The organism is Pelomicrobium sp. P1 (assembly GCF_052805615.1).
The window spans coordinates 54953-104231 of record NZ_JBRBEM010000015.1 but is presented as its reverse complement, the minus strand read 5'-3'; the positions used below and the strand labels follow the sequence as shown (position 1 = coordinate 104231).

Genomic DNA, 49279 nt, shown 5'->3' with positions numbered 1-49279 from the left:
GGTCATCTCCCAAAGATGCCCCAGCTTGGCTAGCCGGTAGAACCCCCGGACCCGGTACCCGACATGATGCACTTGCAAGGCGCTCCTCCCGCTTCGAAGGAGTGCCAAAGGTTTGTGAACTTATGCAGGCTGTTTTCCTTTCTCTGTCCGGCTTGGCAAGGCAGCCCGACGTTCCCAAGGGATACGCAGCCCGCTGCAAAAAAGCCTTGCCCTCACGGGTAACCAAAGCCGTTCGCCCTGAGCCGGTAGGGGGGGGATCAAAAACTATCAGATCAACGACTTGCTTTTTGCCGTTTTAACCCACGATGCCGCAAGCCCAGCAATCGCTGGTCGGCAGTGACCAGGGTCGCGCGATGCACAATTGCAGTGGCGGCGATAAACCGGTCTGCCGGATCGCCGTGCAGGCCAAGCTCCACCGAGAGCAGGGCAATGTCCCCGGTGAGAGCAAACTCATGGATCCCCGAGTCGAGCAGTAGAGCGCGCAGCACCGCAGGCGAATCGAAGAGTTCCAACCGCTTCTTGGCGGCAAGCAGCGCAATTTCCCAGAAGCTCACCGCCGAGACAGCGAGCATGCCGCTGCTGGCCGCTGCGTTGGCGATGGATCGACTGCGCCGGCCAAGGCGAGCGTCCTCCGTGGCGTACCAGACGACGGCGTGGGTATCGAGCAGCACCGTCACCGCAGGGCTTCCCAGTCCACATCAAGCGGGGAGATGATGTCGCCCTTGATCATTACTTTGCCTTTCCACACGCCTGCAGGCTGGCGCTCGCGCGAGGAATGCGCCCGTAGCTCGGCGACGGGCCTCCCGTTCTTCGTGATCAGGATTGGCCTGCCAGTGCGGGCGACTTCGTCCATCAGTGCCAGGCATTTGGCCTTGAATTCGGAAGCTTTGATGGTTTGCATGGGGCGTTTCCGTAGTTTGACCATGGACATGACCATGGTCATGGTAACACAGACCGAGCGCCGACGGTCGGCTTCGGACTTGCAGCGTGTGCCCGCAACCGGCCGGGGGATCGAGCGCCTGCCCTCTTGACCGCCGCCCGATTGCGAGTGAGAATGGTTATCGATAAGCCAGCCAATGCCCATCGGGCTTCCTGCCAGCCGGGCGCCAGCCAGCCAATCATCAAAGAGCACCGCCGGCCAAAGGCCAAGGCTTGCGGATACGTCACGGAAAAGGTGGCGGGCACACGATCGGCGTACCGGCGTTTCCATATCGGTTTTTTCCGCCCTAGCGCCGCTTCAATTGCCGCCGCCGCAACCAGGGCTGGGGGTCTTACCGTTTGCTCAAAGAAGCGCTCGACGAGCTGGTCGCCGCCTACCGCGATCTCCGGCGCATGCTGGCGCGGGAGCTGGGCGCCGAGCAGGCGGCCGATCTCGCCCAGGCGAGCGTGGAGCGGGTGCTCGCCCACGCTCGCGTCGCCGCGATCCGCTCGCCCAGGGCCTTCCTGTTCCAGACGGCCCGCAACCTCCAGGTGGATCATCATCGCCGGACCTCCTGTGTGCGCTGGGAGCCCCTGGAGGCCGAGGCCTTGGAGCACCGCGCGCCCGAGGCGGTCACCGTGGAGGCGACGCCGGAGCGACAAGTCGTGAACCAGGACCTGCTCGAGCGGGTGGCGGCGGCCATCGACGCGCTGCCGCCGCGATGCCGCGAAGCCTTCGTGCTGAACCGCATCCACGGGCTTCCCCATGACGAGGTCGCGCGGGCGCTGGGTATTTCCCGGAGCATGGTGGAAAAGCACGTGATGCGCGGGCTGCATGCCTGCCGGGCGCTTCTGGAGGACGAACGGCCATGACCCCGCTCAGCGACGCCGAACGGGCCCATGCCGACGCGCTTTTCGCCCACAGCCGCTGCGGCCGGCCTGACGAGGAGCGGGAAGCGGCCGCGGCCCTCGCCCGCTGGGCGGCGGGCAGCGCCGAACGCACCGGATACCTGCGCCGGCTGGAAGCAGCCAGCCGGCTGGTGGAGGCCGTCGCGCCGGCGCTCAAAGACCGCTATCCGCGCCGCGATGCCGTACCCTGGCGCCCTTGGGCGGAAGGGTGGTCATGGCTTGCCCGCGCGGCGGCGGCCTGTGCGGTGGCGGCGGTGTCCGTTGCCGCCTTCTGGTGGGTCGATCCGGTCGTGTCCCGGCTCGCCGTGGAGACGGGCGTCGGCGAGCGCAAGACGGTCGCGCTTCGGGATGGTTCCCGCGTCACCCTCAATACCGCGAGCCGGATCGAGGTGGCGCTGCGCTGGCGCTCGCGGGAAGCGACCCTCGCGGCCGGCGAGGCGCTTTTTGAAGTGGCGGCCGAGGAGCGGCCCTTCCGCGTCCTCGCCGGCAAGACGCGGGTGGACGTGGTGGGCACCACGTTCAACGTCCGGCGCGTGGGCGACGGTGCCCGGATAGCGGTGCTGGAGGGGCGCGTGAGCGTTCGCGCCGGCGGTGTGGAGGAGCCGGTCCTCGTCACGGCGGGGCAAGCCGTCGAGACCTCCGGGCAAGGGATCGCCGGGGGCCCTCGACCCGTCGATGCGGAGGCCGTGGTGGCCTGGCGGGAAGGGCGGCTGGTCTTCGACGACGTGCCCCTCGCCGAGGCGTTGGCCGAGGCCCAGCGGTACCGGAAAGCGCCCATAGTCCTGGCAGACGAGGCGGCGGGGCAGTTGCGGGTGACCGGCGCCTTTCCGGCGGCGGACCCGGACCGGCTGCTGCGGCTGCTGCCGGAGGCGCTGCCGGTGGACGTGCGGTTCCCGCCGGACGGAACGGCCCGGGTGTCGGCAAGGAAGGGCCGCCAGGAGCGACGCCCGTAGCAACCAATTCCCGGCCTCGTCCGGTGAGGAGCCTCGAAGGGCGGGCCCACGCGGCACCCGCATGAGGATTTTCAGCGGCCGTTCGTCTTTTTGGTGGAGGGGGTCGATAGCCTGCCCCACCGACCAGGGAGGCGAGCGTGTCGAAACAAGAATCTTGCGGTCTGGCTTGTCTGATTCGCGTGGCAGGGATCTTCTTGGGGTTGGTTTTCACCTGGTTGCCGCCCGCGGCGGCCCAGGCGCGCCCCGTGCCCATCGATCTTCCGGCCCAGCTCCTTTCCCAGGCGCTGGCGGCCCTGTCGAAGCAGGCGGGGGTGGAGATCATCGCGCAGGGAGAGCTGGTGGCCGGACGCCAGGCGCCGGCGGTCCGGGGGACCATGACGCCGTCGGCCGCCCTCGAGCGGCTGCTGGCGGGAAGCGGCCTGGAGGCGGTCCCTGCGCCGGGCGGCGGCTTCGTGGTGCGGCGGGTGGCGCAAGTTCCAGTGGAGGAGCAACGGTTGCCGGAAGTCACCGTCCGCGGGCGGGAGATCGTCGAAAGCGCCTTCGGCCCGGTTCCGGGTTACCGGGCATCGCGCTCCGCCACCGCCACCCGGACCGACGTCCCCATCGGGGAGACGCCGGCATCGATCCAGGTGATTCCCGATAGGTGATCGGGGACCAAGCGGCCCTCCGGCTTAACGACGTGTATCGCAACGTCAGCGGCGTCACCCCCGCCTACACCGGCAACAACGTGGCCGCCACGGAGGGGCCGATTATCCGCGGCTTCAGCGTCTTCAACACCTACTGGAACGGCTTCCGGCTGCGCGATCAATCGCCGTCGGTGCTGGCCAACGTGCAGCGGGTCGAGGTGCTCAAGGGGCCGGCCTCGGTGCTCTACGGGCAGCAGGAACCGGGCGGGCTGGTGAACCTGGTCACCAAGCAGCCGCTGGATGCGCCCTATCGCTCGATCGAGCAGCGGGTCGGCGGTTACGACTATTACGAGACGTTGTTCGATGTCGGCGCGCCGCTCAACGACGACGGCTCGCTGCGCTACCGCATCAACGGCTCGTACCAGAACGCTGGCTCGTTCCGCGACTTCGTGGACAACGAGCGTTGGTTCATCGCCCCGGTGCTGACCTGGAGGATCACGCCGCGAACGGAGTTCACGGTGGAGGGCGCCTACATGCACAACGATTTCCTGTGGGACAACGGCCTGGTGTTCAGCCCGGTGACGTTCGATCCTCCGTTCGAGCCGGTGTTGCCCATCGAGCGGTTCTTACAGGAGCCGGCCTTCCGCAGCACGCGCGAAGAGATCTTCGCCGGCTACCGGCTGATCCACGAGATCACCGAAAATTGGAAGGTGCGGCACATGTTTCTCTATCATCGTAATGAGTTCGACATCAACGCTTATCGTATCGGCGCAGTGACTTCGCCCGGTCCGGGACAAATCACCGTCAATCGCCGCTTCGACGGCACGGTGCCGACCGCGACGGAGTTCAGCGCCATCCTCGACACGATCTATAAGTTCGAGCTGGGATCCACAAAGCACGAGCTGCTGGCGGGCGTAGACCTCGGCCACGAACCGAGAGGCGGCAACACACAAAACGGCCTTCGCGAGAATTCCAATCGGCCCATTGACGCCTTCAACCCCGTCTATGGCGCGGTGCCAGCGGACTTCAGACAGACGAGCTTCTTTGCCGAGCGCACGTTTTTCGGCGCCTACCTGCAGGACCAGGTCTCGCTGCTCGACCGCCGGCTGCACCTGCTCTTGGGTGGGCGCTTCGACTACGTGGATCAGGAGTCGTTGTTTGTGGATCCTTTCTTTACCCCGCCTTCCGGCAGCGGCGGCGAGCGCCAGGACTCCGCTTTCACCTTTCGCGTCGGCGCGCTGTACAAGGCCACCTCCTGGCTGCACCCCTACTTCAGTTACAGCCAAGGGTTCGTCCCACCCGCCACCGTGACCGTCGGCCCGGTGGATCCGGAAACGAGCGAGCAGATCGAGCTCGGCTTCAAAATGCCCTTCTTCGGAGAGCGCCTGGTGGCCAGCCTCGCCGTTTATCAACTGACTAAAGACAACGTCATCGGCGACGCTAACAATGACGGCATCAGCGAAAACTTCGGCGAGCTGCGCAGTCGGGGCGTGGAGTTCGATCTGATCGGAGAAATTCACGCCGGTTTGAGCGTTATTCTCACCTATGCCTTCACGGACACCGAGGTGCTGCGCTCCACGACCCTGCCCATCGGCGCTCGTTTCATCGGCGTGCCGTTGCACATCGGCAGCGCGTGGCTCAAGTATGACTTTTCCCCAAGTACACCGCTCGGGGGCCTGTCCCTTGGCACGGGCCTATATCTCGTGGACTCGCGTCCCGGCAACAACGCCAACCTCTTCGAGGTGGACGGCTACGGGCGGTGGGACGCCTTCGCGCGCTACCGCTGGGAACTGAACGGTTCTCGTGTTCTGACGGCGCAATTGAACGTGCAGAACATTCTCGACAAGAGGTATGTCGAGACGGTAAGCAACCTGAGTTATCAGCCCGGCGCGCCGTTGAGTGTCATGGCTTCGCTCAGGCTCGAGTTCTGACTGACACGGTCGAGGAGAGATCGGCGAAGCTGGACGAGCGCTAAAAGCCGTGAAACAGGGCTGGTGGGGGCAAATTGGCGCCGATGCCAAACCGTCCGGGGGCGCCTTAGGGGGCGAAGATCTCTTGCAGTGTGGCCAGCGCTTTGGCCAGGGTTTCGCCTTTGACCGCTCCAAGGCGCTTGACCAGCCTGGCCTTGTCCAGGGTGCGAATCTGATCGAGAAGGATCAATCCACTCTTGCGCTTAAAGGCCACGGGAATGCGGAAGGGAGCCGGACGGCTGCCGGTTGTCATCGGTGCGACGATGACCGTTCGAAGATAGTCGTGCATCTCCGGCGGGGAAACGACGACGCAGGGACGGGTTTTCTTGATTTCGCTGCCCACCGTGGGATCGAGCGATACCAGCCAGATATCGCCCCGCTTTACCACGCGAGCTTCTCGTCGCCCTCGTTGACGAATTCGGGCCACACCAGCGCGTCGTCGCCCGTCTCCGAAAGCTCGCGGCTCGCTTCAGTCCAACCCTCCCGCGCCTTGCGCAGCGGCCGGCGCAACACCAGCGCGCCCCGTTCCACTGTCAATTCGACTTCGTCTTCGAGCCCGGCCTGAACAAGCAAGGGTTTGGGGACGATCACGCCTCGAGAGTTTCCTAGTTTCCGGATGACGGTTCTCATGCTGCCCCACGCGCCAAGCTTGAAGGATGTTGTAACAATGTTACAACAAGGACGACTCGCCGCCAATGGGGATGCTTGTGCACCGCTACGCGGGTCTGGCGATGGCGGCGTTGCTCATCGACTGGCGCTACCGGCAGCTTTCTCGCTTTCCTCCACGAGCGGGACGCGGCTATTGGCGAGCGCTTGTCGAGGTGTCGCCGCCCGGGACGAGGGCTTCTTGCCTTGACCGCGGCCGATGGATAAGTGAGAATCTTTCTCGTTCTCATGACCCGCCGCACTCCCTCCATCCCCGAAGGCCTCTCCCGCGGGCTCGCCGCGGTGTTGGCAGGCTACGCGCTGGCCTACGCCTTCACCGCTTTCGCCTCCCTCGCGTTGCCCATGCCGCGGGCCGAGGCGGTGGTGACGGGGAGCATGCTGTCCTTCGTGGTCTATCTGATCGCGGTGGTCTGGGCCTTTGCGGCCCGAAGCGCGGTTCGCGCGTGGGCGGGACTGCTGGCGGGATCGGCCCTGTTCGGCGCCGCCGCCCTGGGGCTCAAGTTCTGGCTCGATTGAGCGCGTCGATGTCCCCCGATTTCCGGCGGTCGATGGATTACCTGCACACCTGGAGCGGCGTGCTGTTCGGTGCGCTGCTGTTTCTCATTTTCTTCATGGGGAGCCTCTCGGTGTTCGACCGGGAGATCGACCGGTGGATGATGCCGGCGACCCGGCTGCCGGCGCCGGCCGGACCTGTGTCCATCGACCGGGCTGCGCTGCCCCATCTCCAGGCTCTCGCCCCGGATGCGACGTCCTGGTTCATCTACCATCCAAATGAACGCGAGCCGACGCTGCGCATTGGCTGGTCGCGACCCGGCTTCCCGTTTGCCATTCGCGACGTCGATCCGGTAAGCCACCGACTGCTGCCGGAAACCGGCAGTCCGGGCGGGACACGCTTTTTCTACCCCTTTCACTACAGCCTGCACTTGCGCTGGCTCGATCTCGGCATCTGGCTGGTGGGGCTCGCCTCCATGGCCATGCTGGCGGCCCTCGTCTCCGGCGTCGTCATCCACCGGCGCATCTTCAAGGACTTCTTCACCTTCCGTCCCCACAAACATGCCGGTCGGGCGGTGTTGGACCTGCACAACGTCACCTCGGTCCTGTGCCTCCCATTCCACTTCGCCATCACCCTTTCCGGGCTCATCATCTTCTACCTGATCTACATGAACGCCGGCCTCCACATCGTCTATGGCGGCGACCGGCAGGCCTATTTCAAGGAGGCCATGGGGCGCTACGAGCGGCCGGACGCGGGCGTCCTGGGACGGCTCGCATCCGTGGATGCCATGGTGGAGCAGGCCGTCCTTTTATGGGGCGACGCCAGGGTGCGGAGCGTCGCCATCCGCAACCCGAACGACGCCCACGCGGTGGTGGAGATCCGTCGCGAGCCCCACGACCGGGTGGCCTACGTCACCGACACGGTCTACTTCGACGGCGCCACCGGCGCGGTGCTCGCGCGCGAGTCCATGGGCCCGGCGATGCGGGCGCAGCGCTTCATTTCCGGGCTTCACTTCGTGGCCTTCGAGCACGGGTGGCTGCGCTGGTTGTACTTCCTCATGGGGCTGGCTTCCTGCGTGATGATCGCGACGGGGCTGCTCCTCTGGCTAGAAAAGCGGCGGTCCAAGCACGCGCCGTCCGTCGCCAGTGGTTGGAGGGTCGTGGAAGCCACTTCCTGCGCCGGCACCCTCGGGGTGCTCGTGGCGACGCTGGCCATGCTGGCCGCCAACCGGCTGCTGCCGGAAGCGCTGGCCGGACGCCTGCAGTGGGAGATGGGAGTGTTTTTCGCCGTCTGGCTGGCGAGCGGAGTGCACGCTTGGCGGGCCGCCCATCCATGGCGCGGTCAGACCTTGGCGGTGGCGGTCCTGGGCCTTGCGGTTCCGGCGCTAAACGGGCTCACCACGGGCGATCACTTGGTGAAAACGATCGCGGGCGGGCAATGGACGATCGCCGGCGTAGACCTGGTGCTCCTCGCGACGGGGTTCGTGGCGGGCATGGCATGGCGCAGGCTTCGGTTCCGCGCCCTCCGCCCCGAGCCCGCGACCCTTGCCTTCGGAGAGTCCCTCGTTCCGGAGGAGCGCTGAGGGCGTGCTGCTCGCCCTGGTTTTTCTTTGCGCCTATGCGGGGCTCGCGGCGTTTGCCTTCGCCATGCCTCGCCACCTTTCCCGGGCAACGGGTGCGGCCGCTCTCCCGGGGCGCTGGCGGTTCGCCTTACGCGGGGCGGGGGCCTTGCTGCTGGCCGGATCCCTCGCCGCTGCCGTCATCCGGGATGGCGGGGGGTTGGGTAGCCTCCTGTGGATCGCTGCCCTCGGCGCGGCGGGCCTGGCCCTGGTCCTGGTGCTCGCCTACTGGCCGCGGCTCGCCTACGTTTCGAGCTGGGCCTCGGCCGGCGCTACGGCGGCGCTGACCGTCGTGATGCTGGCGACCCGGGAATTCATCGGTTGACGGGCCAATGTAAACGCGTATAATTCTCATTACTTTGTTGAGCATCTGACCTGGGTGTCCGCACCACCTGGCTCCCAGTCCAGGAATAGGGGGGCGTTTGTCATGGAACCCATTCGGCCGACGATCGAGCCGCCGGAAACCGTGCGCGGCCTGCGCAACCGCTTGCGCCTTTTCGTCGCCTGGATGGCGTTTCTCGCCGCCGCGGCGGTGGTGGCGGCGGCCCTGCTGCCCATCGTGCTCGCGCTGTAGCTGTCGTCTCGCCGATTCCGTCGGGATTTCACCTTCGTAGCCAGCCATTCAGCATCGCGCTGAGTAGCCAGCCAACAACGACTGCTGCTCAGGGGGATTCTGCGATGCGTCTTCATTCCTGTTTGTCCTCGTGACGTCGTGCGGCCCCGCTGCGCGGGAGCCGCGTGGTCTTGCCGCGTGCCGAAAAAAGCGCGAGCGGTTTTCGTGCAACTGACGGCCAAACGGAAAGGAAGGGGAGTTGAATTGAACGGTTTGCGACGGCAACAGGTTGCCGCTGCCTGGGCGGCGGCGGGGCTAGCAAGCGTGGGAGTGGCGGCAGCCCAGCCCGCCGACGAGGGCGAGCGCGTGGGGACCCTCTCGGAGGTGGTGGTTTCCGCCACACGCGAGGAAGCGTCCATCGCCACCATTCCCGGTTCGGTCACGGTGGTGACGCGGGAGACCATCGAGCGGGAAGCGCGCAGCGGAAAGAACCTGGGGGACATTCTCGGAGAGCGGGTGCCCGGCCTCGCGCCCGGGAGCGACACCATCAGCAACTTCGGCCAGACGCTGCGGGGCCGCAACGTTTCGGTGCTGATCGACGGCGTGCCCCAGAACACCACGCGCAACGTCTCCCGCAACCTGGCCACCATCGACCCCGCCGCCATCGAGCGCATCGAGGTGGTCCGCGGCGCCACCGCCATCTACGGCGACAGCGCCACGGGCGGCGTGATCAACATCATCACCCGGCGCGCGAGCGGCAAACCCGCCGAGCTTGAGGCCAGTGCCGGGGCGAGCGTCTCGCTGACCCATCCCGGCGACAGCCTGGGCGTGTTCCTGCGGCCCCAGCTCTCGGGCCGTCACGGAGACGTGGACTACCTGCTCAATCTGGCCTTCGAGCGCACCAACGGGTTCTTCGACGCCCATGGCGAGCGCATTCCCCCCGATCCCCACGGCCAGGGGGGACTGGCCGACACGGATAGCTGGAACGTGCTCGCCAAGCTGGGCTACGCCATCGATCGCGACCAGCGCATCCAGCTCTCCATCGACCGCTACGACGCCGCCCAGGACACGGAGTTCGCATCCGACCCGGCGGTGAAGGCGTTTGCGCCGCGGACGGTGCGCTCCCGGGCGATCCCGGGGCTCGTGCTGGAAGATCCCCAGGATACCCGCAACACCATCGCCAACCTGGACTACCGCCACGGGGATCTGCTGGGTAACCGGGTCCATGCCCAGATCTTCCGTCGCGACTACTTCACCCGCTTCTTCCCCTTCGACGGCCGCGCGTTCGCCATTTTCGGCAACAGCATCTTTCAGTCGCGGCTGGAGTCGGAAAAGAGCGGCGGCCGGCTGGAGGTGGAGCGCAAACTCGAGGGCAGGCTCCCACTCAGCGTGCTGTGGGGGCTGGACTATACCGAGGAGGCCACGTCCCAGCCCGTCTCCCTCTTCGACCCGGCCGCATTCGACGCCAGCGGGGGGCTCGTGTTCCGCAAGACCGGGGACCGGGGCTGGGTGCCCGAGATCCGGCAGGACAACCTGGGCGTGTTCGCCCAGCTCGAGCTGCCCGTGGGCAGCCGGTGGCTCTTGCGCGGCGGCGTGCGCTACGAGCGGGTCCAGGTGGCGGTGGACGACTTCGTCACCCTGGCCGGGGCGTCCGTGCAGGGCGGAGAGCTGGATTTCGACGAGCCGTTGTTCAACATGGGTGCGGTGTACACCCTCACCGGCGCCCTGAGCGCCTATGTCAGCTTTTCCCAGGGATTCTCGGTGCCCGACATCGGCCTTACCCTGCGCGGGGCGCCCAACGGCGCGTCGGTGAACACCCTGCAGCTCGCGCCCCAGAAGGTAGACAACTACGAGATCGGCGTGCGTGGCGAGTGGGCTAACACCGCCGCTTCGCTAGCGGTGTATTACAACGAGTCGGAGCTGGGCGCTTTTTCGGGCGGCTTCAACCAGCCAGTGGTGCGGGCGCCCGAGCGGATCTACGGCCTCGAGGCCACCCTCGATCACCGCTTGTCGAAGCGCTGGAAGACCGGGGGCACGTTCACCTGGCTCGAAGGCGAGACCGATCCCGATCGGGACGGCCGTTACACCTATCTCAACAGCTTCCGCATTCCGCCGCCCAAGCTGACCGCCTATCTGGAGCATGCCACCACCGAGCGCTGGTTGAACCGCCTGGAAGTGCTCTACAGCGGCGAGCGCGACCGCTTCGGCGGAAGCACCGCCTTCGGGGAACGCCCGGTGGACGGCTACGTGACCGTAGACTTCTACAGCCGCTATCGGTGGGGCCGGGGGACGCTGCAACTGGCGGTGGAAAACCTCCTTAACGAAGACTACTTCGTGCGCGAGTCGCAACTGCTCCGCACCGGGGCCAACGACTCTTATACCGCCTCGCCCGGCACGATCTTGAGCGTATCCTATCTGGCGCGCTGGTGAGGGGAGGGCATTATTGAGCTTCCGGTAAATGGTTAGCAAATCGTTTACCGCAGCCTCCTCTCTCCCGGAGGGATAGAGGGACTGGATATCCTTTTCTCCCATTGGGGGAGAAGGAAGAGGAGGGGGAAGGAGAGAGGGCCGAGCGTCAAGCATTTAGAGGACGCTCGCTAAGGGCTGCCGTGGAAATCCCGGGCCGGGCCGCGCCGCTACCACAAAACTTTGACCCGATATTGCCTGAACACGGGGTCGTTGGTGACGATCGCGAGATTTTCCAGCCGGGCCTGGGCGATCAGCATGCGGTCAAAGGGGTCTCTGTGGGGTCCCGGGAGCTCACCCGCAACGCGCCCGTGCTCGACGGAAACGGCAAGCGGTTCGAAGCGAAAAGTGCGGATGAGCTCGTGCACGATGCTGCCCAGATCACGGTTCATCCTGAGCTTGCCCAAGCGGATTTTCGTCGCCATCTCCCATACACTGGCGGCGCTGAAAGCGACCCGGGCGTTCGAATCCTCAATGGCTGCCGCCGCCCGCGAGGAGAGTCTGGGATCCCCCTCCGCCCACCAGATCAACGCATGGGTGTCCAGAAGCACGTTCATCGCCGCTTTTGTTTGCGACGGACCTTTTGTTTCACGCGCAGCGGATCGCTTGAATGTCCCTCTTCCAGCTCCAGCAGCCAGTCTTCCGGCATCGGTTCGAAGAACCCCTCCGTGAGCACGAAGGTGCCCTTCAAGGCGCCGGGCTTGCGTGACGGCTTCTCGATCGGCGCCAGACGCGCCACGGGCTTGCCTGCCTTGGCGATGATCACCTCCTCGCCGGCGGCGACGGCCTCAAGCAAGCGGGAAAGGTGGGTCTTGGCTTGGTGAACGTTGACGACCGTCATGGTTGCCCGTTTACGTAAACTCGATGAAGTAGTCTAGAAGACTACTCTGACTTAGTCAAATGACTTAGTTCGAAAATGGTTTTCGTACAGTCCGCGCTGGCGATCCCGCTCGATGATGGCTTCGCTCGGCCATTCGGGTAAACGCCGATCGCGCGGCCCTTACTGGGGACGATTCTGCCTATCTTCGGCGTCCAGTTTGAGACGAAAATCGGACGCTTCGAGGACGAAGTCCTGGACATTCCGGAAGATGCGAAAGGCATGGCGATCGCCTGGGCGACCATCGCATGGTCCGCAGCCTGCGTCACAAGGCAGCCGCAGAAGGGGTCGAAAACAGGCCCAGCTCGAGCACCTGCAATGCCTGGAATGGGGCGAGATGTAAGGTTATTGCATCGGCAAGCCTCTCGTTGCCAGCATAAATATCCCCAGCTCGTCTGCCCGCCGTGGCAGCGCGGCGAGACCCCGTTTTTTCTGGAGGGCACCCGAGGGACTATGGCATTGGCCCGGCCCGCAGCCGCGCCCGTGCGCCAGCCCCTAGGAGTACAGATCTGTTGACTTGGACGGGGATATTGAGAATAATTCTTACTCCGTTTTAGGGGTTCTGCCAGCCAAAGGCTCTCCGCCGAGTAGCCAGCTCATGGGCCACGAGGCGTTTTGGAGGAGGGCCGATGGTATCCATTGCACTTGCATGCGCCGCCCAGGGCTATCGCTGGAGCCGGGCGCCACTTGTTCTCAGCCTCGCCCTGGCCTTTTGGCCAGGTTCCGCGGCCGCCCAGGCCGCGGAAGTTGCCCAGCCCAATCCGGGCGAAGGGGAGGCAATGCTGGAGGAAGTGACGGTCAAAGCACCGGGACCGGAGCGCTTCACCGTCGATCACGCTCCCGGGGTGACCCGGTCTCTGGTTCCTCTGCAAGATCTGCCTGCGTCCGTCAAAGTAATCCCCCGCGCCGTCATCGAAGAGCAGCAGGCCCTACGGCTCGATCAGGCGGTGAAGAATGTCTCGGGCGTCGTTTTTGTAGATGGTGGAGAGGGGACCACCTTCTCGAGCCGCGGCTTCGGCCTGACAACTCTGCGGGACGGTTTCCGGCGAACGGAATTCACCGAGGGTGACCTTAACCGGGCGGATCAGGACACCTACAACGTGGAGCGAGTGGAGGTGCTTAAAGGGCCCGCTTCGGTGCTGTTCGGGCGCAGCAATGCTGGCGGCATCGTCAACATCGTCACCAAGCGCCCGCTTCCCGTTCCCGTGGCGGCGGTGACGCTGAATGCGGGCAGTTTCGACCTGTATCGTGCCACCGTCGATCTCGGGGGTGCCTTGTCTCCAGAGGGCGGGTTCGCGGCGAGGCTCAACGCCGGGTTGGAAGACGCGGAAAGCTTCCGTGATCTGGTGGAGTCCCGGCGGAAATTGGCCGCACCCGCCTTGGCGTGGCGCCCCGATGCCCAGACGACCTTGACGCTTTTGGGGGAATTCGTCACGGTCGAAGAAACCCCGGATGTTGGTGTTCCGCGCCAGGGCAATGGCGTCGTCCCCGGGGTTCCCCTTGATCGCTTTCTCGGCGAGCCCTCCACCGATTTCCTCCGCTCGGAGGTCCGGGAGGGAAGGCTTCTTTTCGAGCGGGGCATGGGGGAGTGGTCCTTGAAAGGGGCTCTCCTTAGGGCGACCATCGAGAACGACGAGTTTTTTACCCGAGGCGCATCTTTGCAGGCGGACGGCCGCACCCTCAACCGATCCATCATCGTGTCTGGGTTTCGCTCCGATGACGTGATGGGGCAAGTGGAGGTAGCAAAAAAACTATCTCTTGCCGGAAAGGATCACCATGTGACGCTCGGGATAGACGCAGGCCAGCGGGAGACCGACTCCCGCTTTAGCTCCGCCCCTGCTAACCCGATCGACATTTTCGAACCCGTCTACGGCAACACCGGGGCGACGGGCAGCTTTTTCGTCTTCCGCCAGACGCTCAAGCAGGATCTGCTGGGGGCGTTTGCCCACGATGTCATTTCCCTCGCTCCTCGCTGGAAACTGGCCCTGGGCTTGCGCTACGACCGCTTCAAGCAGGAACCTCTGCCCGGCAACCCGCAAGCGCTTCCGACCCGCACCTTCGAGCGCTTCAGCCCCCGGGCAGGCCTGGTCTATCAACCGACGAAAGCCGTGAGCGGGTATTTGGTTTACGACCGCTCTTTTCAGGTGCCGAACGGTTTTCCCTTGCGCTTCGATGGCCAGCCCCTGGAGCCCCAGCGGGGCATCCTTCACGAGGCCGGAGTGAAGATTCTTTGGTGGGAAAACGCCCTTTCCACCACGGCTGCCGTGTATCGGATCGAGCGGACCAACGTGGGAACTCGGGATCTGGACCATCCTGGGTTCCAGATAGCGGTCGGCGAGCAGCGCAGCCAGGGTTTCGAATTCGACGTGGCCGGGGAGCTGGCTACCGGCTGGAAGCTGATCGGCGGCTACGCTTATACCGAAGCGGAGGTGATCCGGGATAACAGCGTGCCCGCAGGCAAGACGCTGCCCGGCGTGCCGCGCCATGCGGCGAGCCTCTGGGCGAGTTACCAGCAACCGCAAGGGCCGTGGCGCGGCCTCGGCTTCGGGCTGGGGCTCCAGTACCTGAGCGAGCGGCAAGGCGATCTCAACAATACGTTCCAGGTACCCGCTTTCGCACGCCTGGACGCGGCGATTTTCTACAAGAGTCGCCACTGGACGGCCCGGCTCAACATTTACAACGTAGCTGACCGGGACATCCTGTTGAACCCCACTCGTTCGGGGTTTTTCAGGCCCGACGCGCCGCGCACCTTCCTCGCTACCGTCGAGTTGAGACTGTAGCGATGCGCCGATTTCTGTACCGGCTGCACCTTTACGCTGGGCTGGTGCTCGGCCTGGCGGTCGCTCTCGTCGGGCTGACGGGCAGCGCCGTGGTGTATCGACCGGAAATGGAGCGCATACTTCACCCCGAGTGGTACGAGTTCTCGGTTGGGGAGCGACGCCAGTCCCTCGACGCCCTGGTTCCACCCGCGGTTGCGGCTTATCCCGGTGCTCCTCCCCGCTTCGTGTCCGTGGACTTGCCCCAGGCGCCGCACGAGCCTTTGAAAGTGGTCATGAAGGATTTCGGCCGGGAGGGGGCGCCCTGGTGGCGGGTTCACGTGAATCCCTACACGGGCGAGATCCTGGCCTCGTTCGACCCGGAAAAGACGGTGACGGGTTTCCTGTTACACCTCCATGCCAACTGGCTCACGGGAGAGCATCGGTGGGGAGAGCAGGGGGTGGGGTCGGTGGGAATCGTGCTGCTGGTTTTGTGCGCGACGGGCCTGGTGCTGTGGTGGCCCGGCTGGCATCGCCTGGGCCAGGGACTGCGGATCCGCGCCGGCAAGGGCAGGAGCATTTTCCATGGCGACCTGCACCGGGTGCTCGGCATCGTTTTCGTCGCCCCTCTGTTTCTGATCGCCCTTACCGGCATAGTGCTGGTTTTCCCCGAATACACCCGGGGAATCGTCATAAGAGCACTGGACGTGCCACAGACACCGCGAGCGCCGCAGGTCAACATGGCGGGCCGCCAGATTTCGCTCGAGGCGTTAAAAGCCTTGATCCAGAAGAAGTTTGCCGAAGCGAGGGTTCTGGCAATCCAGTTGCCTTCCCCGGATGCCGGGCATTATACGGTGCGGCTGCTCCAGCCGGGCGACGAACGTCTCAGATACGGAGGCGGCGCGAGCCTTTTGGTTCGGGTGGAAGCGGCGACAGGGCGGGTCGTTCAAATCCTCGACTGGAGGAGCGTGCCACTTGCGACCCGAGTTTTGTTTTCATGGATATTCCCCACCCATACCGGCGACATCGCCGGCGCGGGCGGCCGGCTGATCGCCTTCGTCTCCGGGCTGGTACCGTTCTTTTTATGGGTCACCGGCTGGATCGTCTGGTACCTCCGCCGTGCCCAAAGGCAGAGGACGACTTTCCGTACAGCCCGTGCCGGCGGTGCCACTCGATAATGGCCTCGTCCGGCCATTGCGCGAAATGGCGATTGCGCGGCCCTGGGCGCGGCACCTCCACCCACGGCGCGGCATGATCCAGCATCATGTGTATTCGCTCGGGTGGCTTGGGAAGCGGCGTGTCGATGCTCGAAGCAAACGGATAGACCCACTGGGGCCAGCGCGGATCCCAAACGTAGAGGCCGCTGCCGCAAAGGGCGCAGAAGTGGCGCCGCGCCGGACTGCGCACGAGCTTTCCCGGTCGCTCGGGATCCTCGATTTTCGCCCGATAGATCTTCATGTTCGCTTTTCCCGTCACACGCAGGGTGGCGGTGAGCCCCATGATGTTGATGGCGTATCCGCCTCCGCCCTGGGTCTTGCGACAGATGCTGCAATAGCAGCGCAGGTAGGGATAGGGCGTGCGGGATTGGAGGGAGAAGGTCACGGCTCGGCAGTGACAAGAGCCTTCGAGCTTCACGGGGTACCTCCGATCGCTGAATCGCCGGCGGGCGGGAGACCGGCCGCGACGCCGGGAACTAGCGGGCCCGTCGGAGAGGGCGGGCTGGCTCGCGGGAACGCGAACCCCCGCCCGACGGGGCCCGCGCGCCGGGCTACATCTGGGATTGCAGGTAATTCTGCAGCCCGAGCTTGTCGATCAGCTCGAGCTGGGTCTCCAGCCAGTCGATGTGCTCTTCCTCGGAGTCGAGGATGTCTTCGAACAGCTCCCGGCTGATGTAGTCCCCCACGCTCTCACAGTAGGCGATGGCCGCCTGCAGGTCGGGCCGCGCGGCCCGTTCCAGTTGGAGGTCGCATTTCAGGGCCTCCGGCACGTTTTCCCCGATCATGAGCTTGCCCAGGTCCTGGAGGTTGGGCAGCCCCTCCAGGAACAGGATGCGCTCCATGAGCTTGTCGGCGTGCTTCATCTCGTCGATGGACTCGTTGCGTTCGTGCTCATAGAGCTTGTGCAACCCCCAGTTCTCGAACATCTTGGCGTGGAGGAAGTACTGGTTGATGGCGGTGAGCTCGTTGTAAAGGACCTTGTTGAGGTGCTCGATGACCTTGTTATCGCCTTTCATGGCAGCCTCCGCGATTTTTGAGGTTCTTGAAAGCCCTCGACGGGCAAGCGGGCGGAATCGAGCGGCCACAGCCCCGCCGGGGCGCGTGCTGACTTTCTAGGCTAGCACCGAGCCCTCGGATCGGTAAAGCGGGAACGGGGGTTCAGGAGGAGGCGGGAGCGAAATACGGGCAGCCGCTGCGGGTGCATTCCTGGAGGATCTCCTCCACCGTCCGTGTGCACCGGCCGCAGCAAGTGGCTGCCCCCAGGGTTTCCTGCAGCTCCTCTAGGGACGCCGCCCCCAGCTCCACGCACTGGCGGATTTCCCGATCGGTGATGGCGTTGCAAACGCAGACGTACATGGCGCTTGTCCTAATTGCGAATCATTATCACTCTGTCGGTCTGGAATTGCAAGCGCCTTTTTCCAGGAGTGAGCTGCGCCGGATGGCGCCCTCTTGGCCGTTCCAAGCAGGGGTCCAAGCCCCGATATGGGCCGGGGGTTGCCAATCTAAACAGTAATAATTATCATTTATTGCATGGACTCGGCGCTGCGCTTTGCGGTAGTCCGCCGTGGTTCATACAGCCAGCCACCCCTTTCGGCGGCAGCCAGCCGGTTGCTCAATCAGGAATCACTGCGTGGAGCAGGTCTGCCCGCAGCGGCTCTTCCGGTCAACGGTGTCCTCGACGGACCCTTGGTTTCCTGGCCCGCCTGTCGGTCGAGGACTTTCCCGGTCGCCGCTTCTCCCGCGGGCCTGTCCATCGAGGAGGTGGCCATGGCAATCCGAAAGTATCTTCACGTGGGCCTGGGTTTGGCGCTGGCGTTTTCCCAGACGATGGGAGCGAGTTCTGCGCGGGCGGAGGATGGCGAAGCGCTGGAGCCGGTGCTTGAGCCTGTGTCGGTGACCGCGACGCGAAATCCCATCGACCCGTTCGAATATCCCGGCATGGTGACCGTGCTTGAGCCAGAGGGGCTGAAGACGCGCCAGGCATCGACGCCGGACGACCTTTTGAAAGGGGTGCCCAACGTAGAGTTCACCGGTGGGCCGCGGCGTACCGGGGAGGTACCCAGCCTCCGCGGATTTTCCGGCCCCGACGTGATCATCACCCTCGACGGCGCGCGCCAAAACTTCGATTCCGGCCACGACGGGCGCTTCTTTATCGATCCCAGCTTGGTGCGGGACGTGGAAGTGCTGCGCGGTCCGGCCTCTTCCCTTTACGGTAGCGGCGGCATGGGCGGCGTGATCGCTTTCCGCACGGTGCGGGCCGAGGACTTGCTCGCGCCTGGGGAAAAAGTGGGAATGACCCTCTCGGGCGGTTACCAGTCCGTCAACCGGGAGAGGCTCGGGACCGTAATCGCCTATGGGCGGCCGGGCGCTGGCCTGGACTTGCTGGCGAGCGTGACCCGGCGAGCCTCTGGTGCGATCAAGCTGGGCGACGGAAGCGAGCTGGACCGCACGGACGACGATATCGTGGCCGGACTGGCGAAGGCCGGATGGCGCTTCGACAGGCATCAACGCTTCGAAGCGTCGTTCCAGCGGTTTAGCAACGAGGCCCAGGAGCCCAACAACGGGCAAGGAACCGGAAGCGGCGGCTTGGTCGAGAAGGATATCCGAGCCGATAACCTCCGCTTCGCCTACGGGTACAAGAACCCGGCGAATCCGTGGATCGACCTCGACCTTGTGCTCTACCGCACCGAATTCCGAGTAGACGAACTGCGGCTCGACGACCAGGGCACGGGACCCCGAGGAGAGCTTCTCAAGCGGGACGTGGACACGCTGGGATTGCGTTTGGATAACCGCTCGCGGGTGAAGCTCCCCGGCGCAATCCAGGTGACCTTTACCTATGGCGGCGAAGCCTACCGAGACCGGCAGGACGGTGGGGCCGGCCCGGGAGAGCGGGATGGCGTCCCCGACGCCGAAGCCGACTTCGCTGGCGTGTTCGGGCAGACCGAGATCCGTATACCCCGGCCCCTGGGTGTTGTTCCCGGCGAGGTGCTCCTCATCCCTGGGCTGCGCTATGACCATTACCGGTCTGCGAGCCCGATTGCCGGAGGCACGGAGGACCGGGCCCTTTCACCGCGCCTCGGCGTGAGCTATCTGCCGACCCCGTGGTCGCTCCTTTTCGCCCACTACGGCGCGGCGTTCCGGGCCCCCACCGTCAACGAGCTGTTCCCGAACGGGGTGCATTTCCGCATTCCCATCGGTCCTGGCGTGACCAACCGCTTCGTCCCGAACCCCGATCTGGCGCCGCAGCGCACCCGCACCTTAGAGTTGGGCGCGGGCCTGGACTTCAGAGACGTTTTGGGGCAAAGCGATCGGTTGCGGCTCAAAGCAGCCCATTTCCGCATTCGGGGGGAGGATTTCATCGACCTGGAAGTCGTTCAGCCCAGGCCTTTCGTCGACTGCAATCCGTTCATCCCGGGCGCCTGCGACGGCACCACCCGGGCCGTCAACGTGGCCGATGCCAGGCTTTGGGGCAACGAGATCGAGGCGTCCTACGAAAATCGCCGCCTGCGCGCGGGCCTCGGGTTTTCCACAATCGACGGTGAAAACCGGCGCAGCGGGGAAAAGCTGGGGGTGCTGACGCCTCCGCGCCTAGCGCTGGACGTGGCGCTTAAGCTCGCCGGGCTCGACGCCCTGGCCGGCTGGCGCATGCTCGCCGCCGGGGAGTTCGATAAGGTGAACAACCCCGCCGATCGGCGGGGCGGCTACGCGGTCCACGACTTCTATTTCGTCTGGACTCCGCGTGAGGCTTCCATCAAAGGCCTGCGCATCGACCTCGGCGTCGACAATGCTTTCGATAAGGCCTACTCCCGCGTCTTTACCGGCGCCCTTGAGCCCGGGCGCAATTTCAAGGCCCGGATCGCTTATACGTTCTGATCGTCGAGGGGCATCCGCGATGGGATGGCCGAGAAGCTTCTGGAAACACGGCCGAGTCGCACTGGTGTTGTCCGCCTTGGTGCCAGCGGCTTTGGCGGACGCCGCTCATGGGTGCAGTGCTCAACGCGGCGGGCCTGCTAGCGATTGGGGAACTGGTTTCCTAGTCATCGCACCGGATCGGGGCTTCGCCGGGAATGAGGAAATCCGAGAAGCGTTCGAGACCTTTGCTAAAGGGCGCAACGCCGCGCTCGCTTTCGTGACCGACGAACGCACTGCCGGGAACTTGCAAGGGGCGCTCCAAGCGCTCGCCCAAAACGGAGCCCGGCGAGCGGTGGCGTTGCCGCTCTTCATCTCTCGAGCCGAGCCCCGCTGGGTGTTGGCGGCCCGCCTGCTGGACTCGGGAGCCCTGGGTCCGCTCCCGGTGTCGGTCGGTAGAGCCTTCGGAGAAAGCTATCTGGCGGTGGAAGCGTTGGCCGACCGCTTTCGCGCGATCCGGGCGCCGGCGGGCCGTAGAGTCGTCGTGGTGGGCTACGGTGCGATGGACGCCGAAACGCGCCGGAGCATGACCGCCGACTGGCAGCGCATCGCCGAGCGCGCCGCCGAAGGCTTAGGCTTTGCTTCGGTGCGGAGCGTGGTGTGGCACGAGCGCAAGGCGCCCGAGCAGGCGACGCGCCAGGCGGAGTCTGAGCGCCTGCTGGCGGAGGCGGTGGCGAGCGATGCCGTGGTGATACCGTTTCATTTCGGCCGGAAACTCGACAGCATGATGTCGTTTGAGGCCGAACTGGCACATGCCCTTCCACCGGGTGCCGAGCTGCTGCCCGAAGTGGCAAGTCCTGACCTCTTGATCGCTGCCTGGATGTCCCAGGAGGCCAACCGTCATGTTCCCCTCAAGGCCGAAGATCTCGGCATCGTCATTCTCGCCCACGGAGCGGATTATCACTGGAACGAGACGATGCGCCACTCGGTCCGGTCGTTGGAAGACCGCTACAAACTGGAATTCGTGTTTTCCATGGCAGACCAGCCGTTGATCGAACGGGCAGTGGAGCGGCTCGAGCGTCGCGCGGTGCGGGCCATCGTGATCGTGCGGGTATTCGGGCTTGCCTCGGCATTTCGCGACGCGGTGGAAAGGATGATCGGATGGGACGTGGAGCATAGCGCTCCAGACGACCTGGGCCGTTCTGGGGCAGACCATGGGCACGACGACGACGGCAACGGTGGCGCCTACGCCCACCACCACGGACACGGGGGCGCGCGGGCGCATCCCCGCGCCCGCATCCGAGCTGCCGTCCCCATGGCCACGGCCGGCGGCCTGGAGGACGATTCCCTTTTCGCCGAGGCGTTGCTCGACCGGGCGAAAGCGCTGTCGCGGGAGCCTTCCCGGGAGACGGTGATCCTGGTGGCCCACGGCTCCGGCGACGACGCGGCCAACGCCCACTGGCTCGAGGTGCTGGACTCCCTCGCCCGCCAGATCAAGGCGCGCGGCGGCGAGGGATTCCGCGCCGTTCGGGTGGCCACCTGGCGGGAGGACTGGCCGGAGAAGCGTGCACCGTGGATCGAGCGGGTGAGGGAAATGGTGAAAGAGGCAACCCGCGACGGGGGGCGGGCGCTCGTCATCCCCGCCCGCACCAACGCCCAGGGACACGAGCGGGAGTTTCTTGCCGGGCTCGAGTTCGAGCTGGGAGAGGGTTTTGCGCCTCACCCACTGTTCGCGCGGTGGGTGGAAAAGCAGATCCAGGCCGGCGCCGCATCGTTGCGAGGGAATCATATCTGGCCAACCCCGTGAAGCGCCTGCGCGCAGCGATGATGTCTCCGGGCAAGCATTCTCCGGGGCCTTTACGGGCGCTCAATCCGCCAGCTTTTGTACCCCCTGCGCCCGCTGCAAGCGCTTGTCGAAGGTGACGAGCGGGCAATCCTGGGCTCGGGCCTCCGCCAGGATCAAGTCATCGGCGAAGTCCGCCGATCCGGTCTTATAGCAGGTGCACCCTACACCGTGTAGGGTGATCGGGGCGCGCCGAGGGCGGGCGAGGTCACCTCGTACCGATCTCGTCGGAGGCCATGGGCCGCCGTACCAGGGCCAGCAGAGCGAACGTGAAGGCGGAAGCGCCGAGCGACAGAATGCGGGACGTTCGGCGCCCGGCCGGCGACAGACGCTGTACCACCTGGCCCGCGCCCACGTGGGGGTTCCTGATCATAGAGCCGCCGGGCGCGGAGCAGGGTTAACGTGGAGCGGGCCGCTTATCCCGGCGCGGCATCTGAGGGATAATAAAACAATTAAGCTGTGACTTTTATCCACGGGAGAAACGCCATGAGTGTCGTGATGAAGACCGCTGCGACCGATATCGAGGCGATGCTGGGCAAGGAAGCGCAAAGCCTGCTCGGCCACGTGTGCAAGGGGATCCCCAAGGAATCGCTGCACCTGCCCGGGCCGGACTTCGTCGACCGGGTGGTGGCGGCGAGCGACCGCAAGCCCGCGGTGCTGCGTAGCCTCCAGACCCTGTTCAATCACGGGCGGCTCGCCGGCACCGGCTATCTTTCCATCCTGCCGGTGGACCAGGGGGTGGAACATTCGGGCGGGGCGTCGTTCGCGCCCAACCCCATGTACTTCGACCCGGAGAACATCGTCAAGCTCGCCATCGAAGGCGGCTGTAACGCCGTCGCTTCCACCCTGGGAGTGCTGGGCGCGGTGGCGCGCAAGTACGCCCACAAGATCCCCTTCATCCTCAAGATCAATCACAACGAGTTCCTGAGCTATCCCAATTCTTACGACCAGATCCTGTTCGCCTCGGTCAAGCAGGCCTTCGAGATGGGGGCCTGTGCGGTGGGCGCCACCATCTATTTCGGCTCCGAGGAATCCAAGCGCCAGATCCAGGAGATCACCAAGGCCTTCGAGTACGCCCACGAGCTGGGCATGGTCACCATCCTGTGGGCTTACCTGCGCAATCCCGCGTTCAAGCAGCAGGACAAGGACTACCACCTGGCGGCGGACTTGACCGGGCAGGCCAACCACCTGTCGGTCACGATCCAGGCGGACATCGTCAAGCAGAAGATGGCGGAAACGAACGGCGGCTACAACGTGCTCAAGTTCGGCAAGACCCATGCCAAGGTCTACTCGGAGCTCACCTCGGACCATCCCATTGACATGGTCCGCTACCAGGTGGCCAACTGCTACATGGGACGAGCAGGGCTCATCAACTCGGGCGGCGAGTCCAAGGGGGAGGGCGACCTGGCCCAGGCGGTGCGCACGGCGGTGATCAACAAGCGCGCCGGCGGCATGGGGCTCATCTCCGGCCGCAAGGCGTTCCAGAAGCCGTTCAAGGAGGGTATTGCACTGCTCAACGCGATCCAGGACGTGTACCTGTCCAAGGATGTGACGGTGGCCTGACTGGCTTTCGCACGCGCACGGATGACGCCCAGCTCCCGTTGCACGGCGGCCGTGCGCCCCTCTGGCTGTTTGAGCGCATGGTACGCCTGACGCGGGGGCGCGGCGCCGCACGACGGAGCGTAAAAGAGCTGGCGGCGCAGTCGGACCGATCGGCGGAAGAGGCTAGGGAGAGTCCTTTGCCGAATGGGCCTGAATCGGGCGGACTAGGGAGAGTCCGCTCAGCGCGGATCGGGCCGCAGGCCGGCCTTGTAGCGCTTGAAGTTTTCCACGTAGTGGTCGGCGATCCCGTTGATTCTCTGGATCTCCTCGGGCGTGAGCTGGCGGATCACTTTCCCCGGAGAGCCTACCACCAGCGAGCCATCGGGGATTTCCCTGCCTTCCGGGATGAGGGTGTTGGCGCCGATTAGGCAGTTCTTGCCAACGCGGGCGCCGTTCAGCACCACCGCCTTGATGCCAATCAAACTTCCTTCTCCGATGTAGCAGCCGTGCAGCATGACCATGTGGCCCACCGACACGTTGCGCTCCAGGGTGAGCTGCACGCCTTCGTCGGTGTGCAGCACCGAGGCGTCCTGGATGTTGCAGTTGTCGCCGATGGTAATGACGTCGTTGTCGCCGCGCACGACACAGTTGAACCAGATGCTGGCGTTGTGGCCGATCACCACGGAGCCGATGACCGTAGCGTTGTCGGCGACAAAGTAATCGTTGCCGCGGATCTCCACGCGGCGATCCCCTAAGGCGTAGATCATGCCTTACCTCCTTCGCTCAAGGTGAGCAGGAGGTCGGCACCGGCTTTGGCGATGCGCTCGTCGTCCTGGGAGGCAACCCCGGAGACCCCGATGCCGCCCACGATCTCCTCGCCGATCTTGAGCGGTACGCCGCCCTGCAGTCCGGTCAGGGCGGGCATGGTGAGATAGCCGTATCGTCCTTCCTTGAAGCGTTTTTCCCATTCCACCGTGGGCCGCTTGAACGCTACCGCCGAGTAGGCCTTGCCGATGGCTGTCTGGACGCTCCCGAACTGGACGTCATGGTCCCGCTGGAGGTAGAGCAGATGGCCGCCGTCGTCCACGATGGCGATGACCACCTTGAAACCGTGGCTGTCGGCGAACGCCTCGGCGGCGGCGGCCACGGATTTCGCCGCCTCGAGGGTCAAGACGCGCTTCATCATGGGAAGAACCGGAGCAACGTGGGTTGGGAGGAAAAAGAATGATAACCGAGTGCTCCGGGCAGACGAAAGGGTGAAAGTCCCCCGGCTCTTGCAACCCCGCCTTCGAGGTCATCGGGCCGGGGGGAGAAGAAAAGCGCACTGGGCGGCGACCGCGGTGCGCTTTTCTCGGCCAGGCCGCCGGCCCCCTACAGCAGCGGCACGATCAGCAGGGCGACGATGTTGATGATCTTGATGAGCGGGTTCACCGCCGGGCCGGCGGTGTCCTTGTAGGGATCGCCCACCGTGTCGCCGGTGACCGCCGCCTTGTGGGCGTCGGAGCCCTTGCCGCCGAAGGCTCCGTCCTCGATGTATTTCTTGGCGTTGTCCCAGGCGCCGCCGCCGGTGGTCATGGAGATGGCGACGAAGATGCCGGTGACGATGGTACCGAGGAGCAGTCCCCCCAGGGCCATGCGACCGGACTCGGCGCCCATGAGCGCGCCCACGATCACCGCCACCAGGATCGGCACCAGCACCGGGAGCAGGGACGGGACGATCATCTCCTTGATGGCGGCGCGGGTCAGCATGTCCACCGCCCGGGAGTAGTCGGGCTTCGCTTTTCCTTCCATGATGCCGGCGATCTCCCGGAACTGCCGGCGCACCTCGTTCACCACCGAGCCGGCGGCGCGGCCCACCGCTTCCATGGCCATGGCGCCGAAGAGGTAGGGCACGAGCCCGCCGACGAAGAGGCCGATGATGACCGCCGGGTGGGAGAGGCTGAATTCCACCGCCTTCCCTGCCGCCTCCAGCCCGTGGGTGTAGTCGGCGAACAGCACCAGCGCTGCCAAGCCGGCAGAGCCGATGGCGTATCCCTTGGTCACCGCCTTGGTGGTGTTTCCCACCGCGTCCAGGGGATCGGTGATGTTGCGCACTTCCTTGGGCAACTCCGCCATTTCGGCGATGCCGCCGGCGTTGTCGGTGATCGGGCCGTAGGCGTCCAGGGCCACGATGATCCCGGTCATGGAAAGCATGGCGGTGGCGGCGATGGCGATGCCGTAGAGCCCCGCCAGGGTATAGGACGCCCAGATCGCCAGGCACACGGCCAGCACCGGAAGCGCGGTGGCCTTCATGGAGACGCCCAGGCCGGCGATGATATTCGTGGCGTGGCCGGTGGTGGAAGCTTGGGCCACGTGGCGGACCGGCGAGAACTGGGTGCCAGTGTAGTACTCGGTAATCCACACCATGGCGCCGGTGAGCAGCAGCCCGATCACCGCCGAGCCCCACAGCGCGATCACGCTGTACATCCCGTTGCCGGCCATGAAATACTGGGTCACCGGCCAGAAGGCGATGAGGGCCAGCACACCCGAAACGATCACGCCCCGGTACAGGGCGCCCATGATCTTGCCCCCTTCGCTGGTTTTCACGAAGTAGGTGCCGATGATGGAGGCGATGATGGACACGCCCCCCAGCGCTAGGGGATAGATCACCGCCTGGGGGGCCACGTTGGGCGGGAACAGCAACCCGCCGAGCAGCATGGTGGCGATGATGGTCACGGCGTAGGTCTCGAACAGATCGGCCGCCATGCCGGCGCAGTCGCCCACGTTGTCGCCCACGTTGTCGGCGATGACGGCGGGGTTGCGGGGATCGTCCTCGGGAATGCCCGCTTCCACCTTGCCCACCAGGTCCGCACCCACGTCGGCGCCCTTGGTGAAGATGCCGCCCCCGAGACGGGCGAAGATGGAGATGAGGGAACCACCGAAGGCGAGACCCACCGTCGGCTCCAGGATGTGCTTGATGCCTTCGATCTGGGCCGCTTTGTCGGCGGCCGACCAGAGGATCCCGAAGTAGCCGGCCACCCCGAGCAGGCCCAGCCCCACCACCAGGAGACCGGTGATGGCGCCGCCGCGGAAGGCCACCGCCAGCGCCTCCGCCAGACCCTTGCGCGCGGCCTCGGCGGTGCGCACGTTGGCGCGCACCGACACGTTCATGCCGATGTAGCCCGCCAGCCCCGAGAGAACGGCGCCGATGGCGAAGCCCCAGGCGGTGCGCCAGGAAAGGGCGAAGCCGATGATGAGGAACAGGATGACGCCGACGATGCCGATGGTGGTGTACTGGCGGTTCAAGTACGCCTTGGCGCCTTCCTGTACCGCCGCCGCAATCTCGCGCATGCGCTCGTTGCCGGCGGGCAGGCTCATGATGCTCTTGATCCAGAGGCCGCCGAACACCAGGGCTGCGGCGGCGCAAAGCAGCGCTAGCGTGAGTCCTGCAGTCATGGAATTCCCCTTATGCTGGCGGGGCCGAAGCTCGGGCCGGCCCGATTACCCTTATGCGAGAACGAATTAGTGAACTCTTATATAAGATTTGGGTGGCGCGGATTTTAACATACTGCCCTTGTGAATCGGCGTAAGCGGCTACGCGAGTACCGCCCTCTCCTACAGGGCTTGAATGTTTCCGCGGCGTTCCGGGGGCGCCGCTACCGCAGAACGCAAGCTACGAAGGATCGCGACGTTCACGAACAAGGGCGTGATCTTTTTATTGGTAGTCTCTCGGTTCGTCCATGGCTCATGGCTAAGTGGTGGCAAGGAGCGTTTCGGCGCACCATTGAATGTAGGCCGATTCGGTGCGTTTCGCCTGCCTGCCGCGATCCGTGCGGCGCAGGCAGGCTTCGCTTCACGCACCCTACGAATCTTGTTCGGGACCGCCAAGGCTCCTTCGAACCTCGTTCCGGGGCGGCCGCGACACGGTGGCCGAAGGCTTGGTGCGGGGGACCGGCCGTGACACGGAAGAGCGCAGCTTGGGAGCGGGAACGGCCGGGGCCGCCCGGACAAGCCGCGCTTCCTGCCGGCTCTACCGCCCGTCGCCGCTCCAAGGCTTACGCCCTCCGAGCGCCGGGCGGCCACCGCGAGGAACCCGGATCGGCGCTCCTAGCTCACCTCCGCTTGTTCGGGACCGCCAAGGCTCCTTCGAACCTCGTTCCGGGGCGGCCGCGACACGGTGGCCGAAGGCTTGGTGCGGGAGCGGACGCGAGGAACCCGGATCGGCGCTCCTAGCTCACCTCCGCTTGTTCGGGACCGCCAAGGCTCCTTCGAACCTCGTTCCGGGTTCCCACCCGAAAATCTCCTCCAGCCTGAGCTCCCGGATCAGGGCGTCCACCGCTACCTGGCCGTGCTCGCGCTGGACCTCGGACAGGATCAGTTTGGCGGCGTTGGCGTTGTAGAAGCCGCCGAAGTCGGCCTGGACCTTGAGCAGTTGCCGTGCTTTTTCCAGCGTCATTCAGACCTTGAACTCCGTCTTGAGCTTCTTCGGCACCGCCACGTTCTTGAGCCGGGTGTACACCGGCAGCCCGTTCTTGTACGGAGGATAGTCCTCGCCCAGGATCAGGGGCTGGAGATACGCGCGGCACTTCGCCGTGATGTGGAAGCCGTCCTCGGTGATGTAGTCCCGGGGCATCATTTTCTCCCGGTTGGCCACGTCCTTGAGGTCGGCCACGCCGATCGACCACTTGTAAGGCCGGTTGGACTTACGCACGATGGTGGGCATGACCGCGTTCCTGCCCTTGAGGGCGAGCTCCACCGCGGCTTTCCCGACGGCATAGGCCTGGGCCACGTCGGTCTTGGAGGCGATATGGCGCGCGGCGCGCTGCAGATAGTCGGCCACGGCCCAGTGGTACTTGAGCTTGAGCCGCTCGCGCACCAGGTTGGCGATGATGGGCGCAACGCCGCCGAGCTGGGCATGCCCGAAGGCGTCGCGCATGCCGGACTCGGACAGGAACTGGCCGTCTTTGTTACGCAGGCCCTCGGAGACGCCGATCACGCAGTAGCCGTGGCGCTTGATGGTCTCCTCCACGCGCCCAAGGAACTTATCCTCATCGAAGGCGACCTCGGGAAAGAGCAGAATGTGGGGTGGCTCGCCTTCCTTCTCCGAGGCGAGCCCGCAGGCGGCGGTGATCCATCCGGCGTGGCGGCCCATCACTTCCAGCACGAACACCCGGGTGGAGGTCTTGGCCATGGAGGCCACATCGTAGCCGGCTTCGCGAATGGAAGTGGCCACATACTTCGCCACCGAGCCGAAGCCCGGGCAGCAGTCGGTGACGGGCAGATCGTTGTCCACCGTCTTGGGCACGTGCACGCATACGATGGGGTAGCCCATCTGCTCGGAGAGCTGGGACACCTTCAGGCAGGTGTCCGCCGAGTCGCCGCCGCCGTTATAGAAAAAGTAGCCGATGTTGTGGGCCTTGAACACCTCGATGAGCCGCTCGTACTGGGCCCGGCTCTCTTCCAGGCTCTTCAGCTTGTAGCGGCACGAGCCGAAGGCGCCGCCGGGCGTGTAGCGCAGCCCGGCGATGTTGGCCGCCGGCTCCTTGCTGGTGTCGATCAGGTCCTCGGTGAGCGCGCCGAGGATGCCGTCGCGGCCCGCGTACACCTTGCCGATCTTGTCCTTGTGCTTGCGGGCAGTCTCGATGACGGCGCAGGCCGAGGTGTTGATCACCGCGGTGACCCCCCCGGACTGGGCGTAGAACGCGTTCAACTTGGCCATCCAGTTGCCTCCCTTTCTTCGCTCTAGAAGTCGATGAACTGGGTGAAGGGGCTGCCCAGGCTGCTCCCGTCTGCCCCGGAGGCGGCGCCGGCCCGGTCCTTGGCGGTGTCGGCTTGCAGCTTGAGGAGCACCCCCAGGCATTCGCCCAGATCGTCGAAGGCTTCCCGGTCGGTTCCGTACTGGTCGTGGACGGAATAGTAGAACTGGGCCCGGTAGCGGCCCTCGGCGATCTTGTTGATGACGAAGCCCACCCCGTCCTGGGTCCAATGCAGGGTGGGGCAAGCCATGAGCTCGGACGATGAGGGATCGAGCTGGATCTCGCTCGTCGCCACTTCGACGGGCACCTCCCGGCCGTAGCGCTCCTTGAGGGCGGACTCCACCACCCATAGCTCGGCGTCGCTGAATTCGGGGATGGCGGGCATGGACCGTTTCCTCCGAGACGGCCTGGCGTCAGCTTAGCGCGGCGAAGATGCGGTCGCGGATCTCCTCCACGTTGCCGGTGCCGGCCACCTTCGCCACCTTGGGGGCGCTGGGGTCGCCTTCGGCCGCCCAGCGGAAATAGTAATCCACCAGAGGCTTGGTCTGGGCGTGATAGACCCGCAGCCGTTCCCGCACCGTCTCCTCCCGGTCGTCTTCCCGCTGGACCAGGGTCTCCCCCGTCAGGTCGTCCCGGTCCGGCACCCGGGGCGGGTTGAACTTCACGTGGTAGGTCCGCCCGGAGGGGAGGTGCACCCGGCGGCCCGCCATGCGGGTGATGATTTCCTCGTCGGGCACCTCCAGCACCAGCACGTAATCGATCTTGACGCCCTCGTCCCGCATGGCTTGGGCCTGGGGAAGGGTGCGGGGAAAACCGTCAAACAGGAAGCCGTTGGCGCAATCGGGCTCGCGGATGCGCTCCTTCACGAGCTGGATGATGAGATCGTCGGGCACCAGCGCTCCCGCCTCCATCTTTTCCTTGGCGAGCTTGCCCAGGGGCGTGCCGGCCTTCACCGCCGCCCGCAGCATGTCCCCCGTCGAGACTTGGGGTATGCCATAACGCTCGGTGATGAAGGCCGCCTGGGTACCTTTGCCCGCCCCCGGGGGGCCCAGCAGGATCAGTCGCATGGCGCTTCCTCCTTGGCCGCTCGCCACGATGTCGTCCCCGCGAATGATAGAACGTCCATGACGCCCGCGGATCGCTAATTGTGATGGGATCTATAAGGCTCCGGCTCCGGATCCGCCGCCCTGCGCCGCGCCCGTTCCAGATCCTCGGGCGTGTCCACGCCGGCCGGCGCGCTGCGCTCCGTCACCCAGACGGCGATCCGGTAGCCGTGGGCCAGGGCTCGCAACTGCTCCAAGGACTCGAAGACCTCCGCTTCGCTTTTGGGCAGCCCGGCGTAGGCGGCGAGAAAGCCGGCCCGGTAGGCATAGATGCCGATATGGCGGTAGGCCGGCAGCCCCGCGGGAAGCGCTTTGGCGCCCGCGGTGAAGGCGTCCCGGGGATAGGGGATGGGGGCGCGGCTGAAATACAGGGCGCAGCCCTGGGCGTCCAGCACCACCTTGACCACGCTGGGGCTCAAGAAGCTCTCCAGCTCCCGGATCGGGTGGCAGGCGGTGGCGATGGCGGCCTCCCTCCTCCCGTGGAGATGCCGGGCCGCTTCCCGGATCAGCTCGGGATCGATGAACGGCTCGTCGCCCTGCACGTTCACCACCACCGCTTCGGGGGGGAACCCCCGCGCCTTCACCACTTCGGCGATGCGATCGGTGCCGGTGGCGTGCTCGGCGCGGGTCATGCAGGCGTCGAACCCGTGGCGGCGCGCCGCCTCGGCCACGTCCGGATGGTCGGTGGCGATTACCACCGCCCGGGCGCCGCTCTCCCGCGCCCGCTCGGCCACTCGCACCACCATGGGACGGCCGCCGATGTCGGCGAGGGGTTTGCCCGGTAGCCGCGTGGAGGCGTAGCGCGCCGGGATCACCACGGTAAAGGGTTCGGGCGTCATGGAAGCGCGGGGCACCGGCTCGAGCGCCTCAGGCGACCTCTTCCTCCGGAGGGAGCTTGCGGGCTTCCTCTTCCAGCATCACCGGAATGCCGTCCCGGATGGGGTAGGCGAGGCGGTCCGCCTTGCAGATTAGCTCCTGCTCGGCCTTTTTGTAGACCAGGGGGCCTTTGCACAGGGGGCACACGAGAATGTCAAGCAGCTTGGGATCCATGGGGGTATCCGATCTTGGCGAGCAGGGCGGGCAGCGGGTCCGGATCGACCACTGCGGTAACGGCGAGCACCCAATGCGTCTCGTCGGCGAAGGCTTCGCATTTTATCGCATCCTTCTCGGTCATGAGGATGGCTTCCGCGCCGGCGAAGCGCAGCTCTTCGGCGCGGAAGCGGTGGTGATCGGGAAAGGCGTGGGCCGTGCCGGAGATCCCGAGGGCCTTAAGGGCGTCGAAGAAGCGGCGGGGATTGCCGATGCCCGCCACCGCGTGGGTGCGCTTGCCCTGGAAGTGGCCCGGCGGAACCACAAAGCGGGGATTGAGCAGGTTGTAGAACTGCCGGCCCTCGAGCCGCATGCGGTACTCCCGCCCCGGCGCGAAGGCGCGGGGGGCGTTCCCGTGCACGATCACCAGGTCCACCCGGTCGAGCCGGGACGGGTCCTCCCGCAACGGGCCCGCCGGAAGGAGCCAGCCGTTGCCAAATCCCTGGTCGCCGTCCACCACTGCGATCTCCACGTCCCGGGCGAGGCGGTAGTGCTGCAGGCCGTCGTCGGAGACGATCACGTCGCACTCGGGCCGCTCCGCAAGGAGCGCCCGGGCCGCGCCTACCCGGTCGCGTCCGATCCACACCGGACAGCCGGTGCGGCGGGCGAGGAGCACGGGCTCGTCGCCGAAGCGGGCCGGGTCGGAGGCGGCCTCCACCGGGGCGGGGCCCGCCACCGTGGCGCCGTAGCCCCGGCTCACGATCCCCGGCCGCCATCCCAGGCCGCGCAGCCGCTGGACGAGCCAGATGACGAACGGGGTTTTGCCGGTGCCTCCCACCGTGAGGTTGCCCACCACGATGACCGGCACCGGAAGCCGTTCGGTCTTGAAGATCCCTGCCCGATACAGGGCGCGGCGGGCGGCGGCCGCCGCCCCGAAGAGCAAGCTCAAGGGGACAAGCGGGGCCGCGAGCCAGGGGGTCCGGCGCCAGTGGCGCTCGATCCAGCGCACCGTGGAGTTCATGGGGGGGAAGCCCGGATGTCCGGGCTCAGTTTGACGAAGAGCCAGCGCCGGGGTCAATCCCAGTTGAAAACCCGCTCCAGCAACTCGTTCCGCACGCTTCCCGCCAGGCGCCGCTCGGCCCAGAAAGCCTGGCGCGCCCGGTCCCTCAGCTCCCGCTTGAGGAGCGGCTCCTGCTGCCAGGTCCGCCACGCCTGGACGACGTCGGCGGGATTGGCCGACTCCATGACGGTGGACGCCAGGGCGGCCTTGGGCAGGGGAATGCCGGGGCGGCGGCTCGCCGCCGCCCCGCCGCCCAACGCCTGCCACAGATGCTCGTCGTCCCGGGCGTCGAAATGGACCGCGACGCAGGCGGAAGCCACCGCCGGAAGCCAGGCCGGATCGTCGACGGCGACGAGGGCACCGTCGGGCAAGGGCGTCCTCTCCCAGCCGCTGATGGGCATGAGCTTCAGTTTCGGCGCTTGCCGAGGCGTGAAGCCGGTGACGAAGAGGGGATCCCGGGGAAAGACCGCCCGGAAGGGGGCGAGGAAACCCTCCAGCGCCTGGGGATCGACCCCGTGCCACCACCACAGGGAGCGGCTGGAGGGACCGTTCACCAGGGCGGCGAAGCTGGGATCCACTTGGGACGGCATGACCAGGGTGAGGAGATTCGCGGCCGGCGCGGCCCCGCTTCCCGCGGAAGCGGCTTCTTCCTCGGTGGAGGGATAGACCTGCTCGAAATCCATCCCCGGGCTGCGGCCCGCGGCCACCAGCAGCCGGTGGGAAAGGCAGGCGGTGGCCTGGGCCAGGTGGGGCCGGGGGGCCACGCCCGCGAACACGATACCCATGGGTTCGAGCCGCGTAAGCGCCCGGCCCACGGCGAGGGGATGGTCGCAGGGGCCGAATCCCCAGCCGGTGCGGGGATTGCCGGCGAGCGGCGCGAGGACCTGGGGATACTCCTGCTCGAAAGTGAAAACCAGCCGCACGTCCAGGCGCTTTTGCCGGATGGCGCGGACGAGCTCCGCCCCGAGGCGCACGCTGCGAGGATGGCTCCCAGCCACGACCCAGACCGTCTTGCCCTCGGACGGCGGGCGCAGGAAACCCCAGCGGGCGTTCGCCCGGTGGGACCGGCCGGTGCACCGGTCCTCAAGGTCGGCCAGCAGCAGCGCCGGAAGGGAGGAACCGTAGGGATCCCAGGGCACGGTCCGTTGGGGCGGGTCGCGCCGCCTTGGCTCCGCGGGTTCCTCTTTTACCGCTCCCGCGCCTGGGTGGTGAACGTGATCCGGTGGTAGCCGGCGACGCGCGCCGCCTCCATCACGTTCACCACGGACTGGTGGGAAGCCTTGGCGTCGGCGGCGATCACGATCACCGGCTCGGCGGCGCCGGCCGCGGCACGGCGCAGGCTCTCCACCAGCACCTCGAGCCCAGTAAAGCGCACCGGCTGGTTGTTGACCGCGTACTGCCCGGCGGGATCGACGGCGACCGTGATCTCGTTGGGGCGCTCGGGCTGTTTCTCCGCGCCCGCCTCGGGCAGGTTGATCTGCAACTCGGAGAACCGGTTGTAGGTGGTGGTGACCATGAGGAAGATCAGGATCACCAGCAGCACGTCGATCAGCGGAACGAAGTCGATCCGCGGCTCGTCCTTCTGTCGCCCGCGCTGGAAGTTCATGCCTTGCGCTCGCCCAGCAGGACTTCCACCAGCTTGATCGCCTGGAGCTCCATTTCCACCACCATCGCGTCCACCTTGGCCCGGAAGTAGCGGTAGAAGAGAATGCTGGGCACGGCCACCAGGATGCCGAAGGCGGTGTTGTACAGGGCGATGGAGATGCCGTGGCCGAGCTGGATCGGGTTGCTGCCCGTGGGGGTCTGGGAGCCGAAGATCTCGATCATCCCTACCACCGTGCCGAACAGGCCGAGGAGCGGTGCCACCGCGGCGATGCTCCCCAGCATGGTGAGAAAGCGGTCCAGCTCCTGGGTGGCGGCGCGGCCCGCCTCCTCGATGGAGTCCTTGATGATTTCCCGGGAGCTTCGGATGTTCTTCAGGCCCGCGGCGAAGACGCGCCCCAACACCGGGCCCCGGTTGAGGCGGGCGATCAGCTCCTCGCTGACGCCGTTCTTGCGGTACTCCTGCACCACCCGATGGAGGAGATCTTTCGGCACCACCTGGCTCTGGCGCAGGGACCAAAGACGCTCGCCGATGATGGCGACGGCGACAACAGAGGCGACGATGAGAAACCAGATCGGCCAGCCGGCCGCTTCGATGAGGGCGAACAAATCCGTACTCCCAAGCCCGAACGGAAAAAAATGTGGTAACTCTATCCGCAAGCACCGGGCGGAGCAAGCCACACGACGGCTCAAGGCCTTACGCGCTAAAAGCGCCGCCGCCACCGCCGATTTCGGCCTCGATCATTGTCCACAACCTTTGTGGATAACTTTGTGGGCAGTCTGTAAAAATGCGGGCTAAGTCGCGTTCGTTACACGAATTTTTCTGCCGCGATTAATTTTTGAACGCTCAAATTTGCCATTACCTTTCAATGAGTTAGTCCATCGAACGCGGCTTCCGGAGGGAATGGCCCGCGGCCTGGACGCAGAAGCCCGCCCTGACGGGAAGAATGTGGATTAAAAGGTTTGTCAAGTGGATTTCGGCGCCCCCACCATCGACCCCGCCCGGGTGCTCACCGTCACCGAGCTCAACCGGGCGACCCGCGTCCTCCTAGAACAGGCGTACCCCTTGCTGTGGGTCCGGGGGGAGATTTCCAACCTGAAGCGCTACGCGTCGGGCCACTGGTACTTCGCCCTGAAGGACCGGGAAGCCCAGGTGCGTTGCGTCATGTTCCGCAACCGCAATCAATACCTGGACTGGGAGCCGGCGGACGGCGCCCTGGTGGAGGTGCGGGCCCTGGTGACGCTGTTCGAGGTCCGGGGGGAGTTCCAGCTCAACGTGGAGACCATGCGCCGGGCGGGGCTGGGAGCCCTGTACGAAGCCTTCGAGCGCCTGAAGGCGAAGCTTGCGCAGGAAGGCTTGTTCGCCCCCGAGCGTAAGCGGCCCCTTCCCCTCTTCCCGCGCCAGGTAGGAATTGTCACGTCTGCCCAGGCGGCGGCGCTGCGGGACGTGCTCGCCACCCTGCGCCGGCGCTTGCCGACCTTGCCAGTGGTCATCTATCCGACCCAGGTGCAGGGGGAAGGCGCCGCCCAGCAGATCGCCGCGGCTCTTCGCCTCGCGGGCGAGCGGGCGGAGTGCGACGTCCTCATCCTGTGCCGGGGCGGAGGGAGCCTGGAGGACCTGTGGGCATTCAACGAGGAGGTGGTCGCCCGGGCGATCGCCGCCTGTCCCATCCCGGTGGTGAGCGGCGTGGGCCACGAGACCGATTTCACCATCGCCGATTTCGTCGCCGACCGGCGCGCGCCGACCCCCACCGCCGCGGCGGAGCTCGCGAGCCCCAGCCGCGTCGACCTGCTGGCCCGCTTGGAGAGCCTGGCGCGGCGCCTGCGTCGGGGCTATGAACGGCGGCACGAAGCGCGCATGCAACAACTGGACTCCCTAGCACGACGGCTCATCCATCCCGGCGAGCGCCTCCAAGCCCAATCGCTGCGGCTGGCGGACCTCCAGCGGCGGCTCGCGGCCGCGGCGCGCCGCCGGCTCGCCCAGGAGACGACGCGAACCGCGTACCTGGCGGAGCGTCTCCGGCGGTCGCGTCCGGACGTCGAGGCGCTGCTCGAAGCCCGGCGCAGGGGGGCGGAGCGGCTGGCCCGGGCGATGGCCCGCAGGCTCTCCTACGCCGAACGGGAGCTTTCCCGGCTCGAGGCCCACCTCGCCCACCTGAACCCTCAGCACGTGCTCGAGCGGGGTTACAGCATCGTCCGGACCATGGACGGCAGCATCGTGCGCTCGGCGACCCAGGTGGTCTCGGGGGATCTCTTAGAGCTCATTTTCGCCCGGGGCTGGGCCCGGGCCGGGGTGCACGAGAAGGGCGACGGCGAGTAGAGGAAGTCAGGGTGGCTCAAGGGGACAATGAGTGCGCTTTGGCGTTGCTTTCCTTCGCTGCCCCAGGTCTCAGCCCGCGAGGGCTGCCCGCAGGTAGGCCAACACCTCCTCGGCAACCAACTCTGCGAAGCAGTCGAATTCGGTCACGTCCTTCATCGCCCGCAGCCAGGTGAGCTGCCGCTTGGCGAGTTGGCGTGTCGCCGCCACGGCCCGCTCCCGCATGACTTCCAGCGTGTACTCGCCCTCCAGGTACTTCCATACCTGCCGGTAGCCGACACAGCGCATAGAGGGCATGGAGAGGTCCAGGGCGTAATGGCGTCGCAGCCAGCGCACTTCTCCGATTAAGCCTAGCTCCAGCATGTCCTCGAAACGCTGGGCGATACGCTGGGCGAGTCGCTCCCGGTCGCCGGGTACCAGGGCCAAGGGAATAGCCCGATAGGGGAAGTACACGTACTTGGGTTTCTTGAGTAGGGCCGACAAGGGCCGGTCGGTCAGGAAGTACACCTCTAAAGCCCGCTGGATGCGCTGGGCGTCGTTGGGAGAGAGCCGGGCCGCGGTCTCCGGGTCGACGCGGGCGAGGATCCGATGCAGCGCTGGCCAGCCCTGCTCGGCAGCCATGCCGTCGATCACCAGCCGCAGCGCCGGGTCCGCCTTGGGCAGCTCGGCGAGGCCTTCTCGCAGTGCCTTGAAGTAGAGCATGGTCCCGCCCACGAGGAGCGGGATGCGGCCCCGCTCGGTGATCTCCCGCATCACCGCGAGGGCATCGTCCCGGAAGCGCCCCGCCGAATAGGCTTCGTCGGGTTCCACCAGGTCGATCAGATGATGGGGCGCCGACTTGAGGGTCTCCGCGTCCGGCTTGGCGGTGCCGATGTTCATGTGGCGGTAGACGAGCGACGAGTCCACGCTCACGATCTCCACCGGAAGCTCCCGGGCCAGCGCCACCGCCACCCGGGTCTTGCCCGTGGCGGTGGGCCCCATCAGGAAGATGGCGGGGGGATCGGGCGCCCTGCGCTCGCGGGAGTTTTGACCGGAGAGCCCCGGAGCTTCCCTCTCCACCTTCACCTGCCCCGCATGAACAGGCGGTCCAAGTCCTGGAGGCTCAACTGCAACCATGTGGGCCGCCCGTGGTTGCACTGGCCGGAACGCTCCGTCGCCTCCATCTGGCGCAACAGGGCGTTCATCTCGGCCAGGGTGAGGCGCCGGTTGGCCCGCACTGCTCCGTGGCAGGCGAGCCGGGCGAGGAGCTCGTTGCGGTGGGCGGTGGCGACCGTGGCGGCGCCGTATTCCTGCAGCTCCTGAATCAAGTCCCGGACTAGACCCGTGGCATCGGCCTCCTGGAGCGCCGGGGGGACCGCTCGCACCGCCAGGGTGGTGGGCGAAAGGGGCGCGATGTCGAAGCCCAGGCTTCCGATCAGGGCCTGGTTGCGCTCGACCGTTTCCACGTCGTGGACACTGGCGGACAAGGTCAGGGGAATGAGCAGGGGCTGGGACGCAGGTGTGGCCTCGTCCAGGGCGCTTTTTAGCGCTTCATAGACGATGCGCTCGTGGGCGGCATGCATGTCCACCACTACCAGGCCGTGGGCGTTCTGGGCCAGGATGTAGACGCCGCCCAATTGGGCCAGGGCGAATCCCAGGGGCGGGATCTCGGAGGAGGCCTCGGCAGCCACCGGCGCCTCGGCCAGGGCCTGGGCGAATTGGGCCTGGTAGGCGGCGACAGGCTGGGCGGCGGACAAGGGGACCGCCATCTGGCGCAGCGATGGCCCAGGGCCCGCCTTCCGCCTAGGCCACGGCGCAGGCGCCGTTTCCCGGCGGGGACTCCCGGGCGGCTGGGCGGCCGGGGCGCCGGCCCGGGACCCGGCCAGGGCCTTGTGGAGGGCATGGAAAACGAACCGGTGCACGGCGCCGGGCTCCCGGTAGCGCACTTCGCTCTTGGTCGGGTGCACGTTCACGTCCACCGCCTCGGGGTCCAGCTCCAGGAACAGGACGTAGGCCGGATGCCGCTCGTGGTGCAACACGTCTCGGTACGCTTCCCGCACCGCGTGGGCGAGGAGCTTGTCGCGCACGAAGCGGCCGTTGACGAAAAGATACTGGGCGTCCCGCTGGCCGCGGGCCTGGGCCGGGCGGGCCGCGAGCCCGAAGAGCTTGAGCCCCGGGGCACCCTCGTCCACGGCGATCGGGGCGGCCGAGAGCGCTTCCCCCATGAGCTCTCCGATGCGCGCGGCCGCATCGGCGGGAGCGAGGGACCAACGCAGCCGGCCGTTGTGCTGGAGGGTGAGGCGCAGATCCGGCCGGGAGAGGGCGATGCGAACGAAGGTCTCCTCGCAATGGGCGTACTCGGTCGCCTCGCTCTTCAGGAATTTGCGCCGGGCCGGCGTGTTGAAATAGAGATCGCGTACCTCCACCCGGGTGCCCTGGGCGAGGGCTGCGGGCTCCCGGTGGCCGATGCTGCCCCCGTCGCAGCGGATCGCCCAGCCGTGGGGCTCCGAGGGGTGCCGGCTTGCGAGCCGCAGGCGCGCCACCGCACCGATTGCCGCCAGCGCTTCGCCGCGGAAGCCTAGGCTCTCGACACGGGCCAGGTCCTCCAGGCTGGCGATCTTGCTGGTGGCATGGCGGGCCAGCGCCAGGGGCAGCTCCTTCCCCGGGATGCCGCAGCCGTCGTCGGTGACGACGATCAGCTTCTGGCCGCCCTGGGCGAGCTCCACGCTCACCGAGCGGCTGCCCGCGTCCAGGCTGTTCTCCAGCAGCTCCTTCAAGGCGGAGGCAGGCCGTTCCACCACCTCTCCCGCCGCGATCTGGCTCACCACCAGCTCAGGAAGAACCCGAATAGAAGGCATGGGGAAGTCGTTTCGGGAGCATGCACCATTATAGCGGTTGCCCTTGACCGCCGTTATTGCGCCGTCCCGGCGAAGCGATTAGGATTGGGCCTCGCCCGGCCGCAGAGGCGAGGCAGCACAAGAATTGAATTCGATGACCGTCCGGCGTTTCGCGGCTTTCGCCTCCCAAGGCCTCTCGGCGGGGAAAAAGGGGTGTTCCTGCGAATAAGAAGCGAGCGGGCACGGCTAGGCCCGCTTTCGCCTGCCGGTCCCTCGTCCGAGAAGAAGGAGAACACGCATGCAAATCGGAGTCCCTGCGGAAACGCGCGCGGGCGAAACCCGCGTGGCCGCCACTCCGGAGACGGTGAAAAAGCTCGTGGCGGGCGGACGTCACCGGGTCCTGGTGCAGGCCTCGGCGGGCGTCAAAGCCAGCATTCCCGACGCGGAGTTCGAGGCGGCCGGGGCCACCATGGTGCCGAGTGCCGAAGAGCTGTACGCCAACGCCGACATCGTGCTCAAGGTGCGCGGCCCTTCGGCTGGGGAGTTGGCCCATTTGAAAAAGGGTGCAATCCTGATTGGCCTGCTCAATCCCTACGACAGCGCAATGATGGAGGCCTACGCCCGTCACGGTGTCACCGCTTTCGCCATGGAGTGGCTGCCGCGCATTTCCAGGGCCCAGGCGATGGACGTGCTCTCCTCCCAGGCCAACATCGCCGGCTACAAGGCGGTGATCATTGCCGCCAACGAATACCAGCGTTTCATGCCCATGCTCATGACGGCCGCCGGCACGGTGAAGGCTGCGCGGGTCTTGGTGCTCGGTGCGGGCGTTGCGGGCCTGCAGGCGATCGCCACGGCGAAGCGCCTCGGGGCGGTGATCGAGGCTTCCGACGTGCGCCCGGCGGTGAAGGAGCAGGTGGAATCCCTGGGGGCGAAGTTCCTCGACGTGCCCTACCTCACCAAGGAAGAGCGCGAGATCGCGGAGGGCGTAGGCGGTTATGCTCGGCCCATGCCCCCCGACTGGATGCGCCGTCAGGCGGAGCTGGTGCACGAACGGGCTAAGGCTGCTGATATCGTCATCACCACAGCCCTCATCCCGGGCCGTCCCGCACCCAAACTGATCAAGGAAGAAACGGTAAAAGGCATGAAGCCGGGATCCGTGATTGTGGACCTGGCGATCGAGCAGGGGGGCAACGTGGAAGGCTCCGAGCTCGACAAGATCGTGGTCAAGCACGGGGTGAAGATCGTCGGCATCGCCAACCTGCCGGCCCTGGTAGCCGCGGACGCGAGCGCCTTGTACGCCCGCAACCTTCTGAACTTCCTCAACCTGCTGCTCGACTCCAAGACCGGGGAGCTGAAGCTCGACCGGGAAGACGAAATCATCGCCGGCGCCTTGGTGTGTACCGGCGGAGAACTAGTGAAAAAGAGCTGAAGCGCACCCGCGTTAGCGCTCGATGCCACGAGCATGATTCCAAGGAGCACCCATGACCGGAGCGATTGACCCCATCGTCGTCAACCTCACCATCTTCGTGCTAGCCGTTTTCGTCGGCTACCACGTCATCTGGAACGTGACGCCGGCGCTGCATACCCCCCTCTTGTCGGTGACCAACGCCATCTCCTCCATCATCATCGTCGGCGCGATCCTGGCGGCGGGGGTGGGCGGCTTCGGGTTCGAGAGCGTAGTCGGTTTCATCGCTGTGTTGCTCGTGTCGATCAACGTCTTCGGCGGCTTCCTGGTCACCCAGCGCATGCTAGAAATGTTTAAGAAAAAGTCCAAAAGCGGCAAAGGCAAGGAATAACGAGGAAGTGAAGAACACAATGCGCTTTTCCGTCGCAACCACGAGCATTGGCGGCAAGGGCCCCAGTGCTCCGAAGGAGAAAAAATGACCGCCAACCAAGTCGCTCTAGCCTACCTGATCGCCTCGGTCCTGTTTATCTTGGCGCTAAAAGGGCTCTCCTCGCCGGTCACGGCCCGGCGTGGTAACCTGTTTGGTATCATCGGCATGGCGATCGCCATTGCCACCACCTTCGCCATCACTCGCAACTGGGCCCTGATCGTCCTGGCGATCGCCATCGGCGGAACGATCGGTGCCGTGATCGCCCGCCGGGTGCAGATGACCCAAATGCCGGAGCTGGTGGCCGCCATGCACTCCCTGGTGGGGATTGCGGCGGTGCTGATCGCCATCGCCGCGGTCAACAACCCGAGCGCCTTCGGGCTTCCCGATCCCCTTCCCAAGGGCAACAAGCTGGAGCTGTTCATCGGCACATTCGTCGGCGCCATCACCTTCTCCGGCTCGGTGATCGCCTTCGGCAAGCTGGCGGGCCTGGGCAAGCATTTCCGGCTCTTCTCCAGCGCCCCCGTGGTGTTCAAGGGCCAGCACCTGTTGAACCTGGCGCTGGCGATCGCGATGATCGGCTTCGGCACCGCCTTCTTCCTGGGCGGAAGCGACACCCACTGGCTGCCGTTCATCGTCATGACCGCCATCGCCTTCGTCTTGGGCGTTCTCATCATCATTCCCATCGGCGGGGCCGACATGCCGGTGGTGATCTCGATGTTGAACAGCTACTCGGGCTGGGCGGCGGCGGGCATCGGCTTCTCCCTGAACAACCCCATGCTGATCATCGCCGGCTCCCTGGTGGGCTCCTCGGGCGCGATCCTCTCCTACATCATGTGCAAGGCCATGAACCGCTCCTTCATCAGCGTGATCCTGGGGGGCTTCGGCGCGGCCGAGGGCGCGGCGGTGGAAGAGGCGGGGCAGAAGACGGTGCGTTCGGGCAGCGCCGAGGACGCCGCCTATCTCATCTCCAACGCCGAGAACGTGATCATCGTTCCGGGCTACGGGCTGGCGGTGGCCCGCGCCCAGCACGCGGTGAAAGAACTGGTGGACAAGCTGCAGGGGAAGGGGGTCAACGTGCGCTTTGCCGTGCACCCGGTGGCGGGTCGCATGCCGGGCCACATGAACGTGCTGCTGGCGGAGGCCGAGATCCCCTACGACATCGTGTTCGAGATGGAGGACATCAACAGCGAATTCATCAACACCGACGTGGTGCTGGTGCTGGGGGCGAACGACGTGGTGAACCCGGCCGCGCGCAAGCCGGGTAGCCCCATCTACGGCATGCCGATCCTGGAAGTGGACAAGGCAAGGACGGTGATCGTGGTCAAGCGCTCCATGGCGGCGGGCTACGCTGGATTGGACAACGAGCTCTTTTACATGGACAAGACCATGATGGTCTTCGGCGACGCCAAGAAGGTGGTCGAGGACATGGTGAAGGCGATCGATTGAGGGGAGGAGGAGAGCCCGTAAGGGGCGCGGCCCGCGAGGCTGCGCCCTTTTTTTTTGGGAGGGTGCGCCCCCGGGTTTGCCAGTATCCAAGCGATGTGCTAGAACTGCGCCCAGCCCACGCCTCGCGCGCAGGCAACCGGCCCAGTTTCCGCTCCGGGGAATGTCGTCATGCTGAACCTTCTCTCCGGCGATCCGCCCCTCTCGGTGATGGCGCCCCTTCCCGGCATCGCGGTCCGGGAAAACGTCATGGGGCGCAGCCTCTACAGCCGCACCGGCCATCCCGCCGGGGAAGTGCTGCTCGAACACTACGGCAGGCGGGTGAGCTTCGCCGAAGGGCAGGGCGAGGCGTCCGATCACGTGATGGAGATCGGAGAGGATGAGGTGTTCCTCGCCTCGGGGGACCTGGACGACTACGTCAACCATAGCTGCGAGCCCAACTGCCGCCTCCGGTTCGAGCCCGACGGGCGGGTCTTCCTCGTGGCGATGCGCGATATCGCGCCCGGCGAGGACCTGAGCTTCGACTACGCCACCACCACCACCCGCGCGGGCATCGCCGCCTTTCCGGGCTGGCGTTTCCAGTGCCGTTGCGGCGCCGCCGGCTGCCGAGGCGAGGTGGGCTGCGCGGAAGATTTGCCCCTCGAGCGCCTGCGCTACTATGCCCGGCAGGGGGCCCTGGCACCCCACGTGCTGCGCCGGCTGGGCTCGCTCCTCGCGCTCGGGTGAGGGCACCCGGTGGAGAGCCCCGTCCCCAGCCCCCCGGCTTCCCCGCTCGTGGGTCCGGCCGGAGGGACGGGCGGCCCAGGGGCGGCGGCATGAAACCGGCGCCCCCGGCAGCGCTGGGGGGGCTCCTGCTCCTGCTCGTCCAGGCCGCTTGGGGCGAGGCCCCGCCCGGTCCGGCACCCGGCACCGTGATGCTTCAGGTGGAAAACGACTGGCCCTTCGCCACCGACCGCCAGTATACGGGTGGCATCGAGCTTGTCTGGTTTTCCGGCGAAGGGCGACCCGGTGACGGCGCCTGGCCCGGATGGCTGCCGGGTTTTTCCTCCCTTCGTGGGCCGAAGAGCCGGCGCCACTGGACCTTGGCCCTGGGCCAGCAGGCCTACACCCCCGATGACTTGAGCGCCACCGATCCGCCTCGCTCCGATCGCCCCTACGCCGGCTGGACCTACGTCCGGCTGGGCGTGACCGGGTGGGACAGCCGGCGGCTCGACGCCTGGCGCCTGGCCCTCGGCGTGGTGGGACCTTCTTCAGGAGCGGAGGCCGTCCAGAGCTGGCTGCACGACCTGACCGGCAGCCAGAAGGGCCGGGGCTGGGACTTCCAGTTGGGCGACGAGCCCGGCGTGGTCATGCACTGGGAGCGCCGCTGGCGGGCCTGGGCCGGGGGGTGGGGCGACGGCTGGGGATGGAATCTGGTGCCGGCGGTGGGGGCGAACCTGGGCAATGTCTCGACCGCCTGGGGACTTCAGCTCGAGCTGCGCTTCGGCTACCGCGTGCCGCCGGACTTCGGCGAAGTGGCCTTCTTGAACGGCGGCCCGGTGGCGGGTCCGGCCCGCCGCACCGCTTCCGGCTATTCCCTGTACGGCGTGCTGGCCCCTTGGGCCGAGGCCGTGGCGAGGAACGTTTTCCTCGACGGCAATACCTGGAAGGACAGCCGCCGTGTGGACAAGAAGCCTTTCGTTGCCGGCCTGGCGGCGGGAATGGGGCTGCGCACCGGGGAGCTCTCGTTGAGCCTCTTGGCGGTCTACCGGACGCGGGATTTCGAAACCCAGCCCCACGACCATCATCTTTACGCCGTGCTGGCCCTGTCCTATCCCCTGTGACCCGCAGGCCGAGGGGCGCTGGCGTCGTATAATGAAAAGTCCCGTCGTCATCCTGAGTCTGCCGGAGCCCGCATCATGCTGACCCCGTTCCACCTGGCCATTCCCGTACGCGATCTGGACGAGGCCCGCCGTTTCTATGGCGGCGTGCTGGGCTGCCCCGAGGGCCGCAGCGACGAGACGTGGGTGGACTTCGACCTCTTCGGCCATCAGGTGGTGTGCCACCTGGACCCGAGCCTCGGCAAGGAAGGCCGGGTGCGCGCCCACGTCAATCCCGTGGACGGCCACGGGGTGCCCGTTCCCCACTTCGGCGTCGTGCTCACCATGGAGCAGTGGGAGTCCCTGGTGCAGCGGTTGCGGGCCCAGGGCGTGCGCTTCGCCATCGAGCCCTACATCCGTTTCAAGGACCTGGTGGGGGAGCAGGCGACGATGTTCTTTTACGATCCCTCGGGAAACGCGCTGGAGTTCAAGGGGTTCAAGGACCTGTCCCAGCTCTTCGCCAGGTAGCGGCAGCCCGGCCCGCCCAGGGCCACGCCCCGTGATCCGGCACCAGGAAAAACCGGCACCCCAGCTCCACGGCTCCGCCACGGTGCGGGGCCTGCTACTGGCGGCGGGAACCCTGTGCGTGGGCCTGGGCTTCCTGGGATTGTTCCTTCCGGTGCTCCCCACCACCCCTTTCTTGCTGCTCGCCGCCGCCTGCTACGCCCGGGCCTCGGAGCGCTTCCACGGTTGGCTGTTGGGCAATCCCGTCTTCGGCCCGTTGATCCGGGAATGGCAACGTCATCGAAGCATCCCTCATCGCGCCAAGGTGAACGCCATCGCGCTCATGCTGCTCACCTTGGGCGTGTCCATCGTCTTCTTCGTCTCCCATCCCCTCGTCCGGGCGCTGCTGGCCGTCTTCGGCGCGGCGCTGGCCCTTTATCTCTATCGCATTCCTTCCCGCGATCGCCCTGGCGGCGGTTTGAAAGACGGCGGCCACCGGCCTGGCGACACGGCTTGAGCGGTTTCCGAGCAAAACGGGACGCGGCGCCCAGGCGGGTCTCCACGCCATCATTCCGAATCTCTCGTGAGATATCCGGGTTAAAATCCGCCCTTCTGGATTCCCATTGGCTTTTCGCTTTTCGACGAAAAGCGAAGCCGTCCCATCGGGAAAGGGCGCATGGACCAGTGGTTTTTTCTGCCGTCGTGGCCCATCCGCTCCTCCGGTCTGCTGTGGTTCGCGGTCGTGTTGATCGCCGCCGCGGCGGCGGGAGAGGCGGCCGGACGTTGGCTGCGCCTGCCGCGCCTGCTTGGCTACCTGGCTGCGGGGATCGTGGCCGGCCCTCAGCTCACGGGGCTGCTGAATCCAGGCACACTGGGAGAACTGCGCCTGCTGCTGGATCTCGCCATCGGCCTCATCCTGTTCGAGCTGGGGCAGCGGGTGGACCTCAACTGGCTGCGGCGCAACCCGGGATTGCTGGCCACCAGCCTGCTGGAGAGCGTGCTCGCCTTCCTGGCGGTGTTCAGCGTGTTGTCCGCCCTGGGTAGCCGGCCTCTGATCGCCGCCCTCGCGGGCGCCATCGCGGTGGGGACCTCCCCCTTCGCGGTCATGACCATCACGCGGGAATTGCGCGCCGAAGGCCAGGTCACCGAGCGTCTGCTTCTGCTCACCACCTTGAACGCCGTCTATGCCTTCGTGGCCCTGGCCCTGCTGCTCGCCGGCATGCACCTGGAAGAGCGCAGCGGCTGGCCGGTCATGGTGCTGCATCCCCTGTACCTGATCGGCGGGTCCCTCGCCATCGCCCTGGCGGCGGCGGGGGCGCTGCTCGTCTTGCTGCGCTACCTTGGCCGCCAGGAAGACGCCCAGGTAGGAGCGGCCATCGCGGTGGTGATCCTGGCCGTTACCCTGACCACCAGCCTCAACCTCTCGGTGGTGTTGAGCCTGCTGGCCTGCGGAGCGCTCACCCGCACCCTGGACCGCGCCCGCCGCTTCGCCTCGATCCGCTTCGGTGACGTGGGGTTGCTCGCCACCATCATCGTCTTCGCCCTGACCGGGGCGGCGATCGAGCTGAAGGACTTGGGCGCGGTGGCCCTGCCGGCGTTGGCCCTGGTGGCGGTCCGGTTCCTGGGCAAGGCGGCGGGAGTGCTGGCGCTCGCCCCGTTTTCGGCCCTGAGCGTGCGAAAATCTGGGCTTCTCGCCTTGGCCCTGGCGCCCATGTCCCTGATGGCGGTGATCCTGCTCAAAGAAGCCTCGTCCGCTTATCCCATCTTGAGCGGAGAAGCCACCGCGGTGGTGATGGTGGCGGTGGCCCTCATGGAGGTCCTGGGGCCCCTCGCCACCCATTACGCGCTGCGCGCCTCCGGAGAGGCGAGGGCGTGATGGCATCCCTCGAGTTCAAGCCCTCGACTTTTCTCAGCTTCGGAGTGGAGCTGGAGCTGCAACTGGTCAACACCCGGGACTGGGATTTGACTCGTGGGGCGTCCGATCTGCTCGCGTTGCTGGAGAAGGGGAAGCACCCCGGCGACGTGAAACCCGAGATCACCGAGAGCATGATCGAGATCAGCACCTCGGTTCACAGCCGCTACGACACGCTGGCCGAGGAGCTGCGGGCGATGCGCGACGCCGTGGTCAAGGCGGCCGACCGGCTCAACATCGGGGTGGCCGGCGGCGGCGCCCATCCCTTCCAGCGCTGGAGCGAGCGCCAGATCTGCGACCGCCCCCGGTTCCGCCACCTGTCGGAGCTGTACGGCTACCTCGCCAAGCAGTTCACCGTCTTCGGCCAGCACATCCACGTGGGCTGCCGCGACGGGGACCAGGCGCTTGAGCTCATGCACGGGCTCGCGCGCTTCATTCCCCACTTCATCGCCCTGTCGGCCGCCTCCCCCTATTACCAGGGCGTGGACACGGCCTTCGACTCGTCCCGGTTGAACGCCATCTTCGCTTTTCCTTTGAGCGGCCGGGCGCCGTTCCTGACCCGCTGGAGCGAATTCAACGGGTATTTCGAGAAGATGGCCGGCTCGGGCATCGTGGGTTCGATGAAGGATTTCTACTGGGACGTGCGCCCTTCGCCCGGCTACGGCACCCTGGAGATCCGGGTGTGCGACACGCCCCTCACGGTGGAGCGAGCGGCGGTCCTCGCCGCCTACGCCCAGGCCCTGTGCCGCTTTCTCCACGAGGAGCGTCCCTTCCGGCTCAGGGAGGAGATGTACCTGGTCTATACCTACAACCGCTTTCTCGCCTGCCGCTTCGGGCTCGACGCGGACCTGGTGGATCCGGAAAGCGGGACGCGCCGCACCCTCAGGGAGGACATCTCGGCCACCTGCGAGCGGCTGCGGCCCCACGCCCGGGACCTGGGCGCCGAGGCGGCGCTGGAAGAAGTGCTGGGCTGGGTCCGGGGGACGGGCAACGACGCCCGCTGGATGCGGGAAGCCTACGCCGAGAGCCATTCCCTCCAGGACCTGGTCTGGCGCCAGACCGGGCGCTGGCGCGGCGAAAGCGGTTAAGAGTTCACCACAAGGCACAGAGGAAAAAACATTTTCCGCTGCTCAACGGCGGAAAATCCAGAAGAGCAGGGTCAGCACCAGGGAGACGATGATGCTGGTGGTGATGGGGAAGTAAAACGAGAAGCCCTCTCGCTCGATGTGGATGTCGCCGGGCAAACGGCCCAACCCCAGCTTGGACAGCCAGGGCCAGGCGAGCCCGATCAAGACCAGGACAAGTCCGATGATGATGAGCCAGCGCGCCATGGGTTCATTCTAGCGCGGCCCCGTTTCTCGGGGAGAGGGCGGTCAGTCGAAGGACAGGGTATAGACCAGGTTGACGCCGTTGGCCGCGCCGGTCACCGCCTGGACCGCCCATTTTTCGGACAGCGCTAGGGTGATCCGGGCCACGTTCCCCGTGCCTTCCAGGGTCCGCCCCACGCTCACGTAGACCGCGGAGGTGAGCTGGGTACCCAGGGTGATCTCTTGTTGTTCCTGGCGGAAAGTGCTGAAGCCGAAGTCGGTGTCGGCCGCGGCGGTGCCGGGCCCGAGGATGAGCCAGGCGAGCTTCTGGTTGTCCGGAACGGGCGGGTTGGAATAGAGGCTGGAGCGGGGCGAGAGGGCCGTGCCGGTGATGAGGACCCCGGCCTCGGCGGTGGGACTCTTGCGCACCGCCAGGATGTCGAGCGTGGGATTGGCAAGGGGACCGTCGAAGAGCAGCACTCCCCGCTCGATGGTGAGCTGTTGCCCGTAGGCCCGGTAGTTGCCCTCGGCCACCCGCACCGTGCCCTTGACCTGGACCGGGCCCGCGTCGTCGGAGACCACGCGAAACCGCCCCGCGAGGCGCGCCTCCAGCCCTTCGCCGCGGATGCGGAAGGCTTCGCCCAGGTCGATTTCCAAGTCGAAGGCGAGCCCGAGGGGGGCGCCTTGTTCCGGGACCGGGGCGCCCACGATCACCACGTCCTCCGACAGGCTGGGCGTTTCGAAGGACTCGAGCTCCAGCAGCCCCCGATCCGCCCGGAATTTCCCGGTGACCGAGATCTTGCCCCCTTCGCCCTTCACCTTGCCGCTGCCACTCGCCACCAGCACCTGGTCGGGGCGCTGGATCAGGGTGGCCCGGCGGGCCTCCACGTCCAGGTCCAAAACCGGCGCGCCGTTCACCAGGCGGCCGCTGCCCCTCGCCTCGAGGGTGCCTTCCCCCGCCCGGAACGCGGCGCGGCGCAGCCGTAGCCCGTCCTGGTCGAACTCCATCTCGGCCTCGCCCTGCTCGAAGGCGAGCCCCAGGTCTTCCCGCCGCACCGCCAGGTTTTCCGCTCGCAGGCTCCCCCGCAACCCAGGATCCCGCAAGGTGCCGTCCCCCGTGAGGGCGCCGCGCACGGAACCGTCCAGGCGCACCCCGGCGCGGAGCAGCCGGCCGACCCAGGTTAGGGAGGGCATGTCCACCTGAACCTCCAGGGCCAAAGGCGCCTCCGGCGCGAGGCGCCACAGGCCGCCTTCCCGGTGGGCTACGGTGCGGAAAGTTCCCGCGACGCGGCCGGTGCGGGCGCCCGCCGCCGACAGCCTCCCCTCGATGGCGTTGTCCCGGGCGTGGGCTGCGACGGCGAGGCGCTCCAGCCCCAGCGCCAGGGGGCGGTCACCCCGGAGCAGGACATCGCCCCGCTCCCGCCACACCTCCACCGTGCCGTTCAAGGTGGCGGAGGCGTCGATCGTCCATCGGGCCCCCAGGACCAGGGACACCTCGAGCCCCGCCTCCTTTCCCAGCTCGGGGGCGAGCGCCGCCACCGGCAGCCCTTCGGCCCGGCCT

General features: G+C 66.4%; 51 protein-coding genes (1 of these 51 only partly in view). 24 read left to right on the top strand and 27 right to left on the bottom strand.

Going from position 1 to position 49279, the window contains the following annotated elements; all coding sequences use genetic code 11:
• Positions 1-272: 272 nt before the first annotated feature.
• Both ACUVYZ_RS14350 and ACUVYZ_RS14345 read right to left on the bottom strand, forming a co-directional pair.
• Positions 273-677 (bottom strand): type II toxin-antitoxin system VapC family toxin, encoded by a 405-nt coding sequence (locus tag ACUVYZ_RS14350; RefSeq protein WP_439935024.1) that lies wholly within the window; start codon positions 675-677, stop codon positions 273-275.
• Positions 674-901, bottom strand: a complete 228-nt coding sequence (locus ACUVYZ_RS14345) for a type II toxin-antitoxin system Phd/YefM family antitoxin (RefSeq protein WP_439935025.1) — start codon at positions 899-901, stop codon at positions 674-676. Before ACUVYZ_RS14345 ends, ACUVYZ_RS14350 begins: the two co-directional genes overlap by 4 nt.
• Before the next feature lie 377 nt (positions 902-1278).
• On the opposite strand from ACUVYZ_RS14345, the gene ACUVYZ_RS14340 reads away from it, so the two are divergent.
• From ACUVYZ_RS14340 to ACUVYZ_RS14325, 4 genes are all read left to right on the top strand, one after another.
• A complete protein-coding gene (locus ACUVYZ_RS14340) occupies positions 1279-1791 on the top strand; it encodes a sigma-70 family RNA polymerase sigma factor (RefSeq protein WP_439935026.1) in 513 nt (170 codons plus the stop codon).
• Complete coding sequence (locus ACUVYZ_RS14335; protein WP_439935027.1) at positions 1788-2780, top strand: FecR family protein; 993 nt, start codon at positions 1788-1790, stop codon at positions 2778-2780. Before ACUVYZ_RS14340 ends, ACUVYZ_RS14335 begins: the two co-directional genes overlap by 4 nt.
• A gap of 194 nt (positions 2781-2974) precedes the next feature.
• On the top strand, positions 2975-3427 hold the full coding sequence (locus ACUVYZ_RS14330) for an STN domain-containing protein (protein ID WP_439935028.1): 453 nt from the start codon (positions 2975-2977) through the stop codon (positions 3425-3427).
• A complete protein-coding gene (locus tag ACUVYZ_RS14325) occupies positions 3424-5337 on the top strand; it encodes a TonB-dependent siderophore receptor (RefSeq protein ID WP_439935029.1) in 1914 nt (637 codons plus the stop codon). Before ACUVYZ_RS14330 ends, ACUVYZ_RS14325 begins: the two co-directional genes overlap by 4 nt.
• Before the next feature lie 106 nt (positions 5338-5443).
• Here ACUVYZ_RS14325 and ACUVYZ_RS14320 read toward each other — a convergent pair whose 3' ends face one another.
• Both ACUVYZ_RS14320 and ACUVYZ_RS14315 read right to left on the bottom strand, forming a co-directional pair.
• Positions 5444-5764 (bottom strand): type II toxin-antitoxin system PemK/MazF family toxin, encoded by a 321-nt coding sequence (locus tag ACUVYZ_RS14320; RefSeq protein ID WP_439935030.1) that lies wholly within the window; start codon positions 5762-5764, stop codon positions 5444-5446.
• Positions 5758-6006, bottom strand: a complete 249-nt coding sequence (locus tag ACUVYZ_RS14315; protein ID WP_439935031.1) for an AbrB/MazE/SpoVT family DNA-binding domain-containing protein — start codon at positions 6004-6006, stop codon at positions 5758-5760. Before ACUVYZ_RS14315 ends, ACUVYZ_RS14320 begins: the two co-directional genes overlap by 7 nt.
• A gap of 264 nt (positions 6007-6270) precedes the next feature.
• Between ACUVYZ_RS14315 and ACUVYZ_RS14310 the strand changes: the two genes are divergently transcribed.
• From ACUVYZ_RS14310 to ACUVYZ_RS14290, 5 genes are all read left to right on the top strand, one after another.
• Positions 6271-6558 carry a DUF3649 domain-containing protein gene (locus tag ACUVYZ_RS14310; protein WP_446033078.1) on the top strand — a complete coding sequence of 96 codons (288 nt, stop codon included), beginning with the start codon at positions 6271-6273 and terminating at the stop codon, positions 6556-6558.
• Between the two features lie 8 nt (positions 6559-6566).
• Entirely contained in the window at positions 6567-8117 is a 1551-nt protein-coding gene (locus ACUVYZ_RS14305; protein WP_439935033.1) for a PepSY-associated TM helix domain-containing protein, read from the top strand.
• Between the two features lie 4 nt (positions 8118-8121).
• Complete coding sequence (locus ACUVYZ_RS14300) at positions 8122-8478, top strand: DUF3325 family protein (RefSeq protein ID WP_439935034.1); 357 nt, start codon at positions 8122-8124, stop codon at positions 8476-8478.
• A gap of 102 nt (positions 8479-8580) precedes the next feature.
• The gene (locus ACUVYZ_RS14295) at positions 8581-8727 is read left to right on the top strand and encodes a hypothetical protein (protein ID WP_439935035.1); all 147 of its coding nucleotides are present in this window, start codon (positions 8581-8583) and stop codon (positions 8725-8727) included.
• A 243-nt stretch (positions 8728-8970) separates the two neighbouring features.
• Positions 8971-11136: a TonB-dependent receptor gene (locus tag ACUVYZ_RS14290; protein ID WP_439935036.1), complete on the top strand. Its 2166-nt coding sequence runs from the start codon at positions 8971-8973 to the stop codon at positions 11134-11136.
• 206 nt (positions 11137-11342) lie between these two features.
• On the opposite strand, the gene ACUVYZ_RS14285 is transcribed toward ACUVYZ_RS14290, so the two are convergent.
• A complete protein-coding gene (locus ACUVYZ_RS14285; RefSeq protein WP_439935038.1) occupies positions 11343-11729 on the bottom strand; it encodes a type II toxin-antitoxin system VapC family toxin in 387 nt (128 codons plus the stop codon).
• The gene (locus ACUVYZ_RS14280; RefSeq protein ID WP_439935039.1) at positions 11726-12013 is read right to left on the bottom strand and encodes a type II toxin-antitoxin system Phd/YefM family antitoxin; all 288 of its coding nucleotides are present in this window, start codon (positions 12011-12013) and stop codon (positions 11726-11728) included. Before ACUVYZ_RS14280 ends, ACUVYZ_RS14285 begins: the two co-directional genes overlap by 4 nt.
• A gap of 665 nt (positions 12014-12678) precedes the next feature.
• Here ACUVYZ_RS14280 and ACUVYZ_RS14275 point away from each other — a divergent pair.
• Together ACUVYZ_RS14275 and ACUVYZ_RS14270 are read left to right on the top strand one after the other, a co-directional pair.
• Entirely contained in the window at positions 12679-14829 is a 2151-nt protein-coding gene (locus tag ACUVYZ_RS14275; protein WP_439935040.1) for a TonB-dependent siderophore receptor, read from the top strand.
• A 2-nt stretch (positions 14830-14831) separates the two neighbouring features.
• Complete coding sequence (locus ACUVYZ_RS14270; RefSeq protein WP_439935041.1) at positions 14832-15983, top strand: PepSY-associated TM helix domain-containing protein; 1152 nt, start codon at positions 14832-14834, stop codon at positions 15981-15983.
• Here ACUVYZ_RS14270 and ACUVYZ_RS14265 read toward each other — a convergent pair.
• From ACUVYZ_RS14265 to ACUVYZ_RS14255, 3 genes are all read right to left on the bottom strand, one after another.
• The gene (locus ACUVYZ_RS14265; protein WP_439935042.1) at positions 15895-16440 is read right to left on the bottom strand and encodes a GFA family protein; all 546 of its coding nucleotides are present in this window, start codon (positions 16438-16440) and stop codon (positions 15895-15897) included. The two genes, ACUVYZ_RS14270 and ACUVYZ_RS14265, sit on opposite strands and share 89 nt — an antisense overlap.
• A gap of 133 nt (positions 16441-16573) precedes the next feature.
• Positions 16574-17038: a bacterioferritin gene (bfr, locus tag ACUVYZ_RS14260; RefSeq protein WP_439935043.1), complete on the bottom strand. Its 465-nt coding sequence runs from the start codon at positions 17036-17038 to the stop codon at positions 16574-16576.
• Between the two features lie 142 nt (positions 17039-17180).
• The gene (locus ACUVYZ_RS14255; protein WP_439935044.1) at positions 17181-17378 is read right to left on the bottom strand and encodes a (2Fe-2S)-binding protein; all 198 of its coding nucleotides are present in this window, start codon (positions 17376-17378) and stop codon (positions 17181-17183) included.
• A 411-nt stretch (positions 17379-17789) separates the two neighbouring features.
• On the opposite strand from ACUVYZ_RS14255, the gene ACUVYZ_RS14250 reads away from it, so the two are divergent.
• On the top strand, positions 17790-19895 hold the full coding sequence (locus ACUVYZ_RS14250) for a TonB-dependent receptor domain-containing protein (protein ID WP_439935045.1): 2106 nt from the start codon (positions 17790-17792) through the stop codon (positions 19893-19895).
• Between the two features lie 331 nt (positions 19896-20226).
• Complete coding sequence (locus ACUVYZ_RS14245; protein ID WP_439935046.1) at positions 20227-21678, top strand: CbiX/SirB N-terminal domain-containing protein; 1452 nt, start codon at positions 20227-20229, stop codon at positions 21676-21678.
• A gap of 244 nt (positions 21679-21922) precedes the next feature.
• Here the strand turns inward: ACUVYZ_RS14245 and ACUVYZ_RS14240 are convergent, their stop codons facing one another.
• The gene (locus tag ACUVYZ_RS14240; RefSeq protein ID WP_439935047.1) at positions 21923-22087 is read right to left on the bottom strand and encodes a hypothetical protein; all 165 of its coding nucleotides are present in this window, start codon (positions 22085-22087) and stop codon (positions 21923-21925) included.
• 113 nt (positions 22088-22200) lie between these two features.
• On the opposite strand from ACUVYZ_RS14240, the gene ACUVYZ_RS14235 reads away from it, so the two are divergent.
• Positions 22201-23277 carry a class I fructose-bisphosphate aldolase gene (locus ACUVYZ_RS14235; RefSeq protein WP_439935048.1) on the top strand — a complete coding sequence of 359 codons (1077 nt, stop codon included), beginning with the start codon at positions 22201-22203 and terminating at the stop codon, positions 23275-23277.
• Between the two features lie 218 nt (positions 23278-23495).
• Here the strand turns inward: ACUVYZ_RS14235 and ACUVYZ_RS14230 are convergent, their stop codons facing one another.
• The 13 genes from ACUVYZ_RS14230 to ACUVYZ_RS14170 form a co-directional block, all read right to left on the bottom strand.
• Entirely contained in the window at positions 23496-24023 is a 528-nt protein-coding gene (locus ACUVYZ_RS14230) for a gamma carbonic anhydrase family protein (RefSeq protein WP_439935049.1), read from the bottom strand.
• Positions 24020-24442 (bottom strand): GlcG/HbpS family heme-binding protein, encoded by a 423-nt coding sequence (locus ACUVYZ_RS14225; protein WP_439935050.1) that lies wholly within the window; start codon positions 24440-24442, stop codon positions 24020-24022. Before ACUVYZ_RS14225 ends, ACUVYZ_RS14230 begins: the two co-directional genes overlap by 4 nt.
• Positions 24443-24627: 185 nt before the next feature.
• Positions 24628-26691, bottom strand: a complete 2064-nt coding sequence (locus tag ACUVYZ_RS14220; RefSeq protein WP_439935051.1) for a sodium-translocating pyrophosphatase — start codon at positions 26689-26691, stop codon at positions 24628-24630.
• Positions 26692-27469: 778 nt separating this feature from the next.
• The gene (locus tag ACUVYZ_RS14215; RefSeq protein WP_439935052.1) at positions 27470-27691 is read right to left on the bottom strand and encodes a hypothetical protein; all 222 of its coding nucleotides are present in this window, start codon (positions 27689-27691) and stop codon (positions 27470-27472) included.
• Positions 27692-28954, bottom strand: coding sequence for a 6-phosphofructokinase (locus ACUVYZ_RS14210; RefSeq protein ID WP_439935053.1), 1263 nt, complete (start codon positions 28952-28954; stop codon positions 27692-27694).
• 23 nt (positions 28955-28977) lie between these two features.
• On the bottom strand, positions 28978-29376 hold the full coding sequence (locus tag ACUVYZ_RS14205; RefSeq protein WP_439935054.1) for a hypothetical protein: 399 nt from the start codon (positions 29374-29376) through the stop codon (positions 28978-28980).
• Between the two features lie 28 nt (positions 29377-29404).
• The gene (adk, locus tag ACUVYZ_RS14200) at positions 29405-30058 is read right to left on the bottom strand and encodes an adenylate kinase (RefSeq protein ID WP_439935055.1); all 654 of its coding nucleotides are present in this window, start codon (positions 30056-30058) and stop codon (positions 29405-29407) included.
• Positions 30059-30132: 74 nt separating this feature from the next.
• Entirely contained in the window at positions 30133-30933 is an 801-nt protein-coding gene (kdsB, locus tag ACUVYZ_RS14195) for a 3-deoxy-manno-octulosonate cytidylyltransferase (protein ID WP_439935056.1), read from the bottom strand.
• A gap of 28 nt (positions 30934-30961) precedes the next feature.
• On the bottom strand, positions 30962-31144 hold the full coding sequence (locus ACUVYZ_RS14190; protein ID WP_439935057.1) for a Trm112 family protein: 183 nt from the start codon (positions 31142-31144) through the stop codon (positions 30962-30964).
• Positions 31125-32144, bottom strand: a complete 1020-nt coding sequence (lpxK, locus tag ACUVYZ_RS14185; protein WP_439935058.1) for a tetraacyldisaccharide 4'-kinase — start codon at positions 32142-32144, stop codon at positions 31125-31127. The genes ACUVYZ_RS14190 and lpxK overlap by 20 nt, the downstream gene beginning before the upstream one ends.
• Before the next feature lie 53 nt (positions 32145-32197).
• A complete protein-coding gene (locus tag ACUVYZ_RS14180) occupies positions 32198-33322 on the bottom strand; it encodes a hypothetical protein (RefSeq protein WP_439935059.1) in 1125 nt (374 codons plus the stop codon).
• 47 nt (positions 33323-33369) lie between these two features.
• Positions 33370-33789: an ExbD/TolR family protein gene (locus tag ACUVYZ_RS14175; RefSeq protein WP_439935060.1), complete on the bottom strand. Its 420-nt coding sequence runs from the start codon at positions 33787-33789 to the stop codon at positions 33370-33372.
• Positions 33786-34394 (bottom strand): MotA/TolQ/ExbB proton channel family protein, encoded by a 609-nt coding sequence (locus tag ACUVYZ_RS14170; protein ID WP_439935061.1) that lies wholly within the window; start codon positions 34392-34394, stop codon positions 33786-33788. The genes ACUVYZ_RS14175 and ACUVYZ_RS14170 overlap by 4 nt, the downstream gene beginning before the upstream one ends.
• A gap of 361 nt (positions 34395-34755) precedes the next feature.
• Between ACUVYZ_RS14170 and xseA the strand changes: the two genes are divergently transcribed.
• The gene (gene xseA / locus ACUVYZ_RS14165; RefSeq protein ID WP_439935062.1) at positions 34756-36105 is read left to right on the top strand and encodes an exodeoxyribonuclease VII large subunit; all 1350 of its coding nucleotides are present in this window, start codon (positions 34756-34758) and stop codon (positions 36103-36105) included.
• A 69-nt stretch (positions 36106-36174) separates the two neighbouring features.
• Here the strand turns inward: xseA and miaA are convergent, their stop codons facing one another.
• Positions 36175-37083 carry a tRNA (adenosine(37)-N6)-dimethylallyltransferase MiaA gene (gene miaA, locus ACUVYZ_RS14160; RefSeq protein ID WP_439935125.1) on the bottom strand — a complete coding sequence of 303 codons (909 nt, stop codon included), beginning with the start codon at positions 37081-37083 and terminating at the stop codon, positions 36175-36177.
• Between the two features lie 80 nt (positions 37084-37163).
• Positions 37164-38939, bottom strand: a complete 1776-nt coding sequence (mutL, locus tag ACUVYZ_RS14155) for a DNA mismatch repair endonuclease MutL (protein ID WP_439935063.1) — start codon at positions 38937-38939, stop codon at positions 37164-37166.
• A gap of 277 nt (positions 38940-39216) precedes the next feature.
• On the opposite strand from mutL, the gene ACUVYZ_RS14150 reads away from it, so the two are divergent.
• The 9 genes from ACUVYZ_RS14150 to ACUVYZ_RS14110 all read left to right on the top strand — a co-directional run bounded on the left by ACUVYZ_RS14150 (position 39217) and on the right by ACUVYZ_RS14110 (position 47499).
• Entirely contained in the window at positions 39217-40347 is a 1131-nt protein-coding gene (locus tag ACUVYZ_RS14150; protein ID WP_439935064.1) for a Re/Si-specific NAD(P)(+) transhydrogenase subunit alpha, read from the top strand.
• A gap of 52 nt (positions 40348-40399) precedes the next feature.
• Positions 40400-40714 (top strand): proton-translocating transhydrogenase family protein, encoded by a 315-nt coding sequence (locus ACUVYZ_RS14145; RefSeq protein ID WP_439935065.1) that lies wholly within the window; start codon positions 40400-40402, stop codon positions 40712-40714.
• 84 nt (positions 40715-40798) lie between these two features.
• Positions 40799-42199, top strand: coding sequence for an NAD(P)(+) transhydrogenase (Re/Si-specific) subunit beta (locus tag ACUVYZ_RS14140; RefSeq protein WP_439935066.1), 1401 nt, complete (start codon positions 40799-40801; stop codon positions 42197-42199).
• 168 nt (positions 42200-42367) lie between these two features.
• Positions 42368-42922 carry an SET domain-containing protein gene (locus ACUVYZ_RS14135; protein ID WP_439935067.1) on the top strand — a complete coding sequence of 185 codons (555 nt, stop codon included), beginning with the start codon at positions 42368-42370 and terminating at the stop codon, positions 42920-42922.
• Positions 42923-43011: 89 nt separating this feature from the next.
• Complete coding sequence (locus ACUVYZ_RS14130) at positions 43012-44019, top strand: lipid A deacylase LpxR family protein (RefSeq protein ID WP_439935068.1); 1008 nt, start codon at positions 43012-43014, stop codon at positions 44017-44019.
• A 75-nt stretch (positions 44020-44094) separates the two neighbouring features.
• Positions 44095-44523: a VOC family protein gene (locus ACUVYZ_RS14125; protein WP_439935069.1), complete on the top strand. Its 429-nt coding sequence runs from the start codon at positions 44095-44097 to the stop codon at positions 44521-44523.
• A gap of 31 nt (positions 44524-44554) precedes the next feature.
• Complete coding sequence (locus tag ACUVYZ_RS14120; RefSeq protein ID WP_439935070.1) at positions 44555-45016, top strand: YbaN family protein; 462 nt, start codon at positions 44555-44557, stop codon at positions 45014-45016.
• A 159-nt stretch (positions 45017-45175) separates the two neighbouring features.
• Positions 45176-46375 carry a cation:proton antiporter gene (locus ACUVYZ_RS14115; protein ID WP_439935071.1) on the top strand — a complete coding sequence of 400 codons (1200 nt, stop codon included), beginning with the start codon at positions 45176-45178 and terminating at the stop codon, positions 46373-46375.
• A complete protein-coding gene (locus ACUVYZ_RS14110) occupies positions 46375-47499 on the top strand; it encodes a YbdK family carboxylate-amine ligase (RefSeq protein WP_439935072.1) in 1125 nt (374 codons plus the stop codon). Before ACUVYZ_RS14115 ends, ACUVYZ_RS14110 begins: the two co-directional genes overlap by 1 nt.
• Positions 47500-47541: 42 nt before the next feature.
• Here the strand turns inward: ACUVYZ_RS14110 and ACUVYZ_RS14105 are convergent, their stop codons facing one another.
• Complete coding sequence (locus tag ACUVYZ_RS14105; RefSeq protein ID WP_439935073.1) at positions 47542-47742, bottom strand: DUF2905 domain-containing protein; 201 nt, start codon at positions 47740-47742, stop codon at positions 47542-47544.
• Between the two features lie 42 nt (positions 47743-47784).
• Positions 47785-49279, bottom strand: the end of a protein-coding gene (locus ACUVYZ_RS14100; RefSeq protein ID WP_439935074.1) for a translocation/assembly module TamB domain-containing protein. It continues 2144 nt past the right edge of the window; the window shows 1495 of its 3639 coding nt (coding positions 2145-3639); the start codon falls outside the window, past its right edge — the gene reads right to left on this strand; it ends in the stop codon at positions 47785-47787.

Coding starts and splice junctions, on each gene's coding strand:
- ACUVYZ_RS14250 (WP_439935045.1), top strand. CDS start 17,790: ATGGCAATCCGAAAGTATCTTCACGTGGGCCTGGGTTTGGCGCTGGCG.
- ACUVYZ_RS14295 (WP_439935035.1), top strand. CDS start 8,581: ATGGAACCCATTCGGCCGACGATCGAGCCGCCGGAAACCGTGCGCGGC.
- ACUVYZ_RS14345 (WP_439935025.1), bottom strand. CDS start 901: ATGCAAACCATCAAAGCTTCCGAATTCAAGGCCAAATGCCTGGCACTG.
- miaA (WP_439935125.1), bottom strand. CDS start 37,083: ATGGGGCCCACCGCCACGGGCAAGACCCGGGTGGCGGTGGCGCTGGCC.
- ACUVYZ_RS14215 (WP_439935052.1), bottom strand. CDS start 27,691: ATGACGCTGGAAAAAGCACGGCAACTGCTCAAGGTCCAGGCCGACTTC.
- lpxK (WP_439935058.1), bottom strand. CDS start 32,144: ATGAACTCCACGGTGCGCTGGATCGAGCGCCACTGGCGCCGGACCCCC.
- ACUVYZ_RS14140 (WP_439935066.1), top strand. CDS start 40,799: ATGACCGCCAACCAAGTCGCTCTAGCCTACCTGATCGCCTCGGTCCTG.
- ACUVYZ_RS14235 (WP_439935048.1), top strand. CDS start 22,201: ATGAGTGTCGTGATGAAGACCGCTGCGACCGATATCGAGGCGATGCTG.
- ACUVYZ_RS14110 (WP_439935072.1), top strand. CDS start 46,375: ATGGCATCCCTCGAGTTCAAGCCCTCGACTTTTCTCAGCTTCGGAGTG.
- ACUVYZ_RS14190 (WP_439935057.1), bottom strand. CDS start 31,144: ATGGATCCCAAGCTGCTTGACATTCTCGTGTGCCCCCTGTGCAAAGGC.
- kdsB (WP_439935056.1), bottom strand. CDS start 30,933: ATGACGCCCGAACCCTTTACCGTGGTGATCCCGGCGCGCTACGCCTCC.
- mutL (WP_439935063.1), bottom strand. CDS start 38,939: ATGCCTTCTATTCGGGTTCTTCCTGAGCTGGTGGTGAGCCAGATCGCG.
- ACUVYZ_RS14125 (WP_439935069.1), top strand. CDS start 44,095: ATGCTGACCCCGTTCCACCTGGCCATTCCCGTACGCGATCTGGACGAG.
- ACUVYZ_RS14205 (WP_439935054.1), bottom strand. CDS start 29,376: ATGCCCGCCATCCCCGAATTCAGCGACGCCGAGCTATGGGTGGTGGAG.
- bfr (WP_439935043.1), bottom strand. CDS start 17,038: ATGAAAGGCGATAACAAGGTCATCGAGCACCTCAACAAGGTCCTTTAC.
- ACUVYZ_RS14175 (WP_439935060.1), bottom strand. CDS start 33,789: ATGAACTTCCAGCGCGGGCGACAGAAGGACGAGCCGCGGATCGACTTC.
- ACUVYZ_RS14145 (WP_439935065.1), top strand. CDS start 40,400: ATGACCGGAGCGATTGACCCCATCGTCGTCAACCTCACCATCTTCGTG.
- adk (WP_439935055.1), bottom strand. CDS start 30,058: ATGCGACTGATCCTGCTGGGCCCCCCGGGGGCGGGCAAAGGTACCCAG.
- ACUVYZ_RS14255 (WP_439935044.1), bottom strand. CDS start 17,378: ATGTACGTCTGCGTTTGCAACGCCATCACCGATCGGGAAATCCGCCAG.
- ACUVYZ_RS14310 (WP_446033078.1), top strand. CDS start 6,271: ATGACCCGCCGCACTCCCTCCATCCCCGAAGGCCTCTCCCGCGGGCTC.
- ACUVYZ_RS14225 (WP_439935050.1), bottom strand. CDS start 24,442: ATGATGAAGCGCGTCTTGACCCTCGAGGCGGCGAAATCCGTGGCCGCC.
- ACUVYZ_RS14230 (WP_439935049.1), bottom strand. CDS start 24,023: ATGATCTACGCCTTAGGGGATCGCCGCGTGGAGATCCGCGGCAACGAT.
- ACUVYZ_RS14115 (WP_439935071.1), top strand. CDS start 45,176: ATGGACCAGTGGTTTTTTCTGCCGTCGTGGCCCATCCGCTCCTCCGGT.
- ACUVYZ_RS14150 (WP_439935064.1), top strand. CDS start 39,217: ATGCAAATCGGAGTCCCTGCGGAAACGCGCGCGGGCGAAACCCGCGTG.
- ACUVYZ_RS14240 (WP_439935047.1), bottom strand. CDS start 22,087: ATGATCAGGAACCCCCACGTGGGCGCGGGCCAGGTGGTACAGCGTCTG.
- ACUVYZ_RS14105 (WP_439935073.1), bottom strand. CDS start 47,742: ATGGCGCGCTGGCTCATCATCATCGGACTTGTCCTGGTCTTGATCGGG.
- ACUVYZ_RS14270 (WP_439935041.1), top strand. CDS start 14,832: ATGCGCCGATTTCTGTACCGGCTGCACCTTTACGCTGGGCTGGTGCTC.
- ACUVYZ_RS14135 (WP_439935067.1), top strand. CDS start 42,368: ATGCTGAACCTTCTCTCCGGCGATCCGCCCCTCTCGGTGATGGCGCCC.
- ACUVYZ_RS14315 (WP_439935031.1), bottom strand. CDS start 6,006: ATGAGAACCGTCATCCGGAAACTAGGAAACTCTCGAGGCGTGATCGTC.
- ACUVYZ_RS14285 (WP_439935038.1), bottom strand. CDS start 11,729: ATGAACGTGCTTCTGGACACCCATGCGTTGATCTGGTGGGCGGAGGGG.
- ACUVYZ_RS14305 (WP_439935033.1), top strand. CDS start 6,567: ATGTCCCCCGATTTCCGGCGGTCGATGGATTACCTGCACACCTGGAGC.
- ACUVYZ_RS14280 (WP_439935039.1), bottom strand. CDS start 12,013: ATGACGGTCGTCAACGTTCACCAAGCCAAGACCCACCTTTCCCGCTTG.
- ACUVYZ_RS14220 (WP_439935051.1), bottom strand. CDS start 26,691: ATGACTGCAGGACTCACGCTAGCGCTGCTTTGCGCCGCCGCAGCCCTG.
- ACUVYZ_RS14130 (WP_439935068.1), top strand. CDS start 43,012: ATGAAACCGGCGCCCCCGGCAGCGCTGGGGGGGCTCCTGCTCCTGCTC.
- ACUVYZ_RS14275 (WP_439935040.1), top strand. CDS start 12,679: ATGGTATCCATTGCACTTGCATGCGCCGCCCAGGGCTATCGCTGGAGC.
- ACUVYZ_RS14335 (WP_439935027.1), top strand. CDS start 1,788: ATGACCCCGCTCAGCGACGCCGAACGGGCCCATGCCGACGCGCTTTTC.
- ACUVYZ_RS14210 (WP_439935053.1), bottom strand. CDS start 28,954: ATGGCCAAGTTGAACGCGTTCTACGCCCAGTCCGGGGGGGTCACCGCG.